Source organism: Magnetospirillum gryphiswaldense MSR-1 v2 (assembly GCF_000513295.1).
Lineage (GTDB): Bacteria > Pseudomonadota > Alphaproteobacteria > Rhodospirillales > Magnetospirillaceae > Magnetospirillum > Magnetospirillum gryphiswaldense.
The window spans coordinates 1,986,213-2,042,005 of sequence record NC_023065.1 but is presented as its reverse complement, the minus strand read 5'-3'; the positions used below and the strand labels follow the sequence as shown (position 1 = coordinate 2,042,005).

The 55,793-nt window shown below is 62.4% G+C and carries 57 protein-coding genes and 2 pseudogenes (2 of these 59 cut by a window edge); 29 read left to right on the top strand and 30 right to left on the bottom strand.

The features are described from left to right. The 8 genes from MGMSRV2_RS09660 to traI all read left to right on the top strand — a co-directional run. Nucleotides 1-1,299 carry the 3' portion of a hypothetical protein gene (locus tag MGMSRV2_RS09660; RefSeq protein WP_024080171.1) on the top strand. Its footprint begins 885 nt before the window's first position, so the window shows 1,299 of its 2,184 coding nt (coding positions 886-2,184); the start codon falls outside the window, past its left edge; the stop codon is at nt 1,297-1,299. 2 nt (nt 1,300-1,301) lie between these two features. After that, complete coding sequence (locus tag MGMSRV2_RS09655; protein ID WP_024080170.1) at nt 1,302-2,255, top strand: CpaF/VirB11 family protein; 954 nt, start codon at nt 1,302-1,304, stop codon at nt 2,253-2,255. Continuing rightward, nucleotides 2,252-4,060 carry a type IV secretory system conjugative DNA transfer family protein gene (locus tag MGMSRV2_RS09650; RefSeq protein ID WP_024080169.1) on the top strand — a complete coding sequence of 603 codons (1,809 nt, stop codon included), beginning with the start codon at nt 2,252-2,254 and terminating at the stop codon, nt 4,058-4,060. The genes MGMSRV2_RS09655 and MGMSRV2_RS09650 overlap by 4 nt, the downstream gene beginning before the upstream one ends. A gap of 9 nt (nt 4,061-4,069) precedes the next feature. Then, complete coding sequence (locus tag MGMSRV2_RS09645) at nt 4,070-4,768, top strand: single-stranded DNA-binding protein (RefSeq protein WP_024080168.1); 699 nt, start codon at nt 4,070-4,072, stop codon at nt 4,766-4,768. A gap of 17 nt (nt 4,769-4,785) precedes the next feature. Beyond that, a complete protein-coding gene (locus MGMSRV2_RS09640; RefSeq protein WP_024080167.1) occupies nt 4,786-4,971 on the top strand; it encodes a hypothetical protein in 186 nt (61 codons plus the stop codon). Next, a complete protein-coding gene (locus MGMSRV2_RS09635) occupies nt 4,968-7,076 on the top strand; it encodes a zincin-like metallopeptidase domain-containing protein (protein WP_024080166.1) in 2,109 nt (702 codons plus the stop codon). Before MGMSRV2_RS09640 ends, MGMSRV2_RS09635 begins: the two co-directional genes overlap by 4 nt. Before the next feature lie 71 nt (nt 7,077-7,147). Then, a complete protein-coding gene (locus MGMSRV2_RS09630; RefSeq protein ID WP_024080165.1) occupies nt 7,148-7,519 on the top strand; it encodes a plasmid mobilization protein in 372 nt (123 codons plus the stop codon). Continuing rightward, a complete protein-coding gene (traI, locus tag MGMSRV2_RS21050) occupies nt 7,516-9,288 on the top strand; it encodes a TraI/MobA(P) family conjugative relaxase (protein WP_024080164.1) in 1,773 nt (590 codons plus the stop codon). The genes MGMSRV2_RS09630 and traI overlap by 4 nt, the downstream gene beginning before the upstream one ends. A 141-nt stretch (nt 9,289-9,429) precedes the next feature. On the opposite strand, the gene MGMSRV2_RS22165 is transcribed toward traI, so the two are convergent. Beyond that, complete coding sequence (locus MGMSRV2_RS22165; protein WP_277911421.1) at nt 9,430-9,555, bottom strand: hypothetical protein; 126 nt, start codon at nt 9,553-9,555, stop codon at nt 9,430-9,432. Here MGMSRV2_RS22165 and MGMSRV2_RS21885 point away from each other — a divergent pair. Further along, complete coding sequence (locus MGMSRV2_RS21885) at nt 9,541-9,705, top strand: hypothetical protein (RefSeq protein WP_024080163.1); 165 nt, start codon at nt 9,541-9,543, stop codon at nt 9,703-9,705. The two genes, MGMSRV2_RS22165 and MGMSRV2_RS21885, sit on opposite strands and share 15 nt — an antisense overlap. A gap of 14 nt (nt 9,706-9,719) precedes the next feature. On the opposite strand, the gene MGMSRV2_RS09615 is transcribed toward MGMSRV2_RS21885, so the two are convergent. From MGMSRV2_RS09615 to MGMSRV2_RS09605, 3 genes are read right to left on the bottom strand one after another with little or no spacing between them, the layout of a single operon-like run. Then, nucleotides 9,720-11,618, bottom strand: a complete 1,899-nt coding sequence (locus tag MGMSRV2_RS09615; protein ID WP_024080162.1) for a TonB-dependent receptor domain-containing protein — start codon at nt 11,616-11,618, stop codon at nt 9,720-9,722. A 2-nt stretch (nt 11,619-11,620) separates the two neighbouring features. Then, a complete protein-coding gene (locus MGMSRV2_RS09610; protein WP_052588931.1) occupies nt 11,621-12,301 on the bottom strand; it encodes a response regulator transcription factor in 681 nt (226 codons plus the stop codon). Next, nucleotides 12,301-14,265 carry a sensor histidine kinase gene (locus tag MGMSRV2_RS09605; RefSeq protein ID WP_206777484.1) on the bottom strand — a complete coding sequence of 655 codons (1,965 nt, stop codon included), beginning with the start codon at nt 14,263-14,265 and terminating at the stop codon, nt 12,301-12,303. The genes MGMSRV2_RS09610 and MGMSRV2_RS09605 overlap by 1 nt, the downstream gene beginning before the upstream one ends. Before the next feature lie 215 nt (nt 14,266-14,480). Here MGMSRV2_RS09605 and MGMSRV2_RS21040 point away from each other — a divergent pair, with 215 nt between their 5' ends. The 5 genes from MGMSRV2_RS21040 to MGMSRV2_RS09560 are packed head-to-tail and all read left to right on the top strand — an operon-like array spanning nt 14,481 to nt 20,796. Next, the gene (locus MGMSRV2_RS21040) at nt 14,481-16,361 is read left to right on the top strand and encodes a DUF4347 domain-containing protein (protein WP_024080159.1); all 1,881 of its coding nucleotides are present in this window, start codon (nt 14,481-14,483) and stop codon (nt 16,359-16,361) included. After that, on the top strand, nt 16,358-17,122 hold the full coding sequence (locus MGMSRV2_RS09575) for a putative Ig domain-containing protein (RefSeq protein ID WP_024080158.1): 765 nt from the start codon (nt 16,358-16,360) through the stop codon (nt 17,120-17,122). The genes MGMSRV2_RS21040 and MGMSRV2_RS09575 overlap by 4 nt, the downstream gene beginning before the upstream one ends. A gap of 23 nt (nt 17,123-17,145) precedes the next feature. Continuing rightward, nucleotides 17,146-18,777, top strand: coding sequence for a TolC family protein (locus MGMSRV2_RS09570; protein WP_024080157.1), 1,632 nt, complete (start codon nt 17,146-17,148; stop codon nt 18,775-18,777). A 1-nt stretch (nt 18,778) separates the two neighbouring features. After that, nucleotides 18,779-19,513 (top strand): efflux RND transporter periplasmic adaptor subunit, encoded by a 735-nt coding sequence (locus MGMSRV2_RS09565; protein WP_011899507.1) that lies wholly within the window; start codon nt 18,779-18,781, stop codon nt 19,511-19,513. Continuing rightward, nucleotides 19,510-20,796: an efflux RND transporter periplasmic adaptor subunit gene (locus MGMSRV2_RS09560; RefSeq protein ID WP_011899506.1), complete on the top strand. Its 1,287-nt coding sequence runs from the start codon at nt 19,510-19,512 to the stop codon at nt 20,794-20,796. The genes MGMSRV2_RS09565 and MGMSRV2_RS09560 overlap by 4 nt, the downstream gene beginning before the upstream one ends. Before the next feature lie 5 nt (nt 20,797-20,801). Here MGMSRV2_RS09560 and MGMSRV2_RS09555 read toward each other — a convergent pair whose 3' ends face one another. Beyond that, nucleotides 20,802-21,095: a hypothetical protein gene (locus MGMSRV2_RS09555; RefSeq protein ID WP_011899505.1), complete on the bottom strand. Its 294-nt coding sequence runs from the start codon at nt 21,093-21,095 to the stop codon at nt 20,802-20,804. A gap of 38 nt (nt 21,096-21,133) precedes the next feature. Between MGMSRV2_RS09555 and MGMSRV2_RS09550 the strand changes: the two genes are divergently transcribed. After that, nucleotides 21,134-23,230: a site-2 protease family protein gene (locus tag MGMSRV2_RS09550; protein ID WP_041633553.1), complete on the top strand. Its 2,097-nt coding sequence runs from the start codon at nt 21,134-21,136 to the stop codon at nt 23,228-23,230. A gap of 20 nt (nt 23,231-23,250) precedes the next feature. Here MGMSRV2_RS09550 and MGMSRV2_RS09545 read toward each other — a convergent pair whose 3' ends face one another. Then, nucleotides 23,251-24,267, bottom strand: coding sequence for a Y-family DNA polymerase (locus tag MGMSRV2_RS09545; protein WP_024080156.1), 1,017 nt, complete (start codon nt 24,265-24,267; stop codon nt 23,251-23,253). Between the two features lie 6 nt (nt 24,268-24,273). Then, on the bottom strand, nt 24,274-24,744 hold the full coding sequence (locus MGMSRV2_RS09540; RefSeq protein ID WP_024080155.1) for a LexA family protein: 471 nt from the start codon (nt 24,742-24,744) through the stop codon (nt 24,274-24,276). 315 nt (nt 24,745-25,059) lie between these two features. Here MGMSRV2_RS09540 and MGMSRV2_RS09535 point away from each other — a divergent pair, with 315 nt between their 5' ends. Next, nucleotides 25,060-26,637, top strand: coding sequence for a recombinase family protein (locus MGMSRV2_RS09535; protein ID WP_024080154.1), 1,578 nt, complete (start codon nt 25,060-25,062; stop codon nt 26,635-26,637). A gap of 75 nt (nt 26,638-26,712) precedes the next feature. Here the strand turns inward: MGMSRV2_RS09535 and MGMSRV2_RS09530 are convergent, their stop codons facing one another. The 11 genes from MGMSRV2_RS09530 to MGMSRV2_RS09490 form a co-directional block, all read right to left on the bottom strand. After that, nucleotides 26,713-27,309 (bottom strand): ATPase, encoded by a 597-nt coding sequence (locus MGMSRV2_RS09530; protein ID WP_024080153.1) that lies wholly within the window; start codon nt 27,307-27,309, stop codon nt 26,713-26,715. After that, nucleotides 27,309-27,551: a hypothetical protein gene (locus tag MGMSRV2_RS09525; RefSeq protein ID WP_024080152.1), complete on the bottom strand. Its 243-nt coding sequence runs from the start codon at nt 27,549-27,551 to the stop codon at nt 27,309-27,311. Before MGMSRV2_RS09525 ends, MGMSRV2_RS09530 begins: the two co-directional genes overlap by 1 nt. Nucleotides 27,552-28,091: 540 nt before the next feature. Next, nucleotides 28,092-28,283 (bottom strand): hypothetical protein, encoded by a 192-nt coding sequence (locus MGMSRV2_RS21035; protein WP_024080149.1) that lies wholly within the window; start codon nt 28,281-28,283, stop codon nt 28,092-28,094. Nucleotides 28,284-28,285: 2 nt separating this feature from the next. Further along, on the bottom strand, nt 28,286-28,822 hold the full coding sequence (locus MGMSRV2_RS09520; protein ID WP_024080148.1) for a hypothetical protein: 537 nt from the start codon (nt 28,820-28,822) through the stop codon (nt 28,286-28,288). Beyond that, nucleotides 28,819-29,127 carry a hypothetical protein gene (locus MGMSRV2_RS09515; RefSeq protein WP_024080147.1) on the bottom strand — a complete coding sequence of 103 codons (309 nt, stop codon included), beginning with the start codon at nt 29,125-29,127 and terminating at the stop codon, nt 28,819-28,821. Before MGMSRV2_RS09515 ends, MGMSRV2_RS09520 begins: the two co-directional genes overlap by 4 nt. Nucleotides 29,128-29,226: 99 nt before the next feature. Then, nucleotides 29,227-29,541 carry a hypothetical protein gene (locus MGMSRV2_RS09510; RefSeq protein WP_024080146.1) on the bottom strand — a complete coding sequence of 105 codons (315 nt, stop codon included), beginning with the start codon at nt 29,539-29,541 and terminating at the stop codon, nt 29,227-29,229. Nucleotides 29,542-29,727: 186 nt separating this feature from the next. After that, nucleotides 29,728-30,069 carry a thermonuclease family protein gene (locus MGMSRV2_RS09505; protein WP_242410753.1) on the bottom strand — a complete coding sequence of 114 codons (342 nt, stop codon included), beginning with the start codon at nt 30,067-30,069 and terminating at the stop codon, nt 29,728-29,730. A gap of 110 nt (nt 30,070-30,179) precedes the next feature. After that, nucleotides 30,180-31,379 (bottom strand): hypothetical protein, encoded by a 1,200-nt coding sequence (locus tag MGMSRV2_RS09500; RefSeq protein ID WP_024080144.1) that lies wholly within the window; start codon nt 31,377-31,379, stop codon nt 30,180-30,182. Between the two features lie 184 nt (nt 31,380-31,563). Next, entirely contained in the window at nt 31,564-33,000 is a 1,437-nt protein-coding gene (locus MGMSRV2_RS09495; RefSeq protein WP_242410751.1) for a DNA phosphorothioation-associated putative methyltransferase, read from the bottom strand. Next, nucleotides 32,940-33,413, bottom strand: coding sequence for a hypothetical protein (locus tag MGMSRV2_RS21880; protein ID WP_024080142.1), 474 nt, complete (start codon nt 33,411-33,413; stop codon nt 32,940-32,942). Before MGMSRV2_RS21880 ends, MGMSRV2_RS09495 begins: the two co-directional genes overlap by 61 nt. Then, complete coding sequence (locus MGMSRV2_RS09490) at nt 33,410-33,565, bottom strand: hypothetical protein (RefSeq protein ID WP_197538559.1); 156 nt, start codon at nt 33,563-33,565, stop codon at nt 33,410-33,412. The genes MGMSRV2_RS21880 and MGMSRV2_RS09490 overlap by 4 nt, the downstream gene beginning before the upstream one ends. 74 nt (nt 33,566-33,639) lie before the next feature. Here MGMSRV2_RS09490 and MGMSRV2_RS09485 point away from each other — a divergent pair, with 74 nt between their 5' ends. The 6 genes from MGMSRV2_RS09485 to MGMSRV2_RS21025 all read left to right on the top strand — a co-directional run bounded on the left by MGMSRV2_RS09485 (nt 33,640) and on the right by MGMSRV2_RS21025 (nt 36,337). After that, the gene (locus MGMSRV2_RS09485) at nt 33,640-34,053 is read left to right on the top strand and encodes a hypothetical protein (RefSeq protein WP_024080140.1); all 414 of its coding nucleotides are present in this window, start codon (nt 33,640-33,642) and stop codon (nt 34,051-34,053) included. After that, the gene (locus MGMSRV2_RS09480; RefSeq protein ID WP_024080139.1) at nt 34,050-34,994 is read left to right on the top strand and encodes a hypothetical protein; all 945 of its coding nucleotides are present in this window, start codon (nt 34,050-34,052) and stop codon (nt 34,992-34,994) included. Before MGMSRV2_RS09485 ends, MGMSRV2_RS09480 begins: the two co-directional genes overlap by 4 nt. 157 nt (nt 34,995-35,151) lie before the next feature. Further along, nucleotides 35,152-35,367, top strand: coding sequence for a helix-turn-helix transcriptional regulator (locus tag MGMSRV2_RS09475; protein WP_024080137.1), 216 nt, complete (start codon nt 35,152-35,154; stop codon nt 35,365-35,367). Beyond that, nucleotides 35,364-35,834 carry an AAA family ATPase gene (locus tag MGMSRV2_RS22395; RefSeq protein ID WP_024080136.1) on the top strand — a complete coding sequence of 157 codons (471 nt, stop codon included), beginning with the start codon at nt 35,364-35,366 and terminating at the stop codon, nt 35,832-35,834. The genes MGMSRV2_RS09475 and MGMSRV2_RS22395 overlap by 4 nt, the downstream gene beginning before the upstream one ends. A gap of 114 nt (nt 35,835-35,948) precedes the next feature. Further along, entirely contained in the window at nt 35,949-36,158 is a 210-nt protein-coding gene (locus MGMSRV2_RS09465) for a phage head-tail joining protein (protein WP_024080134.1), read from the top strand. Nucleotides 36,159-36,160: 2 nt separating this feature from the next. Next, on the top strand, nt 36,161-36,337 hold the full coding sequence (locus MGMSRV2_RS21025) for a Phage portal protein of lambda family (fragment) (RefSeq protein WP_024080133.1): 177 nt from the start codon (nt 36,161-36,163) through the stop codon (nt 36,335-36,337). Between the two features lie 76 nt (nt 36,338-36,413). Here the strand turns inward: MGMSRV2_RS21025 and MGMSRV2_RS09460 are convergent, their stop codons facing one another. Together MGMSRV2_RS09460 and MGMSRV2_RS09455 are read right to left on the bottom strand one after the other, a co-directional pair. Then, a complete protein-coding gene (locus MGMSRV2_RS09460; protein ID WP_024080132.1) occupies nt 36,414-39,089 on the bottom strand; it encodes a PAS domain S-box protein in 2,676 nt (891 codons plus the stop codon). A 691-nt stretch (nt 39,090-39,780) separates the two neighbouring features. Further along, nucleotides 39,781-40,398: pseudogene (locus tag MGMSRV2_RS09455) on the bottom strand (IS1595 family transposase); the annotation flags it as partial. A 157-nt stretch (nt 40,399-40,555) separates the two neighbouring features. On the opposite strand from MGMSRV2_RS09455, the gene MGMSRV2_RS09450 reads away from it, so the two are divergent. Beyond that, nucleotides 40,556-40,894, top strand: coding sequence for a hypothetical protein (locus MGMSRV2_RS09450; protein WP_024080129.1), 339 nt, complete (start codon nt 40,556-40,558; stop codon nt 40,892-40,894). A 44-nt stretch (nt 40,895-40,938) separates the two neighbouring features. After that, complete coding sequence (locus tag MGMSRV2_RS09445) at nt 40,939-42,192, top strand: DNA cytosine methyltransferase (RefSeq protein WP_024080128.1); 1,254 nt, start codon at nt 40,939-40,941, stop codon at nt 42,190-42,192. On the opposite strand, the gene MGMSRV2_RS21020 is transcribed toward MGMSRV2_RS09445, so the two are convergent. The 3 genes and pseudogenes from MGMSRV2_RS21020 to MGMSRV2_RS09435 all read right to left on the bottom strand — a co-directional run. Next, the gene (locus MGMSRV2_RS21020) at nt 42,189-42,434 is read right to left on the bottom strand and encodes a hypothetical protein (RefSeq protein ID WP_024080127.1); all 246 of its coding nucleotides are present in this window, start codon (nt 42,432-42,434) and stop codon (nt 42,189-42,191) included. The two genes, MGMSRV2_RS09445 and MGMSRV2_RS21020, sit on opposite strands and share 4 nt — an antisense overlap. Continuing rightward, on the bottom strand, nt 42,398-42,787 hold the full coding sequence (locus MGMSRV2_RS09440; protein WP_024080126.1) for a hypothetical protein: 390 nt from the start codon (nt 42,785-42,787) through the stop codon (nt 42,398-42,400). Before MGMSRV2_RS09440 ends, MGMSRV2_RS21020 begins: the two co-directional genes overlap by 37 nt. Nucleotides 42,788-42,919: 132 nt before the next feature. Next, a pseudogene (locus MGMSRV2_RS09435) lies at nt 42,920-43,664 on the bottom strand (IS3 family transposase); the annotation flags it as partial. Between the two features lie 207 nt (nt 43,665-43,871). Between MGMSRV2_RS09435 and MGMSRV2_RS09430 the strand changes: the two are divergent. Beyond that, nucleotides 43,872-44,833 (top strand): IS630 family transposase gene (locus tag MGMSRV2_RS09430; RefSeq protein ID WP_144084247.1). Its coding sequence is split into 2 segments (ribosomal slippage): nt 43,872-44,220 and nt 44,220-44,833, totalling 963 coding nucleotides; the frame shifts between segments, so codons are not numbered across the junction. Between the two features lie 164 nt (nt 44,834-44,997). On the opposite strand, the gene MGMSRV2_RS09425 is transcribed toward MGMSRV2_RS09430, so the two are convergent. The 7 genes from MGMSRV2_RS09425 to MGMSRV2_RS09395 form a co-directional block, all read right to left on the bottom strand. Then, on the bottom strand, nt 44,998-46,350 hold the full coding sequence (locus tag MGMSRV2_RS09425; RefSeq protein ID WP_024080122.1) for a GH1 family beta-glucosidase: 1,353 nt from the start codon (nt 46,348-46,350) through the stop codon (nt 44,998-45,000). A 56-nt stretch (nt 46,351-46,406) separates the two neighbouring features. After that, on the bottom strand, nt 46,407-47,213 hold the full coding sequence (locus tag MGMSRV2_RS09420; protein WP_024080121.1) for a hypothetical protein: 807 nt from the start codon (nt 47,211-47,213) through the stop codon (nt 46,407-46,409). Nucleotides 47,214-47,412: 199 nt separating this feature from the next. Then, the gene (locus MGMSRV2_RS09415) at nt 47,413-50,364 is read right to left on the bottom strand and encodes a PAS-domain containing protein (protein WP_024080120.1); all 2,952 of its coding nucleotides are present in this window, start codon (nt 50,362-50,364) and stop codon (nt 47,413-47,415) included. Nucleotides 50,365-50,421: 57 nt separating this feature from the next. Then, complete coding sequence (locus tag MGMSRV2_RS09410) at nt 50,422-50,946, bottom strand: adenine phosphoribosyltransferase (protein ID WP_024080119.1); 525 nt, start codon at nt 50,944-50,946, stop codon at nt 50,422-50,424. Nucleotides 50,947-51,009: 63 nt separating this feature from the next. Further along, a complete protein-coding gene (locus MGMSRV2_RS09405) occupies nt 51,010-51,990 on the bottom strand; it encodes a glycosyltransferase family 9 protein (RefSeq protein WP_024080118.1) in 981 nt (326 codons plus the stop codon). Beyond that, nucleotides 51,987-52,637 (bottom strand): guanylate kinase, encoded by a 651-nt coding sequence (gmk, locus tag MGMSRV2_RS09400; RefSeq protein ID WP_024080117.1) that lies wholly within the window; start codon nt 52,635-52,637, stop codon nt 51,987-51,989. Before gmk ends, MGMSRV2_RS09405 begins: the two co-directional genes overlap by 4 nt. A gap of 13 nt (nt 52,638-52,650) precedes the next feature. Further along, nucleotides 52,651-53,547 carry a YicC/YloC family endoribonuclease gene (locus MGMSRV2_RS09395; RefSeq protein ID WP_024080116.1) on the bottom strand — a complete coding sequence of 299 codons (897 nt, stop codon included), beginning with the start codon at nt 53,545-53,547 and terminating at the stop codon, nt 52,651-52,653. Nucleotides 53,548-53,767: 220 nt separating this feature from the next. On the opposite strand from MGMSRV2_RS09395, the gene MGMSRV2_RS09390 reads away from it, so the two are divergent. The 4 genes in view from MGMSRV2_RS09390 to MGMSRV2_RS09375 are tightly spaced (at most 42 nt apart) and all read left to right on the top strand, a layout consistent with a single transcriptional unit that may run on beyond the window. Then, nucleotides 53,768-54,667: a response regulator transcription factor gene (locus MGMSRV2_RS09390; protein ID WP_024080115.1), complete on the top strand. Its 900-nt coding sequence runs from the start codon at nt 53,768-53,770 to the stop codon at nt 54,665-54,667. A gap of 42 nt (nt 54,668-54,709) precedes the next feature. Continuing rightward, on the top strand, nt 54,710-55,153 hold the full coding sequence (locus tag MGMSRV2_RS09385) for a nucleotidyltransferase family protein (RefSeq protein ID WP_052588917.1): 444 nt from the start codon (nt 54,710-54,712) through the stop codon (nt 55,151-55,153). Next, entirely contained in the window at nt 55,150-55,494 is a 345-nt protein-coding gene (locus MGMSRV2_RS09380; RefSeq protein WP_041633550.1) for a HepT-like ribonuclease domain-containing protein, read from the top strand. Before MGMSRV2_RS09385 ends, MGMSRV2_RS09380 begins: the two co-directional genes overlap by 4 nt. Next, nucleotides 55,491-55,793 carry the 5' portion of an SDR family NAD(P)-dependent oxidoreductase gene (locus MGMSRV2_RS09375; RefSeq protein WP_024080112.1) on the top strand. Its footprint extends 465 nt past the window's final position, so 303 of the gene's 768 nt are visible here — the first part of the coding sequence; the start codon lies at nt 55,491-55,493; the stop codon falls past the right edge of the window. The genes MGMSRV2_RS09380 and MGMSRV2_RS09375 overlap by 4 nt, the downstream gene beginning before the upstream one ends.

Here is a 55,793-nt window from a genome sequence, read left to right as displayed (position 1 = left end):
GTCTACACCGTGACCGAGGACGAGGCGGAATGCCCGATCTACCTGGACTTCGTCGATAACAAGGCCGTACCGCAGGCGGCTTTGGTCTACATCAATCGCAACAACGCCAAGACCCAGGCGCGAGGCTGCGAGAACTCGACCAAGTCGGCGGCGCTGACCATGACCGAGAATCCGGCCAATTGCCCCCTTCGCCACGACTATGCCGGCGGTCGGTCCTATGAACTGTCCATGTGGACCTATTTGCGCGACGGCGTCACCTATCAGGCCGCGCCCTGTACCGACACTGGTCGCAGCTTCCAGCACGAGAAGATTTATCTGGATGCCGGCGGCAACAACATCTGCCCGGCCATCACCAATCTGACGACCAAGACGGCGATCCAGCAATATCGCATCAGCATTACCGTCGATGGGGTGCCCCAATTCGTCGGCGAATGCGCCCCCGATACGACAACATCGTCGATTCTGTCCACGACGGACGACTGCATGGACCCGTCGAAATGGACCCACGACCTGGCGGCCAACATCTCGTATGGCCAGGAGCGTTTTTACTACCTGAAAACCAATGGTCAGCGGGAATACGTCACCACCTGCAAGACGTCATCGGTGAGCTATCCGCATAGCGTCACCATCACCGGCTACCAGAATCACGACGATCAGTTATGGGCCTACCCGCTGACCACGGTCACGATCAGCGTCAATGGCGCACCCTACACCATCGCCTCGTCTGACGTGCTGCCCGGCGCCCCGCAAATGGTCTATCTGCCCAATGGAACTGTCGATCAGGCGACTGGGATTTCGACCTATGACGGCTGCAAGGCCTATCGTGAGACAGCCAAATACGAACGGTGGCAGCGTCCCGACAACAGCGAATACCTCAAGCAAATCGGCACTGGCACACCGACCGGCCCCGTCGATGTGTGTATCAGTAATGTCGTGAAAAGCAGTTCTGTTCGACTCACTAATTGGTGCTGGCATTCCGGTGGATCAACCTTCAATCCACTGATCTTTGGCCATTACGATCACTACATCAGCAAAACGGAAAAGAAAAACACCGAGACAGGTCAGGTTATCGCCATCACGTGCGCTGAATCCAATACTGCGTCCTTTCAGGATGGCAACAATGGCGGCGGCGATCAGTGGCCTCAATTCTGCAACCATTCAAGCGTTCCTGAACCATACCGTGGTGCGAACTGCGTAAACGGCATGTGCCAGTTCTGGGCACCTGGCTACCCAAAAGCGAAGCAGCAATGGTCCAACTACGTTCAGGAACTGGGCGTAGGCTGCCCGACCGGGTTCTGACCATGTCGTCGGCGATCTCCATCATCCTGCGTCCGCTGGCGGCGTATTACGACGATCCGACCACCGTCGAAATGCGCATGACCCGGCCCAAGCAGGTCATCATCGACCGGCGCGGCCACGGCAAGATCACCGTGGCCGCGCCGGAACTGACCCTGGCCCGCATCGAGGACATATGCCGCAGCTTGGCCAACTTCACCGGGGTCAAGTTCGACCCCGACACCTCGCCCAAGCTGTCGTGCATAATCCCCGAGGTGCGCCACCGTTTCGAGTGTCTGGTCGGATCGTCGGCGCCCTACGGCGTCTCCATGGCCATCCGCTGCAAGCACCCCTTCACCCCCACCTGGGAACAGGTGGGGGCAAGCCCTGAAATCGTCGAATACCTGAAATCCGCCATGGCGGCGGAATTGAACATGATCATTTCGGGGGCCACCAACACCGGCAAGACCACCTTCATCAACAAGCTGCTGGATTTTCTGCCCGAGGATCGGCGCGTCGTCGCCCTGGAAGACACGCCGGAACTGCACATGGACCGGTTCTGGGATGGCGTCGCCCTGCTGGCCGCCCGCGAGGCCTCGAGCGCCTCGGGCATGATCGACTGGCGCCAACTTTATGACCACCAGATGCGCATCACCCCCGATAACGTGATTTTCGGGGAGATTTCAACGCAGAACGCCTTTGCCGCCTTGGGCTCGCTCAATTCCGGCATCACCGGCTTCATGTGCACCATCCATGCCGCCAGCCCCTATCAGGTGCTGCACCGCAAGTTCGACCAGAACATCGCCTGGTCGGGCCAAAGCATGCCCCGCGTGCCCGAATTCCTGGCCGAGCTGGTGGACGTGATCGTCCAGATCAAGCGCAGCAGCGATGGCTGGCGCCGCATCACCGACATCTATGAACCGTGCCATGACCGCTGGGTCATGAAGGACGGTCACTTTCTCGAAAGGAACGCCGCATGATCGTTCTGGCCATTCCCTTTGCCGTTGCCGGCGCTTTTGCCGCCTTGTTCTATGCGTGGCAGGAAATCTATGGATTTCACGCCACGCAGGGCGATTCCTGGGCCTGGGTGTGGAAGTACCTGCAAGCCTATGGCCAGCCCCCCGGCTTCATCCAGTGGGGTATCTTCGGCGCCACCGCCGGCACCATCGCCCTGATCCTGCTGATCCAGGCCATCGCCATGCGGATCGGCGGCAATACCGTGCATGGTGAGCACACCGACAAGACCATCCACGGCTCGGCTCGCTGGGCCAGAAAAAAGGACATTAAGGAATCCGGTCTATGGCGCAAGGAAGGCGTGGTGGTCGGTGGCTTGCGCCGCTTCCTGAGGGGCGTCAAGGCCTTGCGGCACAACGGCCTGGAACACATCCTGGCCTTTGCCCCCACCGGTTCGGGCAAGGGTGTCGGTCTGGTGCTACCCACCTTGCTGTCGTGGACGCATTCCGTGCTGGTGCTGGATATCAAGGGTGAGAACTGGCGTCTGACCTCGGGGTGGCGGGCGTTGCTGGGACACCGCATCCTCAAATTCGATCCCACCGCCGCAACCGGATCAATCCGTTACAATCCGCTGGCCGAGGTGCGGATCGGCACCGACCACGAGATTGCCGACGCGCAAAACATCGCGGTGATGATCATCGATCCTGACGGCAAGGGACTGGCCGACTTCTGGGCCAAATCCGGTTACGCCTGGCTGACCGGAATCATCTTGTACACGCTCTGCAAGATCAAGCGGGACGAGAACCGGGTGGCGTCCTTACCCGATGTCGATGCCATCCTCACCGCCGTCGGCCAAGGCGTTGATGGATTGCTGGTGGACATGGGCAAGTTCCAGGCCGAGACCGAGGCCGGCACCCGCCTGATCCAGTCCGCCGCCCAGGAAATGAAGGACCGCGCCGCCCAGGAACAATCAGGCGTGCATTCGTCCTCCAAGGTCGATCTGTCGCTCTATCGCGACCCGATCATCGCCAGGAACGTTTCCGGCTGCGATTTCCGCCTGAACGATCTGATGAACGGCGACCGCCCGGCGGCGCTGTACATGATCGTGCCGCCATCGGACATTGACCGTCTGCGCCCGCTGTTGCGCATCATCCTCAATCTGTACATGCGTCGGCTGATGCAGAACGTCGGCGCCGACGGCAAGCCGGCCTTCAAGTACCGCCTGCTGCTGCTGCTCGATGAGTTCACCTCCATCGGCAAACTGGAAATCTTCGAGCGCTCGCTCGCCTTCATGCGCGGCTACGGCCTCAAGGCGTTCCTGATCATCCAGGACCTGATCCAGTTGCAGGGCACTTACGGCAAGGAGAATTCCATCGTCGGCAATTGTCAGGTGCGTATCGCCTACGCCCCCAACGACGTGGCCACCGCCAAGACCCTGTCGGAAATGTGCGGGAAGACCACCATCGTCCAGAACAAGCGCAGCACCCGGCGGCGGGTGTTTCAGATTTTCGGCGGCGACGTCACCGACAACACCTCGGAGATCGGGCGCCCGCTGATGACGCACGATGAAATCATGCTGTTGAAGCCGCCGAAGAAGAACCGCGACGGCTCCAAGATCATCAAGGCCGGCGACATGCTGACTTTCGTCGCCGGCTTCCCGCCGATCCTCGGTCGCCAGCCCTTGTACTTCTTCGACAAGACGTTGTTGGCGCGCTCGCTGATGCCGCCGGTCGGCACCGTCGAGGCCGCCAATGACGAAAGCGTCCCCCAGGCCGAACCGCCGATGCCGTCACCGATCACCGCCCGGCTGCGCGCCGCCGGCCAATCGTAAGGAGGAAACATGTTCAATCAGAACACAATCATGGTCACCGGTCGCCTTGGCGCCGATGCCGAAATCAAGACCCTGACCAACGGCAAGGTGGCCACCTTGTCATTGGCCGTCGATCACAATTTCAAGAACCGCGCCAGCAAATGGCAGACCGAAACCTCGTGGTTCCGAATCGTCACCTATTTGCCGTGGCTGATCGACAATGTCCTGACCAGCGAAGCCACCAAGGGCCGGATGATGTTCATCCACGGCGCGCTGCGAGCGCGGGCGTGGGAACAAGACGGCAAGAAAATGAACATCGTCGAGATTGAGGTCGATCCCGCCGGCGGCATCGTCCCGATCACGGCGGACAGCCCGGCCATGAACATGGTGCATCTGGTCGGTCGCCTCGGCGGCCATGCCGATATCAAAACCTTGCCCGGCCAGGATGGCGGCAAGGTGGCGTCGTTCAGCTTGGCGGCGGACCGTTCATACAAGGACAGCGCCGGCCAGTGGCAGAACAAGACCGACTGGCTGCGCGTCGTCACCTTCACCCCGTCGCTGATCGACAAGGTGCTGGCCAAGACCGCGACCAAGGGGCGGCTGATGCTGGTCCAGGGCGCGCTCCGTTCCCGCGAATGGGCGGATAGCGACGGCGAAATCCGCCATTCCGTCGAGATCGAAGTGGATGGCGCCGGCGGCATCACCCCGGTGCTGGAAGACAAGCCTTAACCCCAGGAGGACATGACATGGACGACAAGGAAATTAATCAGGCCGTAGCCAGCCAGATTGCCGACATGGCCAGCGCCGGCAAGCCGGTGCCCGTCGATCCCGACGACGCTGAAATGATGGGCGCTTTCGTGGAAACCGCGCTCGATGCCGACGACGCCCTGGAAAGCCGCTTCGACGATGTGGCTGAAGGGGGCGAAGAATGAGTAATTATCGCGACGAAATCGCCGCCGAGATCATCGCCCGCATCGAGGCCGGCACCGCGCCTTGGATGATGCCTTGGGATGCCGGCACCATCGGCACCGGCCCCTTCAATCCGATCACCAACAAAGCCTATCGCGGCATCAACGATCTTTGGCTCGGCTTGCAGGGCCGCGCCGATCCGCGCTGGATGACCTACAAGCAGGCTGCTGGCATCGAGGCGCAAGTGCGCAAGGGCGAAAAGTCCGCCACCATCGAATATTGGCAATGGACAGACCGCGTCGCCATGACCGACCAGGACGGCAAGCCGGTCTTGGACGACGAGGGCAAACAGCGTTACTACAACGTCCAGCTTGAACGCCCCCGCGTCTTTTACGCCAAGGTGTTCAACGCCGAACAGATCGACGGCCTGGCGCCGTTCGTCGCCCCGCCGGCGCCGCCGGAACCGGAACGCCACGCATTGGCGGAAAAGCTGTTGGCGGAATCGGGGGTGCCGGTCCTGCACGACCAGAACAACCGTGCCTTTTATCGGATCGCCAGCGACGAAATCCATCTGCCGCCGCGCAACTTCTTCCGCTCGGCGGAAGCCTATTACGAAACCGCCCTGCATGAATTGGGGCACGCCACCGGGCACCAATCGCGGCTGAAACGTGAATTCGGCCCCCGTGGTGGCGAAGTTTACGCCCGCGAAGAACTCCGCGCCGAAATCGCCAGCTACATGCTGGCCCGCGACATGGGCATTTCCTTCGATCCGTCCAATCACGCGGCTTACGTGGAATCCTGGCTCAAAGCCTTGCAGGACGACAAGAACGAGATTTTCCGCGCAGCCCGCGACGCTGAAATCATCAAGACCTGGGTGATGGAACCGGAACGGCGACCGGAACTGGAACGCAGTGCCACCCCGCAAGCCGTCACCTCGGAACAGGTCATCCCGGAACGCGAGGAGAAGGCCATGGCGGCAGAACCTACCCCCCGGACCTACATCGCCGTCCCTTATGACGAAAAGAACGAGGCCAAGGCTGCCGGGGCCAAATGGGACCGGGGCGCCAAGTCCTGGTATGTCCCGGAGGGAACCGACCCCGCCGCTTTCAGCAAATGGGCGACGGCGGCCAAGGCGCCGGCGCCGGAACTGTCGCCGGTGGAGGAATTCGCCCAGGCCCTCAAAACCCACGGCCTGATCGTCAAGGGCGATCCGGTCATGGATGGCCAATGGCACCGCTGCCCGGTCGAAGGCGACAAAGCCAAGCAACTGAGTGGTTCCTATATCGGTTACCTGGATGGCCGGCCCTCCGGCAACATCACCAATTACCGGGCAGGCGGGACAACCAAATGGGTGGCTGCCGGCGTGTCGCTGACCGACGCGGAACGAGCACACATCCAGGCCGAGGCGGCGAATGTTCGTGCCGCCCGCGAGGCTGAACGCCTTGCCGCCGCCGAAAAGGCCGCGAGAAATGCCTATGGGGTGTGGCAGAACCTCCCCGGCGAAGCCAACCCGGAAAACAGCCCCTACCTTGCCGCCAAGGGGGTGAAAGGCCACGGCGTCAAAGTGAACGGCGAAGGCCACATGATCATTCCGTGCCGGGATGCGGCGGGACGCCTGTGGAACATCCAGACCGTCACCCCGGAGAACAAGCTGTTCCTCAGGGACAGCCGCAAAGAGGGCACCTTCCACGTCCTGGAGGTGACCGGCAAGGGCACTCTGGATGCCCTGCTCCCACTCAAACAGGGCGTCATCATCATCGCCGAAGGTTATGCCACCGCTGCCACCATTTTCGAGGAAACGGGCCGACCGGTGATTTCCGCCTTCGATTCCTCCAACCTCAAGGCTGTGGCCGAAGCGGTACGGGCCAAGTTCCCCGACCGTCCGATCCTGATTGCTGCCGACAACGACCATGCCAACGTCCACGGCAATGTCGGCATGGTCAAGGCCGAGGAAGCGGCCAAGGCGGTCGGCGGCAAGATGGTCGCCCCCAGCTTCACCGCCGAAGAAATGCCGCAGAAACTGACCGACTTCAACGACCTGCACCAGTCACGCGGTGCCGGCTGGGTCCGGCGCACCATCGAGGGCGCCCTGTCGAAAGCCCAGGGCCAGGAACGCGGCATCGCCTGATTTCAAGACAGCAACGGCCCGCCCGGCATCGCCGGCGCGGGCCGTCTTCATCTTCAACGACGGGAAAGACCATGGCCACCGAACGTCACCGCCAGCTCGTTTCATTCACGCCCGAGGAATTGGCGACGGTCAAAGCCCAGGCCGGCCAGTTCAAACTATCGGTTTCGGAAATGCTGCGCCGCTTTGCCCTGGGCCAAACCCTGCCCGATCCCTCGGCCTTCACCGGCGCCCAATCCATCCGCGATCTGTTGAAGGTGAACGCCGATCAGGCCCGCCTCGGCAATTTGCTGAAACTGGCCCTGGATGAAAGTGACGGCACTTGGACGACGGCCATGGTGGCGCGGATCGACGGGCTGATGGTCCAAATCCAGGATACCCAGGACCAGTTGAAAGCCACGGTGAAGGAAATCCATCACCAGATTCACCCCAGGGCGGGCCGATGATCGCCAAGCGCATCGACCGTAAGCCCGAAATCCGCGACGACTATGCCAACCTTGGCCGCTATATCGCCGCCGCCAAGGAGAAGGGCGAGAAGCTCGACAAGTTCTGGATCGTCAATTGCGACGCCGGCGCCGATCTGAAAGACCTGGACACCGCCCTGATCGAGATCGAGGCGACGCGGACGCTGAAACCCGGTATTGCCGACAAGACCTATCACCTTGTCATGTCCTTCCATCCCGGTGAAGAAAACCAACTGACCCAGGATCAGTTGCAGGATATCGAACGCAGCTTCGCCCAGGCGCTGGGCTACGGCGACCACCAGCGTGTCGCCGGCACCCACATCAACACCGACAATTTCCACATGCATGTGGCCTTCAACAAAATCCACCCGGTCACCGGGCGCTGCCACACACCCCGGCAAGACTTCAAGACCTTGGCCAAAATCGCCCGCGAGATGGAACAGAAATACGGCCTGACCGTCGATAAGGGCATGACCGATGCCGGCGCCGAACGCAACCCGGTGTCACGCAAGGCCAGGGACTATGAGGCCAAGACCTGGCAGCAAAGCTTTGAGCGCCATGTGGTCGAACACAAAGCCGAGATCATCAAGGTGATCGACGGCGCCAGCACCTGGGCCGAAGTGCATGAAGGGCTGGCACCCTATGGTATCGAGCTGAAGAAGCGCGGCGCCGGCCTGGTCGTGGCGCAGGTGGACGGCAAGGGCCGGATGAAGGCCAGCACGCTTGACCGCTCCTGCTCGCTGGCCAAGCTGGAAAGCCGCCTGGGGCCATATGCGGCGCCACCCGAACGGAACAAAGCCAATGCCCCGCCGAAGAAGAAGGCGTATCAGCCCAAGCCGATGACCCGCCACCCTGGCCAGAACCGGCTTTGGCGCGCCTATACGCAGGCCAAGAAGCCGGGCTTCCTTGGCCGCGTGCTGCATATCAGGAACTGGAAGGATTACCTGCTGGCCGAAGCCCACAAGGATGCTTTGGCCCTGGCCATCGTGCTGACCTATAAAGAACTGTTCCACATGCTGGATGAGGCCACGACCCTCCAGCGCCGGCCCTATCAGCCGCCGCGCAGCATGGCGCCGGCCTTGAAGACCTGGTTGTCGGCCTCGGCCTGGACGCCGCCGGAAACGCCCTGGCTCAAACGCGATCTGCGCGACATGGATCTGAAAGCGGATGAGCACGGGCGGGTGATCTTCCCGTTTCGCGACGACAAGGGGCATATCTGGGCGGTGCGGGCCATGGATGGCCAGGGCCGCACCGCCGATTTGGGCGACACGGATAAAAACATCACCCACGTGATCGATCCCGGCGGCGATCTCGCCCGCGAGAAAGCCGCCTATGGCGGGCCGGTGATCATCACAGCGGACTGCCTATCTGCCTCAGTCCTGCACAAGGATACCGGCGCCCCGGTGATCGTGGTGCCGAAAACTGGCCATCTGCCGGCACGGGCGGCGGATGTCCGCCTGCACCATCCCAAAAGCCGCATCGTGATCGCGAGCCCGACCCGCAACCTTCACGCCGATCAGGCGGCGGCTGTGGCCGCCGGCGAGCTGGTGGTGATCGACGGCATCCAAGCCCAGGCCAAGATCGTTGCCGATCTCGCGAGCAAACGCCCGGTCGCTGTCAATCCGGTGCTGGCCAGGGACATGGGGGCATTCGTGGAGGACGCGCTGTCGCTGGATGACGTCCTGGGCGACCAGCCGAAGACAGGCCGGCGGAAAACCACCGGTAAGGATAAGGTTGACCCAATCCGATGACGGCTTTGCGCCCAAGCTGGTCATTCCTTGGTTGGCGACAGTTCCCGAAAAGCGGACATAGCATTCAAGATGCGCGCGCTGGTCGTTGTTGGCCCGTCTGGCCGGCGCGCTCACCACGCTGACCGCCACCCTGGCCGACCGTCAGGACGCCCGCGCCCGCGACAGCGAGTTCATCAAGGCGGGGCGCAGCAACACCCGCGCAATGTCCTGCTGGTCATCGCCGGACTTGGCATTGTCGGCGGCATCGGCTTCATGGTGTTCGGCCACGTTGACGGCAACACCGCCGTCGGCGGCTGCATCATTTCCGTCGTCACCTTGCTGGCCGGCAAGTTCGCCTTCGACTTCGAGTTCGGCGGCTCGGCGGATCCTGAGCAGACGCGGAACCTGCTGGCGCAAGCGCCGCCCATCGGCAAGTAGCCCGTATCGACGTGTCAGAATTCCAGTCTTCCGGCGAGAAAAAGACTCCGACCGGGCGCCGCGATAGGCTGGGTGGTGACGCCCTGAGGCAACGGATTGACGTGCTGCTGGTATCGCTTGTCCAGAAGGTTTGTGACTCCCATGGACAGGTGAAAGCGCTCGGTGACCGAGGTGCGCGCAAACAAGTCGAAGACGGCATATCCGCCGGTTGGGCCGCCGGTGTCTTGGCCCGATCCGGTCGTGGTCGAATCGTCTACCCGATGCTGGCCGTCGGCGAAGCGCGTCGCCGCCCCAAGAGTGATCGGGTGGTCGGCGAAAGCGAGCCGCCGTTCGATTGCGGCCTCACCATGTAGGGGAGCGACCTGATAGAGCGGGCGTGAATCCGTCAGATTGTCGCCGTGGGTCCAGTCCAGGCGCAGGCGAAGGCCCAGACCGGGCATCGCATTCCACCGTCCCTCGGCGGCCACGCCGGTCATGGCGACGTCAACATTGCGATAGATGATGCCGCCGTCGGATTTCAGGATGCCGGACTGCCCCCTGGCGCGGTCGGGGGTGATGAAATCAGCGATTCGGTCATGCCACAGCTTCCCGGAGATTTGCCAGGTCCCCGATACGGCAGCGGGGGACAAATACCCTTTCCACCCCTGGGCCCTGCGTTCGCCGCCAAGCTCGATTGCATGGTGCGCCTCGGGGGCGAGACCTGGATTGCCCACCTGGATCAGGGCCGTTGGTCCCGAACTGGCGAAAAATCGCTCTCCGGGGTCGGGCGTGCGGACCAGTCGCCGGACCTCGCCATAGACATCCCCGTCGGCGATGGCGTGGGTATAGCGCAGCTTGCCGCTGAGATTGATGTCCACCGGATCGTTGCGAGTACCCGCGCCGTAATAGGTGTCGTAGAGCTCCTGGGCCGCTCGGTTGTAGGATGCCGCGCTGGCGCCCGATGCGGCGGGCACCTCATGCGCCATGCCGACGGAGTTGTGGACGACGTCGAGCCGAAGGCCGGCGGCCAGTCTGTCTGCCTGACCGACGGGGCGAGTTCCTTCGAGGGCGATTGCGGTCGTGGCGATTTCCGTGTCAGGCAGCCGGTAGGAACTCCGGCCCTGGGTAACTCGGCTTGTGTCCAACACCGTAAGGTATTTCAGCAAGCTCGCATCGAGAATGAGGGCGCCCTTCCACTCGGCGGCCTTGAACTCGCCACGCACATGGCCGCGCCAGGTGATCCAGTCTCCTTCATAGCGAAGCCCCAGGGCGCCCGGTGCGCGTAGAGTGAAGTTGTCCGCAGCGTAGGTGATGCTATCCACGCTGGCCGCGATCTCAAGGCGGTCAAAGACAGAGCCCATCGGGGCGTGGTCGATCCGGATGGTTCCCAGACCGTGCTGGAACTGGGGGGCGTCGGTGGCGCTGTGGGGCGTTCGCGATTCCTCGAAATTGTCGAGCAAGCCAAAAACCGTCAAACCTGTGCGAGGCCCCAGCGGATGGGTAAGCACGGCTTGGGGACTGACGCGTTCATAGCCATAATTCACCCGTTGCCCCGTACCGTCGCGATAGGGATTGGCCCGGTCGGCGCGAAGCCCAGCCCAAAGAACGGTGTCATCAATGGCCTGCCGGGCGGCGATGCCCGAGAAAGCAACGTCTCCAGCGCTTTCAAGCCCCGCCATCATCCCCGTCGCCGGCCCGCCCTGGTGGATGACTTCCGGCGGCGGGGGATGCCTTGGCGAGATGAATGGCGTAGCCGTCAGAATGGACGGCAACAGAATTGGACGCGGCACATCCTCGCCGGCATGCCGTTGCATGAAGCGGGTCTCGACGAAGCTGGGAGTGGCGAACAGCCTGGGTACGGGCGTTTCCGCCTTGGCGGCGGAAATCACCAGCGAGCATATCAGAAGTGAACCGGCGGCGATTCGTGGCGTCATAACTAGGGGATCACCGTTATTGGCGCGGCGAAGATATAGCCTCTACCACGAGCCGGCTTGATCACAGAGCTTTCCTCATCCGACGTCGCGATTTTTCTTCGCAAGCGACTGATGACGGCCTCAAGACGCCGGTAATCGTAATCCTCCTCGCGATGCCCGAGCGCCTTGGCGAATTGCTGTCGGCTGACGATGTCCGGCGCGGCTTCCGCAAGCGGGCGCAGCAGAAGCATTTCGGTCGGGGTCAAGGTGATCCGTTCACCCTTGGGCGTCATGATCGTCATGGTGGACAGGCTCAGGGTCCAGCCCGGCGCGCGATGGTCGGCCACGGCTGGCGAAATGCGCCTGCGGATGCTCTCGATGACGGCACACAATTCCCGCATGTCGACCGGCTTGGTCAGGTAGGAATCGGCCCCTTTTTCCAATCCGCTGATCCGGTGATGCTGGCTGGATCGTGCGGTGAGCATCAAGATCCGGATTTCGGGATGAGACATGCGAAGGCGGTGGGTGATGGACAGGCCGTCCTCGCCGGGAAGCCCCAGGTCAAGGACGGCAATCTCGATGTGATGCACCGCCAGCACCTGGTCGAGGCCGGCGCCATCGGCGGCGATGAAAACCTCGTGTCCGGCCCGCTGCAAATGGAACTGCACTTCTTCGCGGAAGTCGGAATTGTCCTCGACCAGCACTATTCGCATTGGCCGGCCTCCTGCTTCGCTCCGGCCTGTTCCGTATCGGTCGGTAGCCAAGCCAGGAAGCAGATTCTTCCCTTCGTATTTTCCTCCAGTTGCACCCATCCCCCATGTCGTTCGAAGATGTACCGGGTCAGGTAAAGCCCCAATCCCATGCCGGCTTGGCCGGCTTCCTCGCTGCCGCGAACATATTTGTCGAAAATCGTGGTTTCGATGTCGCGCGGAATTGCCGCCCCATCGTTGACGATCGACCAGCACAGGCCGCTTCGGCCGTCATGGAAACGAGGCGAAACGTCCACTTCGATGGGCGAATTGCGGGGGGAATACTTCACCGCGTTGTCCAGCAGATTGAGGAGAGCGAAACGGAGCATGCGCTCGTCCGCCTGGACCGAAGGAAGTGTGGTGCCGGAGCGAACCGCTACCCGCTTTTCCCCCTCGGGACCAAGAAGCTCGACACTTTCCTGCATCAGCCCTTCGATATTGATCGGATGGCGGGCGGGTTCGCTGTAATCGGCCTCCAGGTTCTGGCGATGAGTGGCCAAATCCAGCATGGCCTTCAACCGCTCGACCGCACCCCCGATCCGGTCATAGCGCTTTTCGCGATCGGGCGACGTATCGGTATCAAGGACCCGAAGCGTCTGGTTCGCCGCATCGATGACAGCCACCGGGGTAAGAATTTCGTGGCCGATCATGTCCAGCAGACGCTCGCGCTCGATCCTCATTTCCCTTTCCATGCTTCCTTCCTGCCGCGCTCTTTCAGCAACGGCTTCGGCGACGAGTTTGTCCCGCTGAGCGCGATGAGCGCGCAGGAAAAGGCTTGAATGCAGGATCGCGAAATGAATCACGCTTCCGCACAGCGAGCTTATGAGAGACAGCTTCGTCGGCTCGGTAAGGCCAAGGGCGGCCGTCAGCGTCGTAAAAAGCAGCCCGGCGTAAAATGTATAGGCGAGCGCGATCAGCCGGCTTTCGGCATCCCGATTGCGCCAAAGGGAGATCAGGGGTTTCAGAAAGACAAGAAGTGACGCGATCATCGCGAGCAATAGCAGCGGCGCAAAGGCAGAGTAGTAAGGCGTAAACGCGGATATTGCCGTGGCGCCGCCCAATAGGGCCATGCCCCAGATCACCCGATCAGACCAGGGGAAACGGCCCGGCAGCCGAAGAACCTGGGCATAGAAGCGAAAGCCGAAGATCGCCCCCAGTCCCATCGTGGCCCCCAGCATCTGGTTGGCGATCAGCGGGTGATCGGGCAGCGCGAATTGCGCCAGCAATCCGTCGATGGCAAAAAAATGCACGCCGATCAATGACACGTAGCCCGAATAGGTCAGGTAAATGCTCTGGCGGTTGATGGCGAAGCCGATCAGGTTGAGGAGCGTCACCGTCAGAAGGGCGCCGTAATAGAGGCCGAGCAAGGCGGACTCGCCGCTGACGGCGTGCTCGAAAGCGGAAGGCTGCCAGAAGCGGGGCAGCACGGTCATCGCGCTGGTGCTCTTGACCCTCAGATAGAGACGGCTTTTTCCCGCCGGGATGTGGAGCGGGAAAAGAAAGTTCCGGTATTCCTCCGTTCGGGCCGAGAACGGGAGCCTGTCGCCGGCCGTCGCCCCGTGCCGCACGCCGTCGGGGGGCAGAAGGTAAAGGTCGAGGTGGTCGAGATAGGACGGCATGACTTCAAGTAGCCACCTCTCCGGGGCGCCTTCCGGCAGGACCAGATCCATGCGCAGCCAGATGGTGTCCGGAGTATAGCCAAGCCCCACATTGCCGGGGATCGGCTTGAACCTTCCCGCCGCGTCAATCCCGATGATCTCGTCCAATGTCCGGGTGCCCTCGGGATCGCGGAAGATCGCCATATGGCCGCGCCCGTCCACGTCGCCGGCCCGACCGTCGAGCACCACGGGAGAGGAAGCCTGGGCAGAATCCACAAGTACCGCCAGCAGCCCAAGGATGGCCAGGACCTGTAAAATCACGCTCAGAGCCTTTCGGCGGCAAGACAACATCTGATTATCCCATCTGCCTCAAAAAACATCCTTTGAATGAAATCGTGTCAGCCAATGTCAGCTTCGGTCAGGGAAGGTCAGGCTCATCAGCTAACATCATGTTTTTACACTGTTTTTCATTGCAGGCACCTATTTCGAACAATACTATATCCAACGGCGATGATGGGTCGAGGGCGAGAAGCGGCATGGGCAAGGTTTTGCACAAATCCGGTCAATCAACGGGTCGGGTCTTTGCCCCGATGATGGCGCTTGAACCGCGCATCATGTTCGACGGCGCGGCCATGGCCGAGGCGGTGGACGCGCATTCGGATGGGGCGGATGCCGTCATGCCGGTCGCGGTGACGGCCAATCCGCGCGTTCTGCTGCTATCCTCGCGCGTCGCCGACGGTGCTGATCTGGCGCTTGCGGCCAAGGATGATGTGCTGGTGGTGCGCTATGACGCCCACGCCGACAGCCTGGATGCCATCCTGGCCCGCGTTTCCCATGCGCTGGACGGGCAGCAGGCTTCGTCCATCGCCCTGGCCTCGCACGGCGCAAACGGCGCGTTCGAGCTGACAGCGGATCACGGCGTGTCGCTGGCGGGAATTGCCGGCGACGGCGCGTTGCAAACGTTCATGAGGGGGCTGGGGGCACAAATCACCGAGGGCGGGCGCATCGACCTGCTGGCTTGCGGCGTGGCGGGCGATAGTGCGGGGAATGCCCTGCTGGCTTACCTGTCCGACATCACGGGGCGTTCGGTTGCCGCGTCCGCCGATTCCACCGGCAATGCGGCGTTCGGCGGCGACTGGCACCTGGAAGCCGGCGATGTGGATGCGTCCCAGTATTTCCATGCGGCGGCACTGGCGGGGGTTGACGGATTGCTTGCCAATCCCGAAATGGTCGCGGATATCAACCCTGGCGTAAATAGTAGCAACGTAGGTATGCCGGTCAACGTGAACGGCACCCTGTATTTTAGGGCCAATGACGGCACCAACGGTATTGAGCTGTGGAAATACGACAGGATCAACGCGCCCAGCATGGTCGCAAATATCAACCCCGGCGCTAACAGCTCTAGCGCAAACAATTTGGCCAACGTGAACGGCACCCTGTATTTTGCGGCCACTGACGGCACCACCGGTCAAGAGCTGTGGAAATATGACGGGACCAACGCGCCCAGCATGGTCGCGAATATCAACCCCGGCGCAAGCAGCTCTGTGCCAGAATATATGACCAACGTGAACGGCACCCTGTATTTTGGGGCCACTGACGGCACCAACGGTAAAGAGCTGTGGAAATACGACGGGGTCAACGCGCCCAGCATGGTCGCGGATATCAACCCCGGCGCAAACAGCTCTACCCCAGAATATCTGACCAACGTGAACGGCACCCTGTATTTTAGGGCCGACGACGGCACCAATGGTAGTGAGCTGTGGAAATACGACGGGACCAACGCGCCCAGCCGGGTCGCGGATATCCGCGCCGGCGCAAACAGCTCTTCCCCTGGCAATATGATCAACGTGAACGGCACCCTGTATTTTGCGGCCAATGACGGCACCAACGGTCAAGAGCTGTGGAAATACGACGGGGTCAACGCGCCCAGCATGGTCGCGGATATCAACCCCGGCGCAGGCCACTCTAGCCTGTCATATCTGACCAACGTGAACGGCACCTTGTATTTTTCGGCCAGCGACGGCACCAACGGTAATGAGCTGTGGAAATACGACGGGACCAACACGCCCAGCATGGTCGCGAATATCGGCCCCGCCGGAAGTCCCGGTACCATAGAATTTATAACCAACGCGAACGGCACCCTGTATTTTTCGGCCGGCGAAGGCAACGGCGATCTAGAGTTGTGGAAATACGACGGGATCAACGCGCCCAGCAGGGTCGCGGATATCTGGCCCGGCGCAACCGGCTCTTCCCCTACCAATATGATCTACGTGAACGGCACCCTGTATTTTTCGGCCTCTGAAGGCTCCAATGGTAGAGAGCTGTGGAGATACATCCCGCCCTCCACCGCGTCATGTCGTCGTCGTCGTCGTCGTCTCCGCCCCCCCCGCCAAGGACGGGGGAGGCCGTCTCGGTGAAAATCCAGGCTCCGATTGCTCAGACAGGCGATACCGGTGCTTCCCTCGTCACCGCCGTGCGGGCACCTGCGGGTGAATTCGCTCAAGGGGTTCAGGGCAATTTCCAGGCGATGCGGCACCTGAGCACGACCGGCGGCAACGGTTTCCAAGTGGCCGTGGGAACACCCTCGGTCAACGCCGTCCGAGACGGTGCGCTTTTCGTGCAAAAGGGAATCCCTGCGGTTCTGCCGGAAAGCCGGATGGTCAATTTCTCCATTCCGATCGATGCCTTTGGGCATACCAGCGCTGAGGCCAACATCACCTTGGCCGCCAAGTTGACCGATGGGCGCCCGTTGCCGGCATGGCTTTCCTTCGATTCTGCCAAGGGGGTTTTTGTCGGTGAAGCGCCAGAAGGCTTTAACGGCGCCCTGTCGGTGGTGGTGGTTGCCCGTGACAATGCCGGTAACGAGGTGGGCACGACCTTCGAGATTCGGGTCCGCGGCGGTGGCGGCGTCATTCAGAACAACGCGCCGCCGGCCTCCGAGAACCAGCCGCCGCAGGGCGAGGTGCCGCAGGCGCCCGGCCAGCAGGGCGAACTGGCGCCCGACCCGGCTGCTCCGGTCATCAAGCTGTCGGATTTCGGCCCGAGTAAGACCTTTGGGGGCCAGACCTTCGCCGGCAAGCCGACCTTCCAGGAAGAACTGCGCATGGCGAACCGCCTGTCCGGCGCCCGTCAGGCCCAATTGCTGGCTGCGGCGCGCGGCATGGCCCGCAACGCATAAGTATTCAAGGGGATCACTTCGTTATGACCGTCGTTACCACTCGCATGGCCCGCCTGCTGGCCGCTGTTTCCACCGTCGCCCTGCTGAGCGCCTGCGCCGTGACGCCGACGCCGTTCACGGCCGATGAGTTCTCCGCCAAGGCCAAGGCCGACCGCGCAGCCATGTTTGAAGGCCAGGAGGTGATAGCCAAGCCGCTGACCCTGGCCGATGCGGTGGCCCGCGTGCTGAAGTACAATCTGGACAAGCGCGCCAAGATGATGGAAGAGGCGCTGGCCTTGGGGCAGACCAGCCTGGACCGCTTCGACCTGCTGCCCAAGCTGACCGCCAATGCCGGCTATACCGAGCGATCCGAGCCCAACGCCACCCGGTCGCGCGATCTTTATACCCAGACCACCAGCACCTCGAACCCCAGCTATTCGGCGGATCGCTTCTCCATCACCAGTGACCTGGGGCTGACCTGGAACATCCTGGATTTCGGCGTGTCCTATTTCACGGCGCACCAGAACGCCGACCGCGCCCTGATCGCGAGTGAGAGGCGGCGCAAGACCATCAATAATCTGGTCCAGGAGGTGCGCTTCACCTTCTGGCGCGCCGCCGCCGCACAAACCTTGAAGGCCAAGGTGACCGACACCATCACCTCGGCCGAGAAGGCGCTGAAGGATTCGGAAAAGGTCGAGGGCGAGCGCCTGAAGAACCCCATCGAAAGCCTGCGCATCCAGAAGACCCTGCTGGAAAGCATCCGCCAGTTGGAGGCCATCGACCAGGAACTGACCTCGGCCAAGGCCGAGCTGGCCGCCCTGATCAACGTGGCGCCCGGCAGCGATTTCAAGCTGGATGTGCCCGCCAATGGCGGCATGAGCGTGCCCGAATGGCCCATGGACATCGGCGCCATGGAACAGGCCGCCATGATCAACAACCCGGATCTGCGCGAACAGGATTACCAAAGCCGCATCGCCCTCGACGACACCCACAAGGAGATCCTGAAGCTTCTGCCCGGCATCACCGTGTCGTTCTCGCGCCAGTATGATTCCAATTCCTTTCTGGTGGACAACCGCTGGAACGATGTGGGCACCAAGGTCACCTGGAATCTGATCAACCTGCTGGCGGCGCCGGATCGCATGGCCCATGCGGAAAGTGCCGAGAAGCTGGCCGAGGCCAAGCGCATCGCGCTGCGCATGGCGGTTCTGGCCCAGGTCCATGTGGTGTCCCACCAATTCGCCAGCGCCGCCAAGCAGTTCGAGCGGGCCGACAAGCTGTGGGGCATCGAGAAGCGCCTGGCCGATGCCGCCGGCAACCAGAGCCGCGGCGGCACCGTCAACGAGATCGAGCGCATCAGCACCGAGACCTCGGCCATCGCCGCCGAACTCCGCCGCTTCCAGACCTACGCCCAGATGCAATCCTCCTACGGCAAGCTGCAATCGACCATCGGCGCCGATCCGGTGCCGGAAAAGGTGGCCTCGCACTCGCTGGACGGCTTGTCCGGCGCCATCGTCCTTTCCATGCCGCCGGCGGTGAAGGCCGATCCGGCGCCGGTGACTGCGCCTGAGGTACAGGCCGTCGCTGCCGAGCCGGAGCGGGAGGACGTGGTGCGCGACGGGTTATTCTGGCTGGGCCGCAAGATCGCCGCCCTGGCCGAGCAGGCCGATAGCCACTGACGTGATTAGCCCCATTGCCCTCAAGCGCTGGGTGGCGCCCCTCCTGTGCCTTCTGTCCTTCGGGGCCGAGGCGCAGGAGCCGGTGATTCCCGTGCAACTGGTCGCGGTGAATTACACCACCCTGTCGGCGGAGCTGCCCGCCAAGATCGACCGTATCACCGTCAAGGAAGGCGAGCGCTTTAAGGAAGGCCAGCAACTGGTGGCCTTCGATTGCACCATCCAGCGGGCTCTGGTGGATGAGGCCAGTGCCGTTTTTGCCGCCGCCGAGAAGTCCAAGGCAGTGTACAAGCGGCTGCTGGAGCTCAACTCCACCGGCACGCTGGAGGCGGAAAAATCGGGCTGGGACGCGGCGGTGGCGCAGGCCAAGCTTAACTCGGCCCGTGCCGTGGCTTCCAAATGCGGTATTTCCGCGCCGTTCGCGGGCAGGGTGGTGGAGCAGAAGGCCCGCGCCCATCAATACGTCCAGGTGGGCCAGGCCATCCTGGAGATTCTGGATGATTCCGTGCTGAACGCCGAATTCATCGTACCCTCGTCGGCGGTGACGACCTTGAAGCCCGGCACCTCTCTTCAGATCATGGTGGACGAGACCAGGAAGACTTATCCGGGCCGGATCGCCCGCATGGGCGCCAAGGTCGATGCGGTCAGCCATTCGGTCAAGATCACCGCCGAGATCAAGGGCGACTTCCCCGAATTGATGGCGGGAATGACGGGAAAAATCAGCATGGCCCCGCAGTGAGCGAGGCGCTCGTCACCCTGCTGGGGATCGAGGAGCAAGCGCTGAATGCGCGCACCACCATCCAGCTCGCTTTCGTCATGGTCAACGACACCCGCGCCCTGGCTGAATACCATCAGGCGGCGCTGCATATGGCGGACAAGGGGGTGGTGGCGGTTTCGGGAGTGTCCTCGGTGGAGGAGAACGCGCCCTTCACCTTGTTCTTGCAACGGATGTTCAAGCTCCATGAGGCCGGCAAGGAAATTTCTTCCGCCGAGCGCGAGGAATGGGCGGATTGGCTGCCGCCCAAGCCATTGTTCCTGCCGCTGAAGGATGCCGACGGCAAGCGCCTGGGCACGCTGCTTCTGGCCCGCGACGAGGATTGGGACGAAGGCACCACGGCGATCGTCCAGCGGCTGACCGATGCCTACGCCTTCGCCTGGGCGGCCAAGCACCAATCCGCGCCGTTGTCCCAGTGGCGCCACCGCCTGACCAGCCTGCCACGCTGGAAGCGGATAGTGGCGGCGGGAATCCTCCTGGCCCTGATCTTTCCCGTCCGCCTGTCAGTCCTGGCCTCAGCCGAGATCGTCCCCTCGGACCCGGCGGTGATCCGCGCCCCCCTGGAAGGCGTGATCGAATTGGTCCGCGCCCAGCCCAACCAGAGTGTCGTGGCGGGTGACGTTCTGTTCGAACTGGACCGCACCACCATCGCCGGCAAGCTGGAGGTGGCGGCCAAGGTCCTGGATACGGCCAAGGCTGAACTGGACCAAGCCACCCAGCAGGCCTTCTTCGACCCCAAGGCCAAGGCCGGCTGGGCGGTCCTCAAGGCCAAGGTGGAGGAGAAACAGGCCGAACGCGCCCAGCTCGAAGACCTGATGACCCGCGCCCAGGTCAAGTCGCCCCGCGACGGTCTCGCGGTGATGGACGATCCCAGCGAATGGATAGGCCGCCCGGTCAGCGTGGGCGAAAAGGTGCTAGCGGTGGCCGATCCTCGTCAGGTGGAGGTGGAAGCCTGGCTGGCGCCCGCTGATTTGATCCCGTTGGAGCCGGGCGGGAAAGTGGTCCTGTTCCTCAACACCGCCCCGCTGTCACCCGTCGTGGCCACGCTGTCCTATGTGGCTTTCGAGGCGACCTTGAAGCCCGACGGGGTGTTGGCCCATCGGGTACGGGCGAAGATTGCCCATGACGACGCCATCCCCCGCATCGGATTGAAGGGCACTGCCCGCCTGGATGGCGACCGGGTCTCCCTGGTCTATTGGCTGTTCCGTCGACCGCTGGCCGTGATCAGGCAATGGCTTGGATGGTAGCGATGTCAGCGGTCGAGCCGCCTTTGCTCCAGTTCCTCGGTGCCTCGGCGCCAGTCCTCCGCGAGCAGTCCAAGCTCGACGTTCTCCAGAACCAGGCGGGGAGCCGGGCTGGTCTTGCAGGGGGACGGAACCAGCAGGCGTGCCACGTCCTCGATGCCGCGACGCTGGCCCGGTGTGCTGAAGCGTTCGACTTCGATGGCGATATCCTTGGCGGCTTTTGCCAATTCGCAATCGGATTCGGCCATGGCCGAGGAGGTGAAGGCCAGAAACGCGGTGGTGACTGCCCAGATCCTTCTCATCTCCGTGTCTCCATGGGGGGGCGGGAATGACAACAGAGATGGGTATTCTGCCGACGCTACGCACCGAGCTGTCCTTGCATCCCGGCCCCGCCGGAGCCGACGGCTCGCCGTCCTGGACCATCCGCGACCCGGTCCGCAACCGCTTTTTCCGCATTTCCTGGCCGGCCTTCGAGATCCTTAGCCGCTGGTGGGCCGAGACGCCCGCCAAAATCGCCGAGGCGGTATCGGCCGAAACCACGCTTCATCCCACGGACGACGACGTAAAGGGCGTGGCCGAGTTTCTGGTCGCCAACCAATTGACCCGACCGGCAGGTCCCCAAGACACGCAAAGGCTGGTGTCGCGGGCCGAAGCCGAGAAGCAGTCCTGGTTCCACTGGCTGATGCACCATTACCTGTTCTTCCGTATCCCCCTGGTCCGGCCCGATCACTGGCTCGACCGGACACTGCCGTTGGTGCGCTGGCTGGGATCGCACGGGTTCCAGGTGACGACCATGATGGCCCTGACCATCGGTCTGATACTGGCGGGACGGCAATGGGATCTGTTCGTCGCCACCCTGGTGGACACCTTCTCGCTATCGGGGCTGGTGTCCTATGGCATCGCGCTCACGGTGGTGAAGGTGATCCACGAGCTTGCCCATGCCTACACCGCCAAGAACCATGGCTGCCGCGTGCCCAGCATGGGGGTGGCCTTCCTGGTGCTGTGGCCCATGCTCTACACCGACGTCAACGACACCTGGATGCTGCCCGAGCGCAAGAAGCGCCTTCAGGTCGGCTCGGCGGGTATCCTGGCCGAACTCATCATCGCTGCCTGGGCAACCCTGGCTTGGGCTTTCCTGCCCGAGGGGCCATGGAAACAGGCGACCTTCGTGCTGGCGGCGCTGACCTGGATCTCGTCGCTGGCCATCAACCTCAGTCCCTTCATGCGCTTCGACGGCTATTTCATCGCCATGGACGCGATGGAGATGCCGAACCTGCACCCGCGTTCCTTCGCCATGGCACGATGGTGGCTGCGCAACGTGCTGTTCGGACTGGGCACGCCGCCGCCGGAGCCTCTGCCCGCAGGCAGGCGCCGGGCGCTGATCGCCTTTGCCGTGGCGGTGTGGATCTATCGCCTGGTGCTGTTCCTGGGTATCGCCGTCATGGTCTACCACTTCTTCATCAAGGCCGTGGGCATCATGCTGTTCGTGGTGGAAATCTGGTGGTTCGTTGCCCGGCCCATCTGGGCCGAGGTACGGGAATGGGAGAAAGTGAAGACGACCATCATGGCGGGAACACGTATCCGCTGGACGCTGGGGACGCTTGGAGCCCTCATCCTGCTCGCCCTCATCCCCTGGCAGGGCAGTGTGAGCGCGCCAGCGGTGATGAAGGGAAGCCGGTCCGCCGCCCTCCATTTGCCCTTTCCGGCCCGGCTGGAAGCAATCCACGTTTCCCATGGGCAGGCGGTGAAGCCGGGCGACGTGCTGATGAGCTTCACCGCCCCCGACATCGCCTTGCGCAAGGCGGTAGCCCAGGCCCGCATCGACGGCAAGACCGCCGAGTTTGAAGCCGCCACCCTCGATCCTTTGCTGCGCGACCGTGCCGGCATCGTGCAAGAGGATCTGCGCAAGGCCCAGGCCGAGCTGGCCGTCCTGGAAGCGGAAGCAAATCGCCTCGCTATTCTCGCCCCCATGGAGGGCCGAATCCTCGATATCCTGCCGGACATGCAGCCCGGCGACTGGCTTTCACCCCGCCAGAAGCTCGGGCTTGTCCTGGAAAATTCCGCCCCGATCGCGGTCGCCTATGTGGCCGAGGACGATCTTGCCCGTATCCAGGGCGGCGCGGGCGCCACCTTCTCCCCCCACGCGATGGAAAGCGCGTCCCGGCCCGGGCGCGTACAGCGGATCGATCCGTCACCCGCCAAGACCCTGCCCGACGGGGCGCTGGCCTCCGTCCATGGCGGCGACATTCCCGCACGGGTCTCGGGTCAGACCGTCATCCCCGACGGCGCCATCACCCGGGTGACCATCGCCCTCGAAGGCCCGCCGCCCGCCCATGAGGAAATCGGGACAATCTCCATCGAGGCCGAAAACTCCAGCCTCATCGGCCGGCTGGCCAGGTCGGTCATGGTCGTGCTGATCCGTGAATGGGGGGCGTAGCAGTGACAATTTTGTATTCACTAGCCGTCGCGCCACGCCGAATGCAGCCCAGAGATAGCTGCCGCGATCAGGCGCGGCGTCGAATCTGTCGCGGGCGACAGCCGCACCATTGCATTCAACGAGAACTGGGGCTGATCGCGGCGGAAGCGGTCGGTCTGGGCGAACACCTGGAGAGCCCCGGCGACCAGACCATCAGCCCGGATTTTTTCGGCGGCGCGGCTGGCGAAGGTCAACACGGCGTCATGCACATGGTCATAATGCGTGACCGCTTCGGCGAACGAACGCGAGCAGCAGGTTGTCTGTTTGTCCGCCGGTTCGGTGTCGAGGGTGTGGACCGCCACCCCGCGCAACTCCATCACTGTTCGCAGGCCGACCGTCCCCATCGTCTTTCTGATCCAACCGTCCTCGGCCTGGGTCAGGTCATGGGCGCTAAGGATACCGTGAACCCCACAATGACCGGCATATTGCCGCCCGATGCCCCAAACCTCGCCGACCGGGGTGCGCTTCAGCGCCACCTCGACCCAAGCGGGATGGCTGACCAGGTCAAGCACCCCGTTGGCCTTGGGCGACTTCTTCGCCAGCCGGTTGGCGAGCTTGGCCAGCGTCTTGGTGCCGCCGATCCCCACCGATACGGGGATGCCGGTCCAGCGTTTGACCGTCGCCCGAACATGCTGGCACCATTGGGTAAGGTCGGGCACCGATAACCCGTCGAGATCAAGGAAGCACTCGTCGATGGAATAGACTTCGGCGCCGGGGGCGAAGGTGGCCAGCACGGACATCACCCGCTCGGACATGTCGCCGTACAAGGCATAATTGGATGATTGCATGATCAGGCCGTGCCGCTCGACCAGATGCCGAAGCTTGAACGCCGGCTCACCCATCGGGACACCAATGGCCTTGGCTTCGGCGGAACGCGCCACCGCACAGCCATCGTTGTTGGATAGAACGACGACGGGCTTGCCCTCAAGGGCCGGATTGAACACCCGCTCGCAGGATACATAGAAATTGTTGCAATCGACCAAGGCGAAGATGGCCATGGCGGGTCAGCGTCGGGCTATGGTCGAAACGGCGAAGGTGACGACGCCCCAAATCTGAACCCCGTCCTCCTGGTTGAGGGGGAAGCTGGGATAATCCGGATTGGCGGGGGCGAGCTCCCATCCCTCGGTGGTCTTGCGCAGGGTCTTGACCGTCAGGCCGCCGTCCAGCGTGGCGACGACGATGTCGCCGTCCTGCGGTTGGACCGAGCGATCAACCACCAGCAGATCGCCGCTGTGAATCCCCGCCCCGGTCATTGAGTCGCCATCGGCTCGGCAGAAGAAGGTTGCGGCGGGGCGCTTCACCATCAGCTCGTGCAGGTCGAGCTTGCCTTCCAAATGATCGTCCGCCGGAGAGGGGAACCCCGCCGGGACCAAAGCCGAATAGATGGGTGCCGCGCCATCAGCAGGAACGAAGGCGCGGGAGGATGCCAGACGAGTGCCGGGCGGTAACGGGGCGTTGTCGCGTCGTGAGAACATAGAAGGAACAATAGCCCCAATCGCCAAGCTTCGGCAACAGGGCATGCATGAGACCGACGGGAAGGGGGGAAGGTCGTGGACTGTTTTTATCCGTTTCGGATTTTCCACGTTGAGCACCCGCAGGGTGCGAATAAGCCTTGCCGCCCCACAGGGCGGTGCGCGGTGATATCACCGCGCCTATCCTGCCACAACACGACAGGTGAAATTTCGGGAAAGTTGGGGAAACAAGGGGAAAGTTGGGGAAACATGGGGAAAGATGGCCTAACCGCACGGCCTAATTGCCAACGCACATTCCTGCGGTCATAACGACCGTCCATGAAGATCAAACCGCCTTTCCGTATCGCCATTTATGCCCGCTATTCCAGCGATTTGCAGAATCCATCATCGGTTGATGATCAAATCGCCTTATGTCGGAAACTGATTGCCGAGAACTTTGGGCCGACCGATCCGCAATCCGTTTTGATCTTTTCTGATTCAGCCATTTCCGGTGCAACACTACAGCGTCCAGGCTTGGTCAGACTGCTTCAAGCGGTCCAGATGAGGCGGGTCGATATGATCGTTGCCGAAGGCCTGGATCGGTTGTCGCGCAATCTCAAGGACATTGCCGCCCTTCATGAAACCCTCGGGTATCACGAAGCATCGATCTGGACCGCGCACGAGGGCCGGATCAGCGAACTGCACATCGGTCTGAAAGGGACCATGAACGCCCTGTTTCTGCGCGACATGAAGGCGAAAGTTAGGCGTGGACAATCTGCCCGCATTGCCGCCGGCTTTTCCGCATCCTCTTGTCCCTACGGATATCGTGTGGTGCGGGGAATCGTTGACGAGCGCGGGCGAACCGTCAACGGTGTTCGGGAAATCGACGAAACGACGGCAGCCGTCGTTCGTCGAATTTTCACTGAATTTGCCAGTGGGACAAAATTCGTCGCTCTCATTGAAAATTTGAACGGCGAGGGCATCCCCGCGCCTGGTGGGGGACTGTGGAAGCGCAATGCCATCGCCGGATCAGCCAAAAAGCAGGAAGGCATCCTTCTCAACGAAATCTATATCGGCAACCTGATCTATAACCGCACGCGGTCCGTACGTGATCCGGTTACACATAAAAAGCGCTATATCGTCAACCCAGAGGAAGAGTGGACTCGGAGGCATGTCCCGGAATATCGGATCATTGATGACAGTCTGTGGCAGGCTGTGCATCTCCGCCTGGACCGGATCGGTTCAACACCGCCAAAAGCGGCCCGAAAGCCACGTATTTTAAGTGTCCACAATCAGCACGCCTTGACCGGTTGGGTGAAGTGCGGCTGGTGTGGCGGCTCGAAGTCTCTGGCCAATGAGACGCGCTATTTGTGCTCGACCCATCGGTACGCCAAGTCCTGCGCAAACTCACGTGGCACGAAGGAACCGGTCCTGATGTCCCGGACTTTCGGTGCTCTCTATCGACGGATCGAAACCGGGCCGGATTTTACTCCCGGCCTGACGGAGTTTTTTGCCCGTCAATCGCGGCGGCGGACGGAACTGGAACGCCGGGAACAAGATATCCAGGCCCGAATAGTCCGCTTGCTGGATGCCATTGAGTCTGGCGTCGATCATGAGAACGCCAAGGAGCGCATCCTGACCCTCCAAATCGATCTGGAAAGAATCCGGGCGGAACTGACGTACGATCTGCCGGCCCCGTTGCCGGTGGAGGCGGCGATCCGGGCGCGATTGATGAATGCGGTCCAGTCGGTGGAATTGAGCAACGATGTGCCGAAGCAACGCCTGATGTTTCAATGTCTGCTGTCGGAGATTGTGTTGACGCCGATCCCGGATAAGCATCAGGGCGAAACCGTCGTGATCAAGCTGCGGGAAGGCGGATGGGCGGAGTTCTGGAACAGCATTGAGGCGGGATCATAGGCCGAAGGCCTAAGACGGGCGGTGGCGGGGGCTGAGGAACGAAGCTCGCGGCACCGGGCGTCACCCATTTGCCGATCAGCGCGACAGGCCTTGCTCTTGTTCCAGAACCTGCAACTTCGCTTGCCGAACCCAACGGGGCATGTTGTTGGCCATGGATTTGACCTGACCGCGTTCAATGGATGCAATCAAGCGCATCCGGGGGCGGGTGTTGTCCAGCAGCCAAGAGCGATCCGCCAGCGCCAGCCCCTTTGGCAGATTGGCTAAACTGCGCAGATAGCGGCGCTGGACGTCGGCACCGGGAACATGGTGTCCACCATCCTTGACCCGCAAGGCGATCCGACCGATGGACAGCAGCGGGGAATCTGTGCAGACGAAGATCAGATTGACCTTGTAGCCGGTGGCCCGCGCCTCTTTCATCAACGCCAATTCCTGATTGCCCGAAAACGTGGTTTCGACGGCAAAGCTGCGACGGCCTGTAATCAATTGGCGCCGCTGGGTCAGGGCTTCGCGCCCGGCCCGTACCGCCGTTTCCCTGGCATCCGGTTTTGTCGGATTGAGTAACCGGGCGATTTCATCGGGGTTGATGACGGGCAGGCGACCGATCAGGTGTTTTCGGGTCAGGGTGGTTTTGCCGCTGCCGTTGGGGCCGGCAATGATCCAGACCTGGTGCATCACAAATCCCGGATCAGAACTTCCGTATCATTCTGGAAGGTCACCAACTGACGTCGGCCATCCGGGTATTCCTTGACCACACCATCGGGGTGGCGGTCGTCGCCGTAATAGATGGCCCGCCCGGCGGCCAGATGGCGCTTGGCCTCTTCGCCCTTATCGTTAGCCAGGTCATTGGTGAAGGCCGTGATGAAGCGGCGTTCTTCGGCTTCACTCATGCTGTCCAGCTTGGAAAAATCAGCCATTTTGCGCTCCTGCTCTGGGGCCTAAAGGTATCTGTTGGGCAATCCCCATGTCAAAGACTGTGCGCAGACTGTTCTTCGCTATTAGGTATGACTATGGCAAAAGCGCCTACCCCTGAATTCTCAGCTCGCCTGGGCTTCGTTAGCCACCATAAAAGCGATAATTATTGCATCTATATGATGTGTAAATTTAACCCCACGGGGGGAAAATGTGGTTGATGACAAAAAGTCCCTTGCCTATTATTTGCAGTTAAGGGGCATAACATATCAATACGACAAACCCCGTTACCGTGCTCCAACACGGAAAAACGGGGTTTGGCTAAGTGTTCCGAAGTTGGCTTCGGCAGCTGATTCGTATGATCGACACTCATATTAAAATCATGCTGAGGCCTTGGTTTCAATTCCTTTTTAAAAAAGGGGTTCCCATGGTTAATCCCTGGGTAGACTTGGCAGCAGCGGTGATCTATCTGCTTGCTGTCTGCATCGAAAGGTTCTTCTGATCAATGGAGTGGGGGTGGGCAGCCGCCCCCACTCTGATTAAGCTCAGTGGTTCAGGGCCATAGAAAGCTTGGAGTGCAGACGATCCGCCGTTTCGCCCAATTTTTTGACGACAGCCAAGTCAAGGCCAATCGTCATGATATCACCGCAATCAATGCCATTTTTCAGTGAAACTGCGGCATTTGGAAGATTGTCGGCCAAGTCCGTTAGCCAGTTTAGCATTTTCGAGTATTCCATCGTCACGTCCTCCTTGTCGTCGAATCACTGGTGCCGGCCTTGACCTTGGCCTGCTTGTCCTGAAGTTCCTCCCTGGCGGCGGAAAACTCCCGGCACACCTTGGTCAACCCTCCAGGCTCCTTACCGACGCGCCAGGCGTGCAGAGCCTTGGCCAGAGCCGGCCCCTTGCCCTTCCAGAAGTTGTTGAAAGCCTGCTGGTGGTTCGGGCAGCAAAATTCCTGCGCCTTGCGCACCTGGTCGAAGTCGCCACCGCACCACAGGCATTTGCACTTCGGTTTTTCAGCCGTATTCTGTCGAGACTGCTGGCGCTTTTGCCGTTCATAGGCTTCCCGACATACGGCACTGCAACATTTCTGATTACGACGCGGATTGAGCATCACCGCGCCGCACCAGCGGCAGCACTTGGGCGCTGTTTCCTCCTTCCGGCTGCTCTGGGTCACCGGGGGCGCCTCAGGTGCCTCAGGCGGGCTTGATTTGGGAACCGTGTACATGGATGGCGAAACAAGCTTCGCGACCGGCCCAGGGGCGTCGTCGATCATGCCTTCCTCCCGTCGTTCTCGATCTCGGCGGCCATGCCGGCGGCGATGGCGGCGGAATTGCGATGCTGATAGCCCTGCTGCAACAGCGCCTGCACGTTCTTCCAGGCGGTATCGGCCCAAGCTTCGGCCAGTTCAGCGGCGTCGCCATCGCCTTGGGCCAAGGCGGCTTGCAACTGCCGCATGGCCCGGTTGTAGGTGTCGAGAGCCTGCACGGCCTGCTTATGGGCGGAATCGGCTTCCTGGTTGTGATAGGTGATGGCCTGGGCGGCGCCGGGGGTCATCGTGTCGATCTGGCTCATGCTCATGACCAGCGCTCCTGCCCCTGGAGGGCGGTCAACACACGGTCGGTCAGGACGATTTCAACATGGTCGGGATGGGAAGTGGTGATAGGGCTGGTCATGGTTTCAACCCTCCCCATTCGGCATCAAGGCGGTATTGTCCGGGAAATCGGAAAGGCGCGCCTTGGCGGCCAGAATGCATCGCGCTTGGCGGCGGCGGTCATCGGCTTTGGCCCTGAGGCATTCCAATTGTTCGACCTCAGCCAGAACCTTGCGGGCAATACCGGCCCAAGTGGTTCGTTCCCGAAGGCCGACGCAGGCGCAATAATCGACGGTGATCAGGTGGAAAAGGTGGTCGATGGCTTCACGGTATTGCCCAACACGAATATTCATAGCTACCTCCATCTGGATCAGGGCGGCATCGAGGGTCGAGCGGCGCACCTTTTCCTCGTCGTAGAATCAGGGGGGCAGAGGCATGGATCGGGGGCCGGGCGGGGTAGCTCCCGAAACCCGCAGGGCGCGAAGCGATCCGCTTGCGGATTTTCGGGGCATCCCGGCCCCCGACGACGGGCGCAGCCCGGCGCTTGTCCATTGCCGGCGCGGGGCGGAACGCCCCATTCTCGGTCGTCATGGCGCCCCAAAAGGGGCGCACCACCCCTGCTTTCGCCCGCCCTCATAAGACCGGGCCAGTCCGGCGCCGATCATCTGGGCGGCAATGTCGGTGCCGTCCGGCAAGGTGACGGTGGCCAACAGCCGGCCATAGCGATCCCGGCCCAAGTCGGACAATGCCACTGCTGCCCCACGGGGCAGAAGACGACGGGCAAAAGTGCTGGCTTGCTGCGCCTTTTCCCGTTCGGCCGGGCACTGCGCCTGGTCGCCCTTTTCCGGGGTGTCGAAATGCCGTGCCCGCACCGGCTCGCCGTCGGGGGCACCGGCATAGCTGATCTGGTAGGTGTCGCCATCGATCACGAACAAAACTTTTCCATCAGTCATAGGCGACGAAGCCATTGAAAATCCTGGAAAAGAGATGGCGGCAACAAAAGCAAAACGACGAAATATAGTGATTGAGATCATATTTTCTATGACCGCGCCCCCCGCCCGGAGCGGCCCAGGGCCAGCCCCGGCGCCCGCCGGGATGCCCGCATGGCCTGCAAGGTCGCCTCGGGCGCCGGCGCTTGGCGGCGGTTCCGCCCCAGGATGCCCGACAGGTATTGCGCCCCGCTGGTCTCGATCTGGCCGCCCCGGCGCATCAATCCGGTTTCCAGCACCGCCAGCGCGGCGGTGAGACCCCAGCGCTTCCGCCACGCCCGCCAGACATGCGGCCACAGCGTCGGGGCATAGGTCCGCTGAAGTCGGTCGGCCAAGGCCAAGGCATCGTCCACGTTATCGGGCGGTGCCTCTGCCGGGGCCACCTCGGGCAGAAATGAGCGGATCAGGTCCAACGCCACGGTTTCAGCGACACCATCGCCAGCCGCGTTTGCCGCTGCCGGCTTCGCCTGCTGGTTCCTGCCGAGCAACTTACATACCTCCCCTGATTGGGGGGAGGTCGGCACACCCGTGGCGATGTGGTCGAAGCGTTCAGCCCTGGCCTTGGGTTCGGGGGTGACGGGAGGGCGCCGTCCAGGCGTCCGCTTTAGCAACGTCGGCGGCGCCAATGTAGGAGATGTATGGGGTTCTTGATTCTCAAGACCCCCGAAGGGTGCGCAAAGTTTTGTACCCTCCCCCCTTCGCACCCACAAGATACGGGCGGCTTCTTTCAAGACCCCTTTGAGCTGGTAGCTGTTGGCATCGTTGCGGTCGTATTCACGGCGGTTCTCGATCACGTCCAGCAGGCCGAGATCGCGCAACTTGGCCTCTGCCGCCCGCTGGGTGGATGGACGGACACCGGCCCGGTTCTCAAGCTCGGACCGGTACACGTCGAATTCACCGCTGGCGCCGCCCAGGAACAACAGCACGTCGATCAGACAAACCTCGGCATCGGTCCATGGCCATTGGGTTTGAAGTTTCCACGGCCACCGTGCCCGCGCATGCGCGGCACGGCGCTGCTGGACCATGCGGCGCGATGGCCCACGCTGGCGCCTGGTGCAAACGACCGCGACCGGCCTGTCCTCCTGCTGGGAAGGCCGGTAACGTTCCAGGCTGGCGCCGATCAGAGCCGGCGCATGCTTCTTGCGCGCCTCGACAATAGCCGCTTCCAGCGTCCGGCTCTGCGAGCCCAACGCATGGGATGCGTGAAAGCTGGCCTCATACAGAGACCGCATGTACTCGGATTTATGCATCGCCCCTCCAAGGAGGAACGTGGATCAACATCACGACGGTAGAAAAAAGGGACGAGTTAACCCGTTCGGAAACCTCACGGTTTTCCGTTGACAGTGCGGCCTGCCTGGGCTAAGAAAGTTGTCGCCAAACAGACATTCTTAGCCGGTGACGGCAGGTCGCTAATCCACAGGGTTAGCGGCCTTTTTACTTATGTCTTCTGGATATCCACGCCACTCCATTGCAAGCGTTACCTTGCGCTCCACAGTCGACTGTGCTAGGCCAGTCGATGGATTCGGCGTGTGAAGGGGCTGGTGGAGCCGAGATGCGTCCCGGTATCTTCTTCGCCAGCTCCGGCGAGCAAAACCCATATGTCAGTTGAATAGCGCCGTACCAGTCGATGACGGGGTCCAGGACGTTCTCGGCCAGCTCGCGTAGCGCCTTGTAGCTCTCGAGCGACTTGGGCAGGTTTGGGAGTCCGGTCCGCAATGCCGTCTCGCCGCAGATGATCAGGTCTCGGTACGTTAGGTTGGAGCCGCAGGGGTCGTCGAGCGCAGGGGGGTGGTCGTCCTTGACCAGAGCATTGCCAGCGATCTTCAGGCCCGCCTGCCTGACCTTTGTCAGCAGTTCTTCCATGGATGGACCGCGGGAATCCTCGTTGACCTTGGTGATCAGACCTATCTGCTCATCGAATTCAAGCTGTTCCGCATAACCCGTCATTTCTTCGTTCATGAAGCGAGACTTCATGTAGAGGATGGGCGGCTCATACCCTGTCGCCTCGCCGTAGCTAAACATGCGGACTTCTTGGTTTCGCAGGCTCACTTTGACCCGCTCAATGATCCGAGGGAGCGGCGCAGAGAAATCATCGCACTGGATGACTGTCACCTTGCCCGAGGCGATGTGAATTTTGACGATGTCGGCTATAGCCATATCGCCGTACAGCACGCCCGCGCAGCCGATGTAGATTCTCAAGACCGCAGGCAATCGGCCGATCAGGGAGCTGTGGACCTGGTAGTAGTGGTCGTCGACCAGCCATCCCCCGATGGTCTCGCTGGCGGTCTGACACGCGACGGACAGTGACTGCGGATTGGCTGCCTCTCTGAGCAGGCGGCCCGCCATCTCGGTGGCTGAGCCATAGTCGCCGAAGAATGCCTTCACGTCGCGTTGGAGACCGATCTCCAAATGCCGATAGGGCTTTCGTCGACGGAATGTCTGAAGCGCCAGGTAAACCAGGACGTCGTCGGACCGCTGAGTCCGCGAGGCATCGACAGCGGCCTGGTCGAGGCGACCATGCGCAGCGCGATAAGCCCTTGCGAACGAGCCGAAGGTAGCCTCAAGCTCTTCCTTCCGCTCGATCTCGTCGAGGCCGGGTTCACGGCCCAGCTCCATCCATTTGCGGCGGAGCCCGTCGAACGCCTCTGGGCAGACTTCCCAAGGCCCCGGCTTTGGTAGCCGCGGGGCCTTGGGTTCCCGAACAACCTTCTGCCGGGGTTCCTTAGGCGGCTTGACAAGTCTTGCCGGTTTCGGGGGGCGTAGCAGACGTGGAACAGAAATCGAGGAGAACTGCCGGGCTCTTGAGCGCGTTAGCTGGAACCGCTGTTCGGCATCCTGGTCCTTGAAGGCGAGAAAGGTGCCTGGCGCCAGGGCGATTGCGCCCGTCCGCAGGTTAGCCTCGATGTAATCCCGGAGCTCCCCTTGGCCAAGGCGGCAGGCACGTCGCGGACGTGGCCGCTCAGCATGGCCACCTGGCCCGTGGCCTCGCTGCTGAGCCGCTCGTGAGCCAAGAGATACAGGTCGCGGTCGACCTCGGCGATGCGTTTCACAACAGGTCCAAGGGCCATTTTCGCCTCGGCCGAATTGGCAACGAGCAAGCCGCCGACACCGGCCGCCAGGGACTTTCCGCTGCCATAGGCGGCAATCGCCATTGTCGCGCCTGCCTGGAAGACAGCGCGGATAAGCGGCGCGGACTTCCGGGTGGGCTGGTAATGCCCAAGCCGCTCCGGAACGGAGAGGTCGTCCTTCAGGTTGACCGAGCGGAAGAATGGCTGGCGGATCATTGATCCTCTCCAATCCGCTTGAAATGACGTTCCAGCCATTCGTCCGTTCCGAGTGTAGGGAGGCTGAGGTGGCGCTCGGCACCAAGCAGGCTGACTTTGACTCCTTCTCGGCCGTAGATTTGTTCGGCGGTGACCGTAATTTCGTCGATCATGTCGCCGCTGAGGCCAAATACACGGGCAGGGCCAAAGCGCCTGCGGACCATTTCCCCGATGGGAACTGAGCCTGATGAGGTCTCTGCCGTTGCGTCACTATGATCTGTCCGTCTTCATGACCGACCGCCGTTTTCCCACCGATCCGCAAGACGGCATCGGGGTCGTCCGGGTGCGCGTGGTGAAATTCGAAACTCTCGACGAGTCCGCTTTCCTGACCATCGAGGCGCGGTTGGCGGAGGACAACGTCCATTCGCTGGCCAACCAGTTGTTCGAAGACCGCAATCCCTTCCTGGGTGGATATCGTATCCGCGAGGTGATGCTGTCGGTGCCGTTCGAACCGGACGATATCAATCCCCGTGGCCGGACCATTTCCCTGAAGCTGCGGCACCCCAATGGCTGCGATCTGAAGGACAAGACGGACAAGGAGCGGCTGATCGGGGAGAAGTACCTGCGTCGTTGGGGCATCCTCCAGGAACTGACCGCTTGAGCCGCGTGACGACGCTGTCGGAGACGGGCCTGCGCTTTCTGCTGGGATTTGCGGAGTTGGCCCGTCCCGTCATCTCGTCCGGCATCCTGGCCGAACAGCTTGGCGGCGAGGCGAGGGCGCTGATCGACGCCGGCTATCTGATTCCCGACGGCAACCGGAAGACTGTTCTGGTGACCTTCGGTGAATCGGAAGTGGACGTCCCGGTCGTGCGCGACGGCATCACGGGACAGTTCCGCTGTTTTCACCCTGACCGGGGGTTCCTGGATGTCGATCCGTTGCGGCTGGGCACGTTCCGGCTCGACGCCGATCGTCTCCCGGAAATCGTGATCAGTCTTCTTGGCATGCCAGCGAACACCCGGCCAATGACGCTGGTGCCCGATCACCTGTGGGATCTGGGGCAGGATTACCTGACCAAGAAGAAGTTCCCGATCTACATGGCCCGGCGGCTGGGACGACCCGATATCCATGAGCGTATCGGAGAGGCGTTGGTGCCAAGGCGCACTCGTGGCCCCAGCCTGCTGCTGACCGCAGGCGAGTTTCCCAAACATCTCGCTCTCCCGCCGGAGTATAGGGCGATTGCCATCGCCAATGGCTTGGTCTCGAACAATCATGGCGTTCAGTTGGACAAGGCGATCTTGCGCGGAACGCTGCTGGGCTGCGTGGTGCCGACGGATAACGGGCCGCTGACCCATAGTGCCGACTTCGATGTCGTCACCGTCCATGGGAAGGATTACGTCTTCCGGGGACCAAAGCAGCGCGACGTGGTCCGACAACTGGTCGAGGCATTCCTGGCTGGTCAGGGGCGGTGCCTGACCGCCAAGGTGCTGGAGGGGGCCGAATGCAGCGACTCGGTCAACACGCTGGCCAAGGTGTTCAGTGGCCGCAAGGACTGGCGGGAGTTCATCACCGAGGAAGGTGGCTCGTGTTGGATTTTCCTGTGATCTGAGCGCATGGAATTCGGATCGGCCGCCTTCGGGCGGCCTTTTTTGCGCCTGAACGACATTCCTACCTTCGCTCCTCCCTTCCAACTCCCCGGCTCCTACCTTCTCCTCCGCCATCCTTCCCGCAGGTTTTCGCACCGCCCGGAAGGATACGGCAATGATTCTCAAACACCTGAACCAGATCGAACTTTCCCGCCGCTGGAGCCTCAGCCCGCGCACGCTTGAGCGTTGGCGCTGGCTTGGCCTGGGACCCCGCTACCTGAAGATCGGCGGCCGGGTGGTCTACCGCCAGGAGGACATCGACGCCTACGAGGCGGCCCAGGTGCGCGAAAGCACTTCGGGCGGCGTTCCGGTGTCGGGAGGTGTGTCGTGATCGCCGCCGCCAACACCATGCCGGTGGTGGGGGAGGGCGCCTTGCTCGGCTGGCTCGACAGCGCCGCTCCCGGTGAGCTGATCGCCTATCACGAGGGCCATCTCGTCTGCGACCGCACCTTCGGCGTCTCGCAATTGCCCGATCCGGTGCGGGAAGAAGTCAATCGCGTCGCCCTTTGTGCGAGGAAGCATCTGCAGCACGCGCCGGGCAAGACGGTGATCTTCGTCGGCGTGCTGGAGAAGGTCACCGACGAGTTCAACGCCATTACCTGGCAGCCGCAGATGGAGGGCTCGAAGGCAGGGCGCGAACTGCCCGGCATCGTCGATCAGGTCATCTCCATGCATCTGTTCTCGGCCGATCCCGAGGGCAACTGGCTGCTGGACGAAAAGGCCACCGAACGCCGCCTGGTCCGCCGCCTGGATCGTCGGCGCCGACCGCTGGTCGGAGGCCAAATGGCGGGATCTTGAGAAGCAGGTGGCGGCCACGGACTTTGCCAATGCCAGTGACCCGGAGGCCGGGCAGATCCGCCGGATCGCCCGCCGTCCCCGGCGGATCATCAAGTTCAGCGGGATGCACTGATCATGGCTCTCGACGAGATGAAGGCTGAGCGCGAGCGGGTGCTGGCGCGGCGCAATTCCCTGGTCGCCCGCGTCACCGTCGGTGACCGCACGGTCCAATACGACCTGACCCAGGCCAATCACGTCCTGGCCGATCTCGACCGCCGCATTGCCCAAGCCGAGGGCAAGAAGCCGCGTCGGCGGATCCTCGCCGTTGCCACCAAGGGACTCTGACCATGTTGTCGGCCTTCCGGCGAAAGGTAGGTGCCCTGATCGGCGGCTTCGAGGCCGCCCAGGGCAGCCGCCGGCTCAAGGGCTTCCAGCCCAGCCGCGCCCACGTCAACACCCTGATCGCCGCCGCCGGTTCCGACATCACCGCCCGTGCCCGCTATCTGGTCCGCAACAACGGCTAGGCCCGAAAACGGTCACCTCTAAGCGCCCAATCAGGCCAATCCGTTCACTGATCCACAATGCGCAAGCACGGCAGCGCTAGGAAGTCTCGGGAAATCCCCCAGCGCCTTCCAGTTCCACTGCAACGGATGAATGGATGGTGAAAAAGAAGGTGCAACCCTCATTGGGCCGCGCTTGAAACCAGATGCGACCGCCATGGTGCATGACGATGCGCTTGCAGATGGTCAACCCGATACCGGTGCCGGGATATTTTTCGGCAGTGTGCTGACGACGGAACAGGTCGAACATATCGTGTTCACTGTCTTCGATGCCGATGCCGTTGTCGGTCACCGAAAATTCCCACACACCGCCGTCCTCCCTGGCCTGGACGCGAATGGCAAGCGGACGTAGAGGGTTGTGGAACTTGATGGAATTGCCCAGAAGGTTCTGCCACAGCTGCACCATCTGGCGATGGTCCCCATGCACCTTGGGCAAAGGTTCCACCGTCACCGTGCCGCCGGTGGCCTCGAGCGACTGCCGGACGTTGTCAAGGGCTTCACGACAGCAAACGCCCATGTCGATGATCTTCAGAGGAGTGTCGGCGGCGATCCGTGAATAGATGAGCAGATCGTTGATCAGGCTGTACATTCGCAGTGCTGCCGACGAAACTAACCCCATCCAGTCCTTTTCTTCCACCGTCAGTCGCTCGGACATTTGGCGCTCGATCAACTGGGTGAAGGCGGTGATCGTGCGCAGGGGCTCCTGGAGATCGTGAGCCGCAACGTAGGCGAATCGTTCCAATTCGCTGTTCTGGCGCGTAACCAGATCGAGCGTTTGCATCAGCTCCCGCTCTGCCTTCTTGCGCGCGGTCACGTCCTCCTTGATGGCAACATAATGGGTTATGCCCCCCTCCGCGTTGCGGATTGGAGCGATGATCGCTTCTTCCCAATACGTCGAACCATCCTTGCGGCGATTGCAAAACTCCCCCGTCCAGGTCCGCCCCGACGAAATCGTCTCCCAAAGCGCCTTGTATTCCGCATCCGACTTGCCGCCGTCCCTGAGGATGCGAGGGTTCCGACCGACGACGTCCTCAAACGAATAACCTGTATTTAGGGTGAACTGCGGGTTCACATATTCAATGTTTGCTGCGGTGTCGGTGATGATAATTGCCACCGGGCTCTGCTCCACCGCCCGCTGCAGCTTGCGGATGGCTTCATCGGCCTTGCGGATATCGGTGATGTCGCGAAATACCGCCACATAATTGGCGAGTCGTCCGTTCTCATCGCTGACGGCCTTGATGGACAGCCATTCAGGATAGATCTCGCCATTCTTGCGTCGGTTCCAGATTTCTCCCTGCCATCCACCGGTCGCGGCGAGGGTCTGCCACATCGAGATGTAGAAATCTGGTCCGTGCCGGCCTGACCCGAGAATGCTTGGACGCTGGCCGAGAATTTCCTCACGCCGATATCCGGTGATGGCAAAGAAACTATCGTTGACGGCGACAACGGTGTTGGCAGCATCGGTTATCAAGATGCCTTCGCTGCTGGAGCGGAAGACCGTTGCAGCCAGCTTGAGCTGTGCCTCGGCCGCCCGTCTTTCAGCGATCTCGGTGGTAAGCGAATTGACCATGCCGCTGAGCGATCTGGCGAGAGTCGCCACCTCACGATAGCCCGAGACCAGTGGAATAGGCTCGGTCAGCGCGCCCTCGCCGATCCGGGCGGCCGCCGCGGACAAGCGCTCGATGGGGGCGGCCAGGCGCCCTGCCAACTGCCAGCCAACAATCGCTCCCAGCAGGCCGGCAATACCGCCTATCCAGAGGATGCGCTCGCGGGTCGCGCGAGCCAGGGCCAAGGCCGTCGACTCATTCTGGCGGACGATGATGGTCCAGCCGAGACCTGGATAGCTCTGATAGCCCTGGCTGCGCGCGAAACCGGACAGATAGATCGTTCCGTCCTGCCAGCGCAGCAAATCGCCCGCCCGATTGACCGAAGCGAGGTCCATTCCCGCCGGGGCAATCCGCGAAAACGCCTCGCCCTCGTTGCCAGTCGTACCGATCAGCACGATGCCCTCGCGGCTGATCAGGAAGATCTGAGTGTCGGTCGGCTTGTTGAAGGTGTTGACCACGTCCTGGGTCCACCACCAATGGAGATGGCCGCACAGGACCTGGACCACGTTGCCGTCAGGATCGCGGATGGGGGTGGCCACATCCAGCAGGTAGATGGGGGCGCCTCGCGGATTGGGTAGAAGCTTTGCTAGCAGCAATGCGTCATGGACATCACCGACATAAGGGGCTTTGGCTCCCTCGGAGAACCACGGACGTTTGGAGAGGTCGCGGGTCTCGAGATAGCCTTGAGTGCCCACTAGTCCCTGACCGCTGGCAAGATCGGCGATGCCTATCCATGCATAGTACTGGTAGGTGGACTGGACCCGTTCGAGGATGCGGCGCTTGCTGTCGACGGGAGTGGCGGGTGAGCGGAACTCATCCAGTTCGGCTAGGATCTGGATCTCGCGGAACCTTTCGAACATGCCGCGATCGAGAGCATCGAGAATCTGGGCCGCCAACCCGCTTAGCGCCTGCCCCTGCCGTTCGGCAAGATGGTTGCGGGCAAGTTCGGCAAACAAAAGGCCAATGGCCAGTGCTAGCCCGCAGGCTAGGCCGCCGACAGTCAACCCCAGCCGAACCCGCAGCCCAAGTCTGCTATCAAAGCTAGCAGAAGATTTTGCAGCTGGCGACAGCAGGCTTTTCCCTTGATCGTCGAATCCGTGTCCGGTCATTTTTCCTGTCTTCCCCGCTCTACCCGGCGTGTACCTGTTGCAGGATATTGAGGTTGTTCAGCATGGCGCACTCCGAAACCGGGCGGGCACATACTTTAGGCGCTATTGATGTATGGCGAAAGCCTCTCGACGCGCGGCGCGGCATTCCGATTTCGGACATCCTCTACCGCTCGTTTCACCTCTTTCGGACGGCGCTGAACTGGGCGCACTGATGGCGGCCAGAATCACGGCGGCACGCCCTCAAATGAGTGACGTTCCGCCAGAAGCCTAAGCGATCTTCTTGGTCTTGAGGTAGTTTGCCAGCTTACCATCCACGAGAAAGAAAAGCTAAGGCCCCGGAGTCCACCACCGAGATGTAGTGCAAATTTCGCGATTTGTTCTTTTTCGCCCATATGGACCTCCAGCGCCCCTTTGGCCAATTTGTTGGCGGGAGTGCTGTGATGGCAGATCAGGTCAAGCGTGGTCGAAATACCTGTAACTTTCAGCGGACGGCAGAGCAGCCCAACGCTGTGAGTTCTTTGGCTGCGCTTCCGCTGGAAACTGCCCTCGCACAGACCCACCGTAAGGGTCGTGACCCGGGTCGCGACCCTCCCTTGGGTGACGGGGCAATTGCCCCGGAACCTTTGAGCAGCGGTTGTCGGCGGCTTACCGATACCGAGCTTGAGGACGGAGGTTTGCAGAGGGTCAGCGACACACCTTCTGCCTCGCTGGTGAGGGCGAACGGCAGGGTGCGGCCCTCGCGCTGACGCATCACCACGACGCACTTGCGCTTGCCGTTCATGTTCTCGGCCAAGCGGCGGTCAACCCGATCCACCTTGCGGTTGGCCGGGCGGACATGCCCACCCACATAGCAGCCGTCCACCTCGACGGTGCCGTTCAGCACCATTCCCCGCAATTCCGCCGCCATGGCCTCGCGCAGCTTGTGGGTCAGGACGAAGGCCGTCTTGTATTGGACGCCGAGATCGCGGGCCAGTTGGAGGGAGGAAATACCCTTGGCCGCGTTGATGAAGATGACGATAGCCAGGAGGTAATCCCGGATCGTCAGCTTACGGCTGGCGAAGATCGTTCCCGAAGTGACGGAGAACTGCTTGCCGCAGCCCTTGCACTTGAAGATCGGGCGCGAGGCGTAGGCGTAACAGGCCACGCAGCCGCATTCCGGGCAGACAGCCTCGCCTTCGGTCGAGGCCCAACGGATCGCCCGGAACATGGCCATCGCCTCTTCGTCCGTCATCCGCATCACGTCCCGCAACGACAGGCTCCGCGCCTTGGCGCTGAGGAGGAAGTGCTGTCCGGGAGTCTTGCGAGGCATGGCGTGACACCGTGTCATTAACCAGTGACTTTGAGTGTAGTCACATTTTAATGACACAGCAACACTAAATGTCATTCCAGAATGAATTAATAACATGAAAATATGTCTTGCTTTCACCCTGGCATGACCTACACATCATGGTGTAATGATGCGAGCCATGAACTACGACGAATTCCAGCGCCATGTCGGCAAGGCGGGCCTCACGTTGAAGGCTTTTGCCGGGCTCGTGCGCATGAACCGGATATCGCTGTCTAACCTCGCCAAGAAGGGCGAGGTGCCGACGCACCTGGCGATCATCGCGGCCCTTCTGGGCGAGATGGCCGATAAGGGGATCGACTACCGCGAGGTGCTTTCCCGTATCGACATCGCCCCGAAGAAGCCCCGGGGTGCCGGCAAAGGCGGCAAATTCGGCGGCGATAAACAGGAGGAGCTGTTCGTCAGGCCGCCGAAGCCGAGCCCATCCGGCAGTGCCGCAGGCTCAGAAGAAACGCGTTGAAAGAACGGATGCGGAACAGTACATTGCGAGAACAGGAGGCGTCCATGAATGCACTGATCACGCGGCCGGCCGGGCCTGCGACGCGAGATGACGCGGTTGCGACCGACCTCTTCTCCTGCGGAGGAGGGATGAGCGCCGGGTTCTCGCGCAGCCACGGTTGGCGGATTGCCGCCGCCGTCGATCTCGAAGTGGCGAAGCCCTCCGGCAAGGCGGCGGGCGAAACCGGCTGCAACGCGGTCTACGAGGCCAACCACGGCCTCCGCCCCATCTCCGCCGATTTGCTGGTGTTGCCGCCGGCCGAGTTGATGGAAACGGCGGGGCTGGAGCGCGGGGAAACGTCCTGCCTGATTTCCTGTGCACCCTGCACCGACTTTTCACGCGCCAATCCGGCCAATCACGTCACGGACAAGGAGCGGAACACGCTCGTCGGCCGAACCGGCGATTTCATCGAGGCGCTGCTGCCCGAGACGTTCGTCATGGAGAACGCCCGCGAACTGATCACCGGCAACCATCCCCAGCATTGGCGGGGACTCAAGGCGCGGCTGGAACTGCTCGGGTACGACGTGCGGGAGGACGTGCATTTCCTGTCCGACTTCGGCCTTCCCCAGGTGCGCGAGCGAGCGCTGATCATGGCGTCCCGCATCGGCCCGGCCCGGACTCTCGAAGACCTATGGGACGGCTGGAAAGTCGCACCCGAGGCGGTGACGGTGAGGACCGCCTTCGCCCGGCTCGCGGAGTGGCAGGCGGCCAATCCGGTGGACTCCGATGGCGCTGCTTTTCCCGGCATGGGCGAAGAAGTCGCCGCGCGGCTGGCCGCAACGCCGTTCGATGGCGGAAGCTGGGTGGATGTCGCCCGCAATCCGAAGACGCGGCACCTCTGCACCCCCGAATGCCTGAAGCGTTGGGAAAGCCGCGATCTCGGATCGCACCCCGACGTGTACGGACGCATGTGGTGGGATCGGCCCGCGCCGACGATCAAGCGTGAATGCGCCCATGTCGGCAACGGTCGTTACGCCCATCCGGAGGCCAACCGCCTGCTTACCGTCCTGGAAATGGCGACCCTACAGGGGTTCCCGTTCCACTACCGGTTCCCTTCGCGGGCGGTCGCCAATCGCTATCGCGTCATCGGTGATGCCGTCCCGCCGATGATCGCCTGGCAGATTCGCGCCTGTGTCGATTGGATGCGGAACGGGCGCAAGCCTGATCCGACGGAATGGATCATGCCGGATACGTCCTTGCGCCTTGAGGATTTGCGTCGGGCGTCCGAGGCCCCGATGCCGGCGTCCCGTGCGGCCTAAAGGCCGCACCAGATGCGGACATTCGAGACGAAATAGTTCCAGTGATCAGGATGGCGACGCCGGCCGCCGTCCCATCCCCAGCAGTGGTGCAGATTAAAGATGTGGCTGAACCGAGTAAGGTCACGGTTGTTCATGACGCGCCGTTGAACACCACCCTCAAGAATTTCGCGGTTCAACACCGACATCATCAGGAAGCGATCAGTTCTCAATTCGGTCTGGGTCTCGCGCGATGCGAGGCCCATGCGCTCAGCTTCCGCCGCCGCCCGTCATCGTCCAGGGCAATGCTCAGTTCCTCAGCCACCATTTCGGCCACGTCGTTGGTGGTGATGGCGGTATCCGCCCGCCGCACGGCATCCAGAATGGCCTTGGTAAGGTCGCCTCGCGCCATGGGGTGTTCCAGCAGCGGCGTCGGCCTGGGCAGACGGGCCGGAATGGCCTCGGGATTGGCGGAAGACCCCATGAATAGCTTCAAGGTGGCGTCCACATGCACCAGGGAGGCGCGAAGATCGTTGATGCGGCGTTCCGCCGCAACGATTTCCCCGGCCAGTTCGCCCCGCTTGTGCTTCAGCGCCGATACCACATGGCTCTCAGCCATCGAAAATCTCCAAATGCAGTTAAGCATCCGGACGTTAGGCTAACAACCGAAGTTAGGGGAGGCTTCCGAAGGTGTGCTTGCTACATAATGCCGTAAATCACGCCGAGAGTGCCCCACAATGGCAAGCCATCCGTCAGATGCCCGATAGCTGAAACGCGGGTCGAGGACCGGGACGTAGCGCGAGAAGGTGTCCACCACCGTCAAAACCCGGATCTTTCGGCCCGTAGCCAGTTGGTCATGAACGAAATCCATGCCCAGGTTTCGTTGGGCCGGGTCGCCTCCTTCCGATCTTCCCGCAGCTTGGCCTTGACGCGACGCTTCGGGGCTTTGTTGCGTAGCTGTAGGCCCATTTCCCGGTAAATCCGGTAAGTCCGGTTCTGCCCCAATGACCAGCCCTCACGGCGCAATAACACATGCACCCGGCGATAGCCGTAGCGCACCCGCGTCTCCGCGATCTCCTTGATCCGTTGCCGAAGGCCAGCCCGTTCTTGTCGACGCGATTTGTAGTGATAGGTCGAAGTGTCCACCTGAAGGACCCGGCAGGCCCGCCGGATCGACACGGCCCATTCCCTGCAAAGCCCGTCAACCAGCTTGCGCTTGAGAACAGGATTCACATTTTTCGGCGGATGACGTCCTGCAGCATTTCTTTGTCGAGCGTCAGATCGGCGACGATGCGCTTCAACTGGGAGTTCTCCTCCTCCAACTGACGCAGTCGCCGCATCTCGGTCGGCAACAGGCCGTCGTATTTGCGCTTCCAGTTGAAGTACGTCGCTTAGCTGATCCCGGCCTTGCGGCAGATTTCCGCAACCGGAATGCCATCCGCGCCTTGCTTCAGGATGAACGCCTTTTGCGCGTCCGTGAACTTCGATGCCTTCATCTCGATCTTCCTTCCCCAGCCGGGAAATCCGATCCGAAAACTCTAACTCAAAACGATCCAGTTTTCCGGGGGCACATCAAATTTCCCAAGGCAGGTCAGCCCGCTGGTCTAGAGCGGTTTCACGCCGAGCGGAATCGGTAGAGGATTCCCCCTGAGGTCATTTTGTGATTCAACATCTTCGGTAACAACGCTCCCGAGGATGATGCGATGACGTGGCGCTCAGGGCAGTCCTATTCTCAGGACTTGCGCGATAGAGTTTTGGCGGCTGTGGACAGCGGCATGAGCGCCTACGAGGTGGCGCCGCTGTTCCGGGTGAGCGTTTCGTACATCTACAAGGCCCAAGGCCGCCGCCGGGCCACCGGCGAGACGACGGTGAAGCCACGGCCTGGGCGGCCAGGACAGAAGCTGGCGGCTCACCTTGAGGCGTTGCAGGCGCAGATCAAGGTCGAGCCCGATGCCACGCTGGCTGAGTTGCGCGCCTGGGTTCTGGCCGAATTGGGCGTGTCGATCAGCGTCGGCGGCCTGTGGAACACGCTTGAGCGGCTCGACCTCAGTCTGAAAAAAAGAGTGCGCATGCTGCCGAGCAGGAACGTCCCGACGTAGCCGAAGGACGCATCGCCTGGCGAGCCGAGCAGCCGGCGCTGGACCCAACCCGCTTGGTCTTCCTTGATGAAACCGGGGCATCGACCAACATGACCCGGCGCTACGGACGGGCGCCGCGCGGTCAGCGGCTGCTGGCTGCGGTGCCGCACGGTCATTGGAAAATGACCACCTTCGTCGGGGCGCTCCGGCATGACGGAATCTCCGCCCCCTTCGTCATCGACAAGGCGATGAATGGCGCGATCTTCCTGGCCTATGTCGAGCAGGTCCTGGCTCCGACCTTGCGGCCCGGCGACATCGTCGTAATGGACAATCTGCCCGCCCACAAGGTGGCAGGGGTCAAGCAACTCATCGAAGCCCGAGGGGCCACCCTGCGGTATCTGCCGCCCTACTCCCCAGACCTCAATCCCATCGAGCTCGCCTTCGCCAAGCTCAAGAGCCTGCTGCGAAAGGCGCAAGCCCGCACCATCAACACCTTATGGGACGTGATCGGAAAACTCATCGACCTGTTTCCGCCCGAGGAATGCGCCAATTTCTTCGCCCACGACGGATATGGACGCTCGATGTGAAAATGCTCTAAACCAAGCGAACGGCTTCGCGCTTAAATTCGTCAGTGAACGTCCTCATTCCTGTACCCGTCATCTGAATATCCTTCGTGCGGTTTTATCACAGCACGCTCTCCACTCTGTTCCGGGCAAGTCCGGTCGTCCATTGGCCGTTGGGCGCATCAGGGTCAGCCTCGGTTTTGCCGGATGGTTTCGGCGTACCAGTCGAACGACGCCTTGGGGGTGCGTCGTCCGGTGGGGAAGTCGACGCGGATGATGCCAAAGCGGTTGCCGTAGCCCGATCCCCATTCAAAATTATCGAACAGCGACCAGATGAAATAGCCGCGAATGTCGGCACCTTGTTCGATCGCCGTGGTCATGGCCGCCGTGTACAGCTTCAGGTACGAGATGCGATAGAAATCATCGACCCGGCCCGCAGCATCGGCGAATTCCTTGTCGTCATCCCGACCACAACCATTTTCGGTGATGTAGATGGGCAGGCCGTAGCGCTGGTGGGTCTCCATCAACTGGTCGGTGAAGGCCTCGGGGAATATTTCCCAGCCGATTTCCGGGTGGGCCTCGGCCACCTTGACGTCGGCCCAGGCGAAACCAAGCTGGGAATTTGGATCGTCCTTGGCCCAGATGGGGCCGTAATGGTTCATCCCCACCCAATCCAGGCGACGGCAGATGCGGGCCATGTCGCCGGCCTGCACATAGGGTTCGTAATCGGCGGCGACGTGGGCCGGGTAATGACCCAGGATATGCGGGTCGGCATAGACCCGGTTCCAATGGGCGTCCAAAATTTCGGCGGCGCGGCGATCGGCGGCGGAGTTTTCATCCGCCGGGTGGATGGGTTGCAGATTGTAAACGCAGCCGACGGAAGCGTCGGGCACCCAATGGCGGATGACATCCACCGCCGCCCCATGGGCCAGATTGACGTGATGGCAGGCGGGGAAATAAGCGGCGCGGTCCTCGGCTGCCGGGGCACACCAGTTCATGGCATAGCCGAACAAGGTGCACACATTGGGCTCGTTGAAGGTGGCGAAATGCTTGATCCGGTCGCCGAAGCGCCGCACCACCAAGGTGGAATAATCGGCGAACCAGCCGGCCACGTCGCGGTTGGTCCAGCCGCCCAACTCGTGCAGGCGCTGCGGCAGATCCCAGTGATACAGGCACAGCCACGGGGTGATGTCGGCTTCCAGCACCGTGTCGATCAGGCGGTCATAGAAATCCAGGCCCTTGTCGTTGATGGCACCGCGTCCGCGCGGCAGCACCCTGGGCCACGACACCGAAAAGCGATAGGCGTCGATGCCCAGGCGCTTCATCAGCGCCACGTCTTCGGGGTAGCGGTGATAATGGTCGCAGGCGACATCGCCGGTATCGCCGTTGGCGGTGCGGCCCTTGGTGCGCGAATGGAGGTCCCAGATGCTGGGGCCTCGGCCATCTTCCGCCGCCGCCCCTTCGATCTGATAGGCCGAGGTGGACCCGCCCCAGACGAAATCCGGGCGAACCTTGAGCGGCAAAGTCTTTGTCTTGGTCATGCTTCCCCCGGAGCCTGGGTTTTATTTCTCCCAGTCTACGCCCGAAGCGAAAACCGTCAACGCTGCAAGGCGTTGAGCGACAAGATCACCTTGTCCAGACCACGGAAGGCGGCGGCCAGTTCCACATGGGCTTCCCGCATGGCCCCGGCATCGGGGCAGGGATGGCCGCCCAGGCGGTTGGCCTGCAACATGCGCACCGCCGCCGCCAGGCTTTGGCCCTTGACGAAATCGGCCACACGCTGCACGGCGGCATAATGCACCGAGATATGGGCGGCCAGTTGCGGCGACAGCAGGAACAGGCTGCCCTGGGCGGTGCGGAAAGCGCAATCGATGCCGGCCATGGAGATCACCGCCGACACGAACGACACGCCGGCATCGACATTGGGCGGCAAGGGGACGGCGTCGAAGGCCAGTCGACGGGTTTCCAATTCGGCGGCCAGGCAGGCGGCGGTGGCACGGCGACGCTCGGCCAATTCGGCCCGACGCATGGAGCGGGCGGCGGTGATGCCGAACAGCCCGGCCAGCATGGCCCCGGTCACCAGCAGTAGGGCCATGGCCCAGGCCGGCAGCAGGCCGGCGGCGGGGGGCACCGTCTCGACAACCGGAACCTGAACGACCACCGGCGGCGGAGACGGGGACGGCAGGACCGGTGCCACCGTCGACGGGGTCGAGGGTTGGGGCGGGGCGGGGGCCGCAGCCGCCGGCTCGTCGGGTTCCGCTGGACGCAGCGGCTGGAAATCCGGTCGTTCCTCCTCGACCGCCGGCTTGTCCTGAGGCGGAGCGGCCACCGGCGCCGGCGCTTGGGCCAAAGCCGGGGCGGCGATCAGCAGGAAAGCCAGGGGAAGCAAACGCAAGGACAGCATGGGAGTCTTCCGCAAGGATGGGTGGCTGGCGGCGACCATACCCGAACCGGCACGATGGCGGAATAGCGGCCAGTGTCCTGCCCCAGAAATTCGCATGGCGGAATTCTGGGATAAGCAGGCCACTAATTTATTGAATTGTGTGGTGATTTCGATGTTCGCAGGAAGATGCGACCTTCGGAATCGCCACACTAGGCGACAATCATCCCCGCCGCCAGCTTTCGTCCGCCTCGGTGGTGAGCAGATGCGTGTCGTCGATGACCCGCTCGGGCGGGAAGGTGACGGTGACGGTGGTGCCATGATCGGGAATCGAGTGCAGTTCCATGGTGCCGCCATGGGCATTGACCAGGGCCTTGGTCAGGGGCAGGCCCAGCCCGGTTCCCTCGTATTTGCGCGACAGTCTGGTGTCGGCCTGGACAAAGGGTTCCATCACCTTGTCCATATCCTCGGGGGTCATGCCGATACCGGTGTCGATCACCTCGATAACCATGCCGCGGCCATCCACCTGGGCGGTCACCCGGACCATGCCGCCATCGTCGGTGAACTTGACCGCGTTGGACAGCAGGTTCAGCAGAATCTGGCGGATGCGCCGTTCATCGGCGCGCAGGAAGGCCAAGCCGTCGGGCAGGTCGGCTTCCAGGGAAATGCCGTTGGCCGAGGCCCGCTTGTCCATCATGCGCAGGCTGGCGCGGACCACCGCCGCCACGTCCACCGGGCTTTCCACCAGATCGGTCATGCCGGCCTCGGCCTTGGACATATCCAGGATATCGTTGATCAGCTCCAGTAGATGCATGCCGCTTTCATGCACGTCGTCCACATAGGATCGATAGGCCGGCGGTTGCAATGGGCCGAAGATTTCGTGCTTCATCAGTTCGGAAAAGCCGATGATGGCGTTCAAGGGCGTCCGCAATTCGTGGCTGATATTGGCCAGGAAGGTGGCCTTGGCCCGGTTGCCGCGCTCGGCGGCGTCGCGGGCCTCACGCAAGGTGACTTCCACCTTCTTGCGGTCGGTGATGTCGGTGAAGGTCAGGATCAGGCCGCCGCCGGGCATGGCGGTCGAGCGGATTTCCAGCACGCTGCCATTGGGACGGGCATGTTCGAACACCCGGCGCGGGTCGCGGCGCAGACGGGCCAGACGGCGCTGGACCTTGACCATGATGGCGCCGGAATGGCCGAATTCGCCCTGTACCGCCAGATAAAGCAGCAAGGCTTCCAGGTTGGACGTGCCGGTTTCGATCTCGGTTTCCGGCAGGTCCAGCAATTGCCGGGCATGGCTGTTGAGCGCCACCAGCCGTTCGTCGCCGTCGAACACCACCACGCCTTGGCCCATGTTGTCGATGATCGTCTGACGCATGGCCGATTGCGTCGCCAGTTCCTGCTCGTGCCGCTTCAACGGCGTGATGTCGGCGGCGGTGCCGCGATAACCGTCGAATTTGCCGTCGGCGTCGAAGGCCGGACGCCCGGCCATCTCGACGAATTTCACCGCACCGCTGGGCATGGGGTGGACAAAGATGAACCCGCGGAAGGGGCGGCGGCCCCGGATCAGGCTTTGCTGTACATCCCAATCGCGTGGGTCTTCGCACGATGTGGCCAGATCGCTGAAGGGCCGACCGATGAAATAGCCCGGCCCCACCCCCAGCACCTGACGCACCCGACCGGACACGAAGGTGAAGCGCAGATCGGCATCCAGCTCCCAGAACCAGTCCGAGGCCGATTCGGCCAGATCGCGGAAGCGCTGTTCGCTTTCCACCAGGGCGTCTTCCACCCTTTTGCGGTCGGTGATGTCACGCACCAGACCGATATAGGTGATCAGCCCGCCCTGGTTCATGCGGGTCACCGCCAGTTCTAGCGGAAACACCGTGCCGTCCTTGCGTTTGCCCTTGACCTGACGACCGATGCCGATGACCCGGGCCTCACCGGTTTCGGCGTAGCGGCGCATGTAATCGTCATGTTCGGAATGATAGGGTTCGGGCATCAGCATGCTGACATTGCGGCCCACCGTCTCGTCGGCGCCATAGCCGAAGATGCGTTCGGCGGCGGCGTTGAACGACAGGATGGAAGCGGTGTCATCGATGGTGATGATGCCGTCCACCACCGTGTTCATGATGCCGCGCAGCCAAGTGACACTGTCGTGCAGCGACGCGGTCACCTGCCTCCGGGCGGTGACGTCGCGCAGGATGCGCAGATAGCCGCCATCGGCGGTGGGGTAGACGTTGATGGAGACCCAACGGCCATCAAACAGTTCCGCCTCGCAGCCCTGCACCGCCGGCACCGCGTGATCAGCCAGCTTGCCCGAGCGCACGACCTCGCATTCCTGCCGCACCACCCCCATTTCGAACTCGGCATCGACAATGTCTTGAAACAGGCGGCCGGGCTTGATGATCTCGGCCACCGGGGCCATGAACTGGCGGTACAGGTCGTTGGCGGTCACCAATCGTTCGCGCGGATCGAACAAGGCGACGCCGTCTTGGACACTGGACAGGGCGTCGACCAAGCGGCTTTGCAGCAGATTGGCGCGTTGGCCTTCGCTTTCCGCCACCGCCTGCTGCCGCATCAGCACTTCCAGCAGCAGCGCCAAGGCCATCAGCACCGACAACAATTGGGCGACGAAAAAGCCCCAGACGGCGATGGCGTGGTCGGAATTGAGGACGGGCGATGCCAACAGCACCAGCCCGTGCAGGGCGAAGGCGATGGAGGCCAGGGTATTGGGCGCCTGATGGCCGCCGCGCAGGCGCGGGGCGCGGAAATGCCAAGCGGCCAACAAAAGCGGTCCGCCGCCCAGGCCGAGAACCGGCAAATCCAACGGCAGCAGGCCGTTGGCGCGGCCCAGATGGACCAGCAGCCCCCAGGTCATGGCCACTTGCAGGCCGCCTATCAGCAAGCCGCCGGAAACCGGGCGTCCCCCCAGGGAAACGGCACCGCACAGGGACAGACCGGCAGCCAGGGCATGCAATCCGTCGGACAGGTCGGCGCGGATGTCCAAGCCATCCGGTATCAAGACGGCGCGGGACAGGGTTTCCAGAAAAAAGGCGGCGGCCCACCAGCCAAAGGCCTTGGGGGCATTGGGCAAGGTCCAGCCGTAAAGAGTGACCACGGTCAACACCGCGGCCCCCATCACCGTCCCCAACAAGGCCGCCTGTAAGGTTAAATCCATCAGTCCGGCTTCCCCTGTCCGACCGCCCCCACAGCCGGCCCGCGCACGTTTTGTGTGTTAGTCGTCGTAAGCTACCAAGGTCGAGCACGGAACGTTCATGTCCGACAGACGCTGGCGACCGGGCAGGAAATTCAGTTCAATGATCGCCGCCGCGCCGGTGACGTTGCCGCCCACCTTGCGCAGCAAATCAACCCCGGCACACATGGTGCCGCCGGTGGCCAGCAAATCGTCCAAGATGACCACGCGCTGGCCCGGCTGGATGGCGTCTTCCTGGATCTCGATGGTGTCGGTGCCATATTCCAACGAATATTCATGGCGGATGGTCTTGCCCGGCAGCTTGCCCTTCTTGCGCAGCATGACGAAGCCACAGCCCAGCTTCAACGCCAGCGGCGCCGCCACCAGAAAGCCGCGGGATTCGACGCCGGCCAGCACGTCGGGCTGGAGCTTGCGCACATCGTTGGCCAAGCGGCCCAGGGCCACCGACCAAGCATCAGGATGGGCCAACAGGGTCGAGATGTCATAGAACAGGATGCCGGGCTTGGGAAAGTCCGGAATGCCGCGAATGTGGTCCTTGATATCCATCTTGCAATCGTCCCATGGCAAGTCGTCGATTGGGGCAGAAGGTAATCCCTAATGCCGTCGGGGTCAAAGCGGCAGCAGGGCCGCCAGTTCATCCAGCACGGATTGGAGCGGGATCAGGTCCATGGACTCGCCGCCATGATCCTGCGCCCGGATCACCCGCGCCACCTGGGCGGCGGGGGCGAACTTGGCCGCCGGTGTCGGCCCGAACAGCGAAATCAGCGGTACGTCGGCGGCGGCCAGCATGTGGCCGGTGCCGGAATCGTTGGCGATGGCCGCGCGCAGGCGCCGGCCCAGGGCGATGGTCAACAGCGGGGTTACCTTGTCCGCCGCTTGCAAGGGCAGCAGGGCCTGGGGCAGGGTGGCGCGAATCGGCATCGCCCAATCGCCTTCATTGGGGCCCAGCAGGAAAACCGGCACCCGGCCCTGTTGCGTCAGATGTTCACCCACGGCGATAAAGCGATCGAGCGGCCAGCATTTCTGCCGCCCACCGGCCCCAGGGGCCAGTCCCACATAGACCGGACCGTCCGGCAGCAGGCGGGCGGCCTCGGCTTCGGTGGCGGGGTCGATGATCAGGGCGGCGGCGGTTTCCACCACGCTCCCTTTGGCCAGGGTGACCAGATCCATCAACTGACCGACCATGGCGGGCGGGCGGACATGGCCGGAGCCGGGCCGGGCCGAGGACAGCCAAAAACCGGCGGCGGCGGAGATGAAACGGGTATGGCGGACCCGGCGCAGGATCAGGCTGGTCAACAGGCGGCGCTGGGTGTCGATGATCAGGTCGAAATGGCGGCCATGCAGTGGCCGAGGGCCGAACAATTCCGCCGCCCGGCTGCCGATGCCGGCCTGATCCACCACCTCGTCCACCAGTCCGGCGACCACCGGGGCCAGGGTGCCGGCATAGACGGTATGGCCCTTGCCGGCCAGCCAAGTGATGCGGGCGGCGGGGAAGCCAGCCCGCAAGGCCCGCAGGAACGGCAGCTTCATCAGCCCGTCGCCGACGGCGTCAAGACCGACATAGACCAGGATGCTTGCCGGGTGACTCACTGGCCGCGTAATCCGTTGACAAAGCGGGCCATGCCGACCTGGCGGTCGCGTTTCAGCCGTTCGGCATCCAGCACCGCCTGGACGCGGGCGATGGAGCGGTCGATGTCGGCATTGAGCAAGATGTAATCGTACTCGAACCAATGGCTCATTTCGTCGCCGGCCTTGCTCATGCGCTTGGCCACCACCTCGGCGCTGTCCTGGGCGCGGGTGTGCAGGCGGCGTTCCAGTTCGGCCAGGGACGGCGGCAGGATGAACACGGTGACCAGATCGGCCCGCGCGTTCTGCCCCAATTGCTGGGTGCCCTGCCAATCGATGTCGAACAACACGTCACGACCGGCGGCCAGGGTGTCTTCCACCGGTTGGCGCGGCGTGCCGTAATAATTGTCGAACACGCGGGCATGTTCCAGGAACTGGCCGGCGGCGACCATCTGCTGGAAGGTCTCGACGCTGACGAAATGATAATCCTTGCCGTCCACCTCGCCCGGACGGGGCGGGCGGGTGGTGGCCGACACCGACAGGGCGATATCGGCATCGCGCTCCAGGAGCGCGCGGGAAATGGTGCTTTTGCCGGCGCCCGACGGCGACGACAACACCAGCATCAGGCCGCGGCGCGGCACGTTAGGCAGATTGGCGGGCGGGAAAGTCATGGGTGTCGCCTGTCTATTCGATGTTTTGCACTTGTTCGCGGAACTGATCGATCACCGCTTTCAGGTCCAGGCCGATGCGGGTCAATTCCACATCCGACGACTTGGAACACAGGGTGTTGGCCTCGCGGTTGAATTCCTGCGACAGGAAGTCCAGCTTGCGGCCCACCGCGCCGCCCTGGCCGATCAGGTCGCGGGCGGCGCCCACATGGGCGCGCAGACGGTCCAGTTCTTCGCGGATATCGGACTTGACGGCGATCAGCGCCACTTCCTGGGCGATGCGGTCCTCGGCCAGGGATGGTGCCGCTTCCAGCACCGCCGCCACCTGGAGGCGCAGCCGTTCACGCAGGGCTTCCGGGCGCAACGACGCGCAGGCGGCGGCCCGCTCGGCCAATTGGCCGATCTCGTCCAGTTGCGACAGCAGCACCTCCTGGATGCGCGCGCCCTCGCTCAGACGCATGGCGGCCAGGGCATCCAGAACCTTGTCCAGGTCAAGCTTCAGCGCCGCTTCACGGGTAAGCCTAGTCTCGTCGTCGGTGCCTTCATCGCCGCCGGCGGCTTCCAGCACGCCCTTGATCGCCAGCAAACCATCCCAGCGGGCGGGGGCGATGTTCTGGTGGCTGGGGCCAAGTTCGTCCACTAGCGCCACCAATTGGTTCAGCAGATCCTGGTTGACCCGCACCGCCTGGGCGCTGGCATTGGCGGAGATGGTCAACGACATCTGCACGTTGCCGCGTTTCAGCTTGCGGGTCACCGCTTCGCGCGCGGCCACTTCCAGGGCGTCGTGACCGTGGGGCAGGCGGCAGCGCAGGTCCAGGCCCTTGCCATTGACGCTTTTGGCTTCCCACAGCCAGGTGCACTGGGCGTCGCGGCCTTCGGCGCGGGCATAGCCGGTCATGCTGGCAATGGTCACGGTGCATACCTCCGTCGGATGGAATCGCACGGTTATAGCGATGGTAGCCGGGCACAACAACACTCCGCATGGGTATGGCAGCCCGGCTTGCGACTTTGGGAGGGGGAAAAATATCTTTTGTCCCGCTGTTCGCACCTGCAACTTCGGGGATATGGTGTGCCCGAGGGCCGCTAGCTGACAGAAAATATCCCTGAGGTTTCATATCGTTAGGCAAAATTCAATGAGTGCGTTTTCGAAGCCGGCGCCGGTTCAGCCCCAGGGCTTGTCCAAGGCCAAGGTATTGATCTGCGAATCCAACGGCATGATCCGTCAGGCCATCCGCATCGGTCTGAATAATCTAGGAATTCGTGACATCGTCGAGGCTCATGGTTTCGTCACCGCCCACAAGGCGCTTGAGCAGGGCGGTTTCGATGCCGTGGTGATGAACGCCGAGTTGGAGGGGCACGACACTTTCTTTTTGCTGCGCGAGATCCGGCTGGGCCGTCTTGGCCCCGATCCGTTCATCGTCAGCATGTTGTTGCTGACCGCCCCCGAGCCGACGCGTCTGGCCAAGGCGGTGGACAGCGGCACCGACGATCTGCTGCTGATCCCGTTTTCACCCGATCAGCTGAGCACGCGTCTGAACGCCTTTCGGGCACGGCGCAAGCCCTTCGTCGTCACCCACGATTATCTTGGCCCCGACCGCCGCAAAGGACCGCGCCAAGGGGCGCAGAGCGCGCCGACCATCGATGCGCCCAATCCCCTGGCCGCTCGGGCTGTCGGCATTCCCTCCGAACGCTATGAAATGTTGCGCCAGCAGGCCAGCCGCGCCCTCGGCACCGAACGGATCAAACGCCTTGCCGCCGCCACCGAATGGGAATGTCGGTCCATGCTGAACGCCGCCGCCGCCGGTCACAATCATCGTGACCTGACCATCACCGGCATGTTCAAGCTGGAAACCCTGTTGACCGAATTGGCCGAACGCGCCGCCGAGCTGTTGCAGCACGACGGCAGCCACCTGCGCGAGATGATGGACCGCATCCGTGACGCCAAGAACCGGATCGGTGAGTTGAAGCTGGCCGATTTCGACACCTTGCATGTGGCGGCGCGGCGGATCACCGTCACTTATACCGGCGGCTGAAGGGGGCTTTTGCTGAAGCCCGGCCAGGTTTATGTTGGAGAGATGAAGGAACGTCGTCGCCCCGCTCGCGGTCGCCCCAATGTGGTGGATGTCACCCTCCGCGTCCCCGCCGACAAGGTCGAGGCGGTCAAGTCCTATGCCGGGCGCGTCAGCCGGCAACGCCAGTCCATTACCCGCGACGAAGTCATGGCCGCTTTGCGCGCCCATGCCGATATTTTCCGACGCTTCGGCGTCAAGGGTGCGTCGTTGTTCGGCTCGGTGGTGCGCGACGAGGCGCGGCCCATGTCGGACGTGGATTTGATGGTGGAATTCCTGCCCGGCCAGCCCGGTGGCCTGTTCCGCTATGTGGAATTGAAGCACGCCCTGGAGGGGGTTTTGGGCCGTCCGGTCGACCTGATCACCAAGAACAATATCAAGCCCAGGCTGAAGGCCCGCATCCTGGCGGAATGCCTGCCCGTCTTCGGCGACGAGGTATGCGAGCCATGACGCAAAAGGATTGGCGCGTCCGCGTCGAGGATATGCTGGAAGCCATCGACCGTATCGAAAGCTATGTGGACGGCATGAACACGGCGCAATTCGTCGCTGACAGTCGCACTCAGGATGCGGTGATCCGCAATCTGGAAATTCTGGGCGAGGCGTCCAAGCGCATCCCCTTCGACATCATCCAGCGTCACCCGGAACTGCCTTGGTCGCGTATCGGCGACATGCGCAATATCCTGGTACACGAATACCATTCGGTCGACCCGGAAATCATCCTGGACGCCGCCCGCAACGATCTGCCGCCGCTGGTCGCCCCGCTCAAAACCTTGTTGGCGGACAAGGGATGAGCCGGCGCCCGCAAGCCATCCTGATCACCGGCGCCTCGTCCGGGTTGGGCCAAGCCCTGGCGCTGGCCTATGCCGGGCCCGGCATCACCTTGTTTCTGTCGGGGCGCGACCGCCAGCGGCTGCACGACGTCGCCGATGCCTGTCGGGCCAGGAAGGCCGTGGTCCACGCCTTGGTCATCAACGTGACGCAGGCGGTGCCCATGGCCACCTGGATCAAGGAATGCGACGGCATCCGGCCACTGGATCTGGTGATCGCCAATGCCGGCATTTCCGCCGGCACCGGCGATGGCGGCGGCGAA

Bases quoted from the DNA above. Each gene is read 5' to 3' on its own strand.
- MGMSRV2_RS09655 (WP_024080170.1), top strand. From the start codon at position 1,302: ATGTCGTCGGCGATCTCCATCATCCTGCGTCCGCTGGCGGCGTATTAC.
- MGMSRV2_RS09650 (WP_024080169.1), top strand. From the start codon at position 2,252: ATGATCGTTCTGGCCATTCCCTTTGCCGTTGCCGGCGCTTTTGCCGCC.
- MGMSRV2_RS09645 (WP_024080168.1), top strand. From the start codon at position 4,070: ATGTTCAATCAGAACACAATCATGGTCACCGGTCGCCTTGGCGCCGAT.
- MGMSRV2_RS09640 (WP_024080167.1), top strand. From the start codon at position 4,786: ATGGACGACAAGGAAATTAATCAGGCCGTAGCCAGCCAGATTGCCGAC.
- MGMSRV2_RS09635 (WP_024080166.1), top strand. From the start codon at position 4,968: ATGAGTAATTATCGCGACGAAATCGCCGCCGAGATCATCGCCCGCATC.
- MGMSRV2_RS09630 (WP_024080165.1), top strand. From the start codon at position 7,148: ATGGCCACCGAACGTCACCGCCAGCTCGTTTCATTCACGCCCGAGGAA.
- traI (WP_024080164.1), top strand. From the start codon at position 7,516: ATGATCGCCAAGCGCATCGACCGTAAGCCCGAAATCCGCGACGACTAT.
- MGMSRV2_RS21885 (WP_024080163.1), top strand. From the start codon at position 9,541: ATGGTGTTCGGCCACGTTGACGGCAACACCGCCGTCGGCGGCTGCATC.
- MGMSRV2_RS09615 (WP_024080162.1), bottom strand. From the start codon at position 11,618: ATGACGCCACGAATCGCCGCCGGTTCACTTCTGATATGCTCGCTGGTG.
- MGMSRV2_RS21040 (WP_024080159.1), top strand. From the start codon at position 14,481: ATGGGCAAGGTTTTGCACAAATCCGGTCAATCAACGGGTCGGGTCTTT.
- MGMSRV2_RS09570 (WP_024080157.1), top strand. From the start codon at position 17,146: ATGACCGTCGTTACCACTCGCATGGCCCGCCTGCTGGCCGCTGTTTCC.
- MGMSRV2_RS09555 (WP_011899505.1), bottom strand. From the start codon at position 21,095: ATGAGAAGGATCTGGGCAGTCACCACCGCGTTTCTGGCCTTCACCTCC.
- MGMSRV2_RS09550 (WP_041633553.1), top strand. From the start codon at position 21,134: ATGGGTATTCTGCCGACGCTACGCACCGAGCTGTCCTTGCATCCCGGC.
- MGMSRV2_RS09545 (WP_024080156.1), bottom strand. From the start codon at position 24,267: ATGGCCATCTTCGCCTTGGTCGATTGCAACAATTTCTATGTATCCTGC.
- MGMSRV2_RS09540 (WP_024080155.1), bottom strand. From the start codon at position 24,744: ATGTTCTCACGACGCGACAACGCCCCGTTACCGCCCGGCACTCGTCTG.
- MGMSRV2_RS09535 (WP_024080154.1), top strand. From the start codon at position 25,060: ATGAAGATCAAACCGCCTTTCCGTATCGCCATTTATGCCCGCTATTCC.
- MGMSRV2_RS09530 (WP_024080153.1), bottom strand. From the start codon at position 27,309: ATGCACCAGGTCTGGATCATTGCCGGCCCCAACGGCAGCGGCAAAACC.
- MGMSRV2_RS09525 (WP_024080152.1), bottom strand. From the start codon at position 27,551: ATGGCTGATTTTTCCAAGCTGGACAGCATGAGTGAAGCCGAAGAACGC.
- MGMSRV2_RS21035 (WP_024080149.1), bottom strand. From the start codon at position 28,283: ATGGAATACTCGAAAATGCTAAACTGGCTAACGGACTTGGCCGACAAT.
- MGMSRV2_RS09520 (WP_024080148.1), bottom strand. From the start codon at position 28,822: ATGATCGACGACGCCCCTGGGCCGGTCGCGAAGCTTGTTTCGCCATCC.
- MGMSRV2_RS09515 (WP_024080147.1), bottom strand. From the start codon at position 29,127: ATGAGCATGAGCCAGATCGACACGATGACCCCCGGCGCCGCCCAGGCC.
- MGMSRV2_RS09500 (WP_024080144.1), bottom strand. From the start codon at position 31,379: ATGCATAAATCCGAGTACATGCGGTCTCTGTATGAGGCCAGCTTTCAC.
- MGMSRV2_RS21880 (WP_024080142.1), bottom strand. From the start codon at position 33,413: ATGATCCGCCAGCCATTCTTCCGCTCGGTCAACCTGAAGGACGACCTC.
- MGMSRV2_RS09490 (WP_197538559.1), bottom strand. From the start codon at position 33,565: ATGATCGACGAAATTACGGTCACCGCCGAACAAATCTACGGCCGAGAA.
- MGMSRV2_RS09485 (WP_024080140.1), top strand. From the start codon at position 33,640: ATGAGGTCTCTGCCGTTGCGTCACTATGATCTGTCCGTCTTCATGACC.
- MGMSRV2_RS09475 (WP_024080137.1), top strand. From the start codon at position 35,152: ATGATTCTCAAACACCTGAACCAGATCGAACTTTCCCGCCGCTGGAGC.
- MGMSRV2_RS09465 (WP_024080134.1), top strand. From the start codon at position 35,949: ATGGCTCTCGACGAGATGAAGGCTGAGCGCGAGCGGGTGCTGGCGCGG.
- MGMSRV2_RS21025 (WP_024080133.1), top strand. From the start codon at position 36,161: ATGTTGTCGGCCTTCCGGCGAAAGGTAGGTGCCCTGATCGGCGGCTTC.
- MGMSRV2_RS09460 (WP_024080132.1), bottom strand. From the start codon at position 39,089: ATGACCGGACACGGATTCGACGATCAAGGGAAAAGCCTGCTGTCGCCA.
- MGMSRV2_RS09450 (WP_024080129.1), top strand. From the start codon at position 40,556: ATGAACTACGACGAATTCCAGCGCCATGTCGGCAAGGCGGGCCTCACG.
- MGMSRV2_RS09445 (WP_024080128.1), top strand. From the start codon at position 40,939: ATGAATGCACTGATCACGCGGCCGGCCGGGCCTGCGACGCGAGATGAC.
- MGMSRV2_RS21020 (WP_024080127.1), bottom strand. From the start codon at position 42,434: ATGGGCCTCGCATCGCGCGAGACCCAGACCGAATTGAGAACTGATCGC.
- MGMSRV2_RS09440 (WP_024080126.1), bottom strand. From the start codon at position 42,787: ATGGCTGAGAGCCATGTGGTATCGGCGCTGAAGCACAAGCGGGGCGAA.
- MGMSRV2_RS09425 (WP_024080122.1), bottom strand. From the start codon at position 46,350: ATGACCAAGACAAAGACTTTGCCGCTCAAGGTTCGCCCGGATTTCGTC.
- MGMSRV2_RS09420 (WP_024080121.1), bottom strand. From the start codon at position 47,213: ATGCTGTCCTTGCGTTTGCTTCCCCTGGCTTTCCTGCTGATCGCCGCC.
- MGMSRV2_RS09415 (WP_024080120.1), bottom strand. From the start codon at position 50,364: ATGGATTTAACCTTACAGGCGGCCTTGTTGGGGACGGTGATGGGGGCC.
- MGMSRV2_RS09410 (WP_024080119.1), bottom strand. From the start codon at position 50,946: ATGGATATCAAGGACCACATTCGCGGCATTCCGGACTTTCCCAAGCCC.
- gmk (WP_024080117.1), bottom strand. From the start codon at position 52,637: ATGACTTTCCCGCCCGCCAATCTGCCTAACGTGCCGCGCCGCGGCCTG.
- MGMSRV2_RS09390 (WP_024080115.1), top strand. From the start codon at position 53,768: ATGAGTGCGTTTTCGAAGCCGGCGCCGGTTCAGCCCCAGGGCTTGTCC.
- MGMSRV2_RS09385 (WP_052588917.1), top strand. From the start codon at position 54,710: ATGAAGGAACGTCGTCGCCCCGCTCGCGGTCGCCCCAATGTGGTGGAT.
- MGMSRV2_RS09380 (WP_041633550.1), top strand. From the start codon at position 55,150: ATGACGCAAAAGGATTGGCGCGTCCGCGTCGAGGATATGCTGGAAGCC.